The sequence below is a fragment of the Ruegeria sp. A4 genome, from assembly GCF_056543025.1.
In genome coordinates, this window is the sequence record NZ_JBQGAW010000005.1 from 1 (window position 1) to 55,610 (window position 55,610).

Annotated in this window: 55 protein-coding genes and 1 pseudogene (1 of these 56 running past the window's edge); 25 read left to right on the top strand and 31 right to left on the bottom strand. The window is 58.3% G+C overall.

What is annotated here, in order from left to right; all coding sequences use genetic code 11:
* On the top strand, nt 1-199 hold a 199-nt coding region (locus ACR0E2_RS14470), incomplete at its 5' end, for a hypothetical protein (protein ID WP_480446871.1).
* 189 nt (nt 200-388) lie between these two features.
* Here ACR0E2_RS14470 and ACR0E2_RS14475 read toward each other — a convergent pair.
* On the bottom strand, nt 389-892 hold the full coding sequence (locus ACR0E2_RS14475) for a hypothetical protein (RefSeq protein WP_480446872.1): 504 nt from the start codon (nt 890-892) through the stop codon (nt 389-391).
* 421 nt (nt 893-1,313) lie between these two features.
* Here ACR0E2_RS14475 and ACR0E2_RS14480 point away from each other — a divergent pair, with 421 nt between their 5' ends.
* The 3 genes and pseudogenes from ACR0E2_RS14480 (at nt 1,314) to ACR0E2_RS14490 (ending at nt 3,402) form a co-directional block, all read left to right on the top strand.
* Nucleotides 1,314-1,658, top strand: a complete 345-nt coding sequence (locus ACR0E2_RS14480; RefSeq protein WP_480446873.1) for a hypothetical protein — start codon at nt 1,314-1,316, stop codon at nt 1,656-1,658.
* 411 nt (nt 1,659-2,069) lie between these two features.
* Nucleotides 2,070-2,462: pseudogene (locus tag ACR0E2_RS14485) on the top strand (integrase core domain-containing protein); the annotation flags it as partial.
* 265 nt (nt 2,463-2,727) lie between these two features.
* Nucleotides 2,728-3,402 carry a hypothetical protein gene (locus ACR0E2_RS14490; protein WP_480446874.1) on the top strand — a complete coding sequence of 225 codons (675 nt, stop codon included), beginning with the start codon at nt 2,728-2,730 and terminating at the stop codon, nt 3,400-3,402.
* Nucleotides 3,403-4,280: 878 nt separating this feature from the next.
* Here the strand turns inward: ACR0E2_RS14490 and ACR0E2_RS14495 are convergent.
* Together ACR0E2_RS14495 and ACR0E2_RS14500 are read right to left on the bottom strand one after the other, a co-directional pair.
* Complete coding sequence (locus ACR0E2_RS14495; RefSeq protein WP_480446875.1) at nt 4,281-5,390, bottom strand: ParB/RepB/Spo0J family partition protein; 1,110 nt, start codon at nt 5,388-5,390, stop codon at nt 4,281-4,283.
* A complete protein-coding gene (locus ACR0E2_RS14500) occupies nt 5,387-6,694 on the bottom strand; it encodes an AAA family ATPase (protein ID WP_171118234.1) in 1,308 nt (435 codons plus the stop codon). Before ACR0E2_RS14500 ends, ACR0E2_RS14495 begins: the two co-directional genes overlap by 4 nt.
* A 390-nt stretch (nt 6,695-7,084) precedes the next feature.
* Between ACR0E2_RS14500 and ACR0E2_RS14505 the strand changes: the two genes are divergently transcribed.
* The 3 genes from ACR0E2_RS14505 to ACR0E2_RS14515 all read left to right on the top strand — a co-directional run bounded on the left by ACR0E2_RS14505 (nt 7,085) and on the right by ACR0E2_RS14515 (nt 9,728).
* On the top strand, nt 7,085-7,861 hold the full coding sequence (locus ACR0E2_RS14505) for a DnaA N-terminal domain-containing protein (RefSeq protein ID WP_480446876.1): 777 nt from the start codon (nt 7,085-7,087) through the stop codon (nt 7,859-7,861).
* Nucleotides 7,862-7,901: 40 nt separating this feature from the next.
* A complete protein-coding gene (locus ACR0E2_RS14510; RefSeq protein WP_480446877.1) occupies nt 7,902-9,041 on the top strand; it encodes an aminotransferase class I/II-fold pyridoxal phosphate-dependent enzyme in 1,140 nt (379 codons plus the stop codon).
* Between the two features lie 78 nt (nt 9,042-9,119).
* A complete protein-coding gene (locus tag ACR0E2_RS14515; RefSeq protein WP_171229335.1) occupies nt 9,120-9,728 on the top strand; it encodes a helix-turn-helix domain-containing protein in 609 nt (202 codons plus the stop codon).
* Nucleotides 9,729-9,782: 54 nt separating this feature from the next.
* Here ACR0E2_RS14515 and ACR0E2_RS14520 read toward each other — a convergent pair whose 3' ends face one another.
* Nucleotides 9,783-10,553, bottom strand: coding sequence for a transporter substrate-binding domain-containing protein (locus ACR0E2_RS14520; protein WP_171229336.1), 771 nt, complete (start codon nt 10,551-10,553; stop codon nt 9,783-9,785).
* Nucleotides 10,554-10,674: 121 nt separating this feature from the next.
* On the opposite strand from ACR0E2_RS14520, the gene ACR0E2_RS14525 reads away from it, so the two are divergent.
* From ACR0E2_RS14525 to ACR0E2_RS14540, 4 genes are read left to right on the top strand one after another with little or no spacing between them, the layout of a single operon-like run.
* Nucleotides 10,675-11,415 carry an amino acid ABC transporter ATP-binding protein gene (locus tag ACR0E2_RS14525; RefSeq protein ID WP_171331557.1) on the top strand — a complete coding sequence of 247 codons (741 nt, stop codon included), beginning with the start codon at nt 10,675-10,677 and terminating at the stop codon, nt 11,413-11,415.
* 9 nt (nt 11,416-11,424) lie between these two features.
* On the top strand, nt 11,425-12,183 hold the full coding sequence (locus ACR0E2_RS14530; protein ID WP_480446878.1) for an amino acid ABC transporter permease: 759 nt from the start codon (nt 11,425-11,427) through the stop codon (nt 12,181-12,183).
* Nucleotides 12,184-12,194: 11 nt separating this feature from the next.
* Entirely contained in the window at nt 12,195-12,530 is a 336-nt protein-coding gene (locus ACR0E2_RS14535) for a carboxymuconolactone decarboxylase family protein (RefSeq protein ID WP_171640753.1), read from the top strand.
* 5 nt (nt 12,531-12,535) lie between these two features.
* A complete protein-coding gene (locus ACR0E2_RS14540) occupies nt 12,536-13,585 on the top strand; it encodes an aromatic ring-hydroxylating dioxygenase subunit alpha (RefSeq protein WP_480446879.1) in 1,050 nt (349 codons plus the stop codon).
* 3 nt (nt 13,586-13,588) lie between these two features.
* Here ACR0E2_RS14540 and ACR0E2_RS14545 read toward each other — a convergent pair whose 3' ends face one another.
* On the bottom strand, nt 13,589-14,692 hold the full coding sequence (locus ACR0E2_RS14545) for a hypothetical protein (protein WP_480446880.1): 1,104 nt from the start codon (nt 14,690-14,692) through the stop codon (nt 13,589-13,591).
* 153 nt (nt 14,693-14,845) lie between these two features.
* Here ACR0E2_RS14545 and ACR0E2_RS14550 point away from each other — a divergent pair, with 153 nt between their 5' ends.
* Nucleotides 14,846-15,427, top strand: a complete 582-nt coding sequence (locus tag ACR0E2_RS14550; protein WP_171118213.1) for a carboxymuconolactone decarboxylase family protein — start codon at nt 14,846-14,848, stop codon at nt 15,425-15,427.
* A gap of 51 nt (nt 15,428-15,478) precedes the next feature.
* On the opposite strand, the gene ACR0E2_RS14555 is transcribed toward ACR0E2_RS14550, so the two are convergent.
* Complete coding sequence (locus ACR0E2_RS14555; protein ID WP_171363267.1) at nt 15,479-16,411, bottom strand: hydrogen peroxide-inducible genes activator; 933 nt, start codon at nt 16,409-16,411, stop codon at nt 15,479-15,481.
* Nucleotides 16,412-16,518: 107 nt separating this feature from the next.
* Here ACR0E2_RS14555 and katG point away from each other — a divergent pair, with 107 nt between their 5' ends.
* The gene (gene katG / locus ACR0E2_RS14560; protein WP_480446882.1) at nt 16,519-18,699 is read left to right on the top strand and encodes a catalase/peroxidase HPI; all 2,181 of its coding nucleotides are present in this window, start codon (nt 16,519-16,521) and stop codon (nt 18,697-18,699) included.
* 88 nt (nt 18,700-18,787) lie between these two features.
* On the opposite strand, the gene ACR0E2_RS14565 is transcribed toward katG, so the two are convergent.
* The 13 genes from ACR0E2_RS14565 to ACR0E2_RS14625 all read right to left on the bottom strand — a co-directional run bounded on the left by ACR0E2_RS14565 (nt 18,788) and on the right by ACR0E2_RS14625 (nt 31,410).
* Nucleotides 18,788-20,302, bottom strand: a complete 1,515-nt coding sequence (locus tag ACR0E2_RS14565) for a malonate--CoA ligase (RefSeq protein ID WP_480446883.1) — start codon at nt 20,300-20,302, stop codon at nt 18,788-18,790.
* Between the two features lie 5 nt (nt 20,303-20,307).
* Entirely contained in the window at nt 20,308-20,550 is a 243-nt protein-coding gene (locus ACR0E2_RS14570; RefSeq protein WP_480446884.1) for a malonyl-CoA decarboxylase domain-containing protein, read from the bottom strand.
* An 84-nt stretch (nt 20,551-20,634) separates the two neighbouring features.
* A complete protein-coding gene (locus ACR0E2_RS14575; protein WP_480447017.1) occupies nt 20,635-22,149 on the bottom strand; it encodes an aldehyde dehydrogenase (NADP(+)) in 1,515 nt (504 codons plus the stop codon).
* 72 nt (nt 22,150-22,221) lie between these two features.
* Entirely contained in the window at nt 22,222-22,902 is a 681-nt protein-coding gene (locus tag ACR0E2_RS14580; RefSeq protein WP_480446885.1) for a GntR family transcriptional regulator, read from the bottom strand.
* A 190-nt stretch (nt 22,903-23,092) separates the two neighbouring features.
* Nucleotides 23,093-24,118 (bottom strand): trans-3-hydroxy-L-proline dehydratase, encoded by a 1,026-nt coding sequence (locus ACR0E2_RS14585; protein ID WP_480446886.1) that lies wholly within the window; start codon nt 24,116-24,118, stop codon nt 23,093-23,095.
* A gap of 7 nt (nt 24,119-24,125) precedes the next feature.
* Nucleotides 24,126-25,229, bottom strand: coding sequence for a cis-3-hydroxy-L-proline dehydratase (locus ACR0E2_RS14590; RefSeq protein ID WP_480446887.1), 1,104 nt, complete (start codon nt 25,227-25,229; stop codon nt 24,126-24,128).
* 15 nt (nt 25,230-25,244) lie between these two features.
* On the bottom strand, nt 25,245-26,495 hold the full coding sequence (locus tag ACR0E2_RS14595; protein ID WP_480446888.1) for an NAD(P)/FAD-dependent oxidoreductase: 1,251 nt from the start codon (nt 26,493-26,495) through the stop codon (nt 25,245-25,247).
* A 66-nt stretch (nt 26,496-26,561) separates the two neighbouring features.
* Complete coding sequence (locus ACR0E2_RS14600) at nt 26,562-27,494, bottom strand: 4-hydroxyproline epimerase (RefSeq protein ID WP_480446889.1); 933 nt, start codon at nt 27,492-27,494, stop codon at nt 26,562-26,564.
* Entirely contained in the window at nt 27,485-28,444 is a 960-nt protein-coding gene (locus ACR0E2_RS14605) for a dihydrodipicolinate synthase family protein (RefSeq protein WP_480446890.1), read from the bottom strand. The genes ACR0E2_RS14600 and ACR0E2_RS14605 overlap by 10 nt, the downstream gene beginning before the upstream one ends.
* 39 nt (nt 28,445-28,483) lie before the next feature.
* Nucleotides 28,484-29,206 carry an amino acid ABC transporter ATP-binding protein gene (locus tag ACR0E2_RS14610; RefSeq protein ID WP_480446892.1) on the bottom strand — a complete coding sequence of 241 codons (723 nt, stop codon included), beginning with the start codon at nt 29,204-29,206 and terminating at the stop codon, nt 28,484-28,486.
* Entirely contained in the window at nt 29,203-29,865 is a 663-nt protein-coding gene (locus ACR0E2_RS14615; protein WP_480446893.1) for an amino acid ABC transporter permease, read from the bottom strand. The genes ACR0E2_RS14610 and ACR0E2_RS14615 overlap by 4 nt, the downstream gene beginning before the upstream one ends.
* Before the next feature lie 11 nt (nt 29,866-29,876).
* Nucleotides 29,877-30,539 carry an amino acid ABC transporter permease gene (locus ACR0E2_RS14620; protein WP_171229352.1) on the bottom strand — a complete coding sequence of 221 codons (663 nt, stop codon included), beginning with the start codon at nt 30,537-30,539 and terminating at the stop codon, nt 29,877-29,879.
* Nucleotides 30,540-30,609: 70 nt separating this feature from the next.
* On the bottom strand, nt 30,610-31,410 hold the full coding sequence (locus ACR0E2_RS14625) for a transporter substrate-binding domain-containing protein (protein ID WP_480446894.1): 801 nt from the start codon (nt 31,408-31,410) through the stop codon (nt 30,610-30,612).
* A gap of 205 nt (nt 31,411-31,615) precedes the next feature.
* On the opposite strand from ACR0E2_RS14625, the gene ACR0E2_RS14630 reads away from it, so the two are divergent.
* Nucleotides 31,616-31,798: a hypothetical protein gene (locus ACR0E2_RS14630; protein WP_480446895.1), complete on the top strand. Its 183-nt coding sequence runs from the start codon at nt 31,616-31,618 to the stop codon at nt 31,796-31,798.
* Nucleotides 31,799-31,855: 57 nt separating this feature from the next.
* Here ACR0E2_RS14630 and ACR0E2_RS14635 read toward each other — a convergent pair whose 3' ends face one another.
* The 7 genes from ACR0E2_RS14635 to ACR0E2_RS14665 all read right to left on the bottom strand — a co-directional run bounded on the left by ACR0E2_RS14635 (nt 31,856) and on the right by ACR0E2_RS14665 (nt 39,891).
* Nucleotides 31,856-33,082, bottom strand: a complete 1,227-nt coding sequence (locus ACR0E2_RS14635; protein ID WP_480446896.1) for a Tm-1-like ATP-binding domain-containing protein — start codon at nt 33,080-33,082, stop codon at nt 31,856-31,858.
* Between the two features lie 13 nt (nt 33,083-33,095).
* Complete coding sequence (locus tag ACR0E2_RS14640) at nt 33,096-34,037, bottom strand: phosphotransferase enzyme family protein (RefSeq protein ID WP_480446897.1); 942 nt, start codon at nt 34,035-34,037, stop codon at nt 33,096-33,098.
* Entirely contained in the window at nt 34,034-35,329 is a 1,296-nt protein-coding gene (locus ACR0E2_RS14645) for an aspartate aminotransferase family protein (protein WP_480446898.1), read from the bottom strand. Before ACR0E2_RS14645 ends, ACR0E2_RS14640 begins: the two co-directional genes overlap by 4 nt.
* 15 nt (nt 35,330-35,344) lie before the next feature.
* Complete coding sequence (locus tag ACR0E2_RS14650; protein WP_480446899.1) at nt 35,345-36,829, bottom strand: aldehyde dehydrogenase; 1,485 nt, start codon at nt 36,827-36,829, stop codon at nt 35,345-35,347.
* A gap of 4 nt (nt 36,830-36,833) precedes the next feature.
* The gene (locus ACR0E2_RS14655; protein ID WP_480446900.1) at nt 36,834-38,354 is read right to left on the bottom strand and encodes a tripartite tricarboxylate transporter permease; all 1,521 of its coding nucleotides are present in this window, start codon (nt 38,352-38,354) and stop codon (nt 36,834-36,836) included.
* Nucleotides 38,355-38,361: 7 nt separating this feature from the next.
* The gene (locus tag ACR0E2_RS14660; protein ID WP_171229359.1) at nt 38,362-38,898 is read right to left on the bottom strand and encodes a tripartite tricarboxylate transporter TctB family protein; all 537 of its coding nucleotides are present in this window, start codon (nt 38,896-38,898) and stop codon (nt 38,362-38,364) included.
* Between the two features lie 63 nt (nt 38,899-38,961).
* Nucleotides 38,962-39,891: a tripartite tricarboxylate transporter substrate binding protein gene (locus ACR0E2_RS14665; RefSeq protein WP_152460587.1), complete on the bottom strand. Its 930-nt coding sequence runs from the start codon at nt 39,889-39,891 to the stop codon at nt 38,962-38,964.
* A 108-nt stretch (nt 39,892-39,999) separates the two neighbouring features.
* Here ACR0E2_RS14665 and ACR0E2_RS14670 point away from each other — a divergent pair, with 108 nt between their 5' ends.
* Both ACR0E2_RS14670 and ACR0E2_RS14675 read left to right on the top strand, forming a co-directional pair.
* Nucleotides 40,000-40,779, top strand: coding sequence for an IclR family transcriptional regulator (locus ACR0E2_RS14670; RefSeq protein ID WP_480446901.1), 780 nt, complete (start codon nt 40,000-40,002; stop codon nt 40,777-40,779).
* 34 nt (nt 40,780-40,813) lie between these two features.
* Nucleotides 40,814-42,166, top strand: coding sequence for an aminotransferase class III-fold pyridoxal phosphate-dependent enzyme (locus ACR0E2_RS14675; RefSeq protein WP_480446902.1), 1,353 nt, complete (start codon nt 40,814-40,816; stop codon nt 42,164-42,166).
* A 33-nt stretch (nt 42,167-42,199) separates the two neighbouring features.
* On the opposite strand, the gene hpaR is transcribed toward ACR0E2_RS14675, so the two are convergent.
* A complete protein-coding gene (gene hpaR / locus ACR0E2_RS14680) occupies nt 42,200-42,640 on the bottom strand; it encodes a homoprotocatechuate degradation operon regulator HpaR (RefSeq protein WP_171233309.1) in 441 nt (146 codons plus the stop codon).
* 105 nt (nt 42,641-42,745) lie between these two features.
* Between hpaR and ACR0E2_RS14685 the strand changes: the two genes are divergently transcribed.
* Genes ACR0E2_RS14685 through ACR0E2_RS14715 form a run of 7 tightly spaced genes read left to right on the top strand, consistent with a single transcriptional unit; the run spans nt 42,746 to nt 49,724 of the window.
* Nucleotides 42,746-43,135, top strand: coding sequence for a 5-carboxymethyl-2-hydroxymuconate Delta-isomerase (locus ACR0E2_RS14685; RefSeq protein ID WP_480446903.1), 390 nt, complete (start codon nt 42,746-42,748; stop codon nt 43,133-43,135).
* A 12-nt stretch (nt 43,136-43,147) separates the two neighbouring features.
* Complete coding sequence (gene hpaE, locus ACR0E2_RS14690; RefSeq protein ID WP_480446904.1) at nt 43,148-44,656, top strand: 5-carboxymethyl-2-hydroxymuconate semialdehyde dehydrogenase; 1,509 nt, start codon at nt 43,148-43,150, stop codon at nt 44,654-44,656.
* Nucleotides 44,657-44,710: 54 nt separating this feature from the next.
* On the top strand, nt 44,711-45,553 hold the full coding sequence (gene hpaD, locus ACR0E2_RS14695) for a 3,4-dihydroxyphenylacetate 2,3-dioxygenase (protein ID WP_480446905.1): 843 nt from the start codon (nt 44,711-44,713) through the stop codon (nt 45,551-45,553).
* A gap of 58 nt (nt 45,554-45,611) precedes the next feature.
* On the top strand, nt 45,612-47,009 hold the full coding sequence (locus ACR0E2_RS14700; RefSeq protein ID WP_480446906.1) for a pyridoxal phosphate-dependent decarboxylase family protein: 1,398 nt from the start codon (nt 45,612-45,614) through the stop codon (nt 47,007-47,009).
* The gene (locus ACR0E2_RS14705; RefSeq protein ID WP_480446907.1) at nt 47,006-47,860 is read left to right on the top strand and encodes a fumarylacetoacetate hydrolase family protein; all 855 of its coding nucleotides are present in this window, start codon (nt 47,006-47,008) and stop codon (nt 47,858-47,860) included. Before ACR0E2_RS14700 ends, ACR0E2_RS14705 begins: the two co-directional genes overlap by 4 nt.
* Complete coding sequence (hpaH, locus tag ACR0E2_RS14710; protein ID WP_480446908.1) at nt 47,857-48,657, top strand: 2-oxo-hept-4-ene-1,7-dioate hydratase; 801 nt, start codon at nt 47,857-47,859, stop codon at nt 48,655-48,657. Before ACR0E2_RS14705 ends, hpaH begins: the two co-directional genes overlap by 4 nt.
* Nucleotides 48,658-48,668: 11 nt before the next feature.
* The gene (locus ACR0E2_RS14715; protein ID WP_480446909.1) at nt 48,669-49,724 is read left to right on the top strand and encodes an aldolase/citrate lyase family protein; all 1,056 of its coding nucleotides are present in this window, start codon (nt 48,669-48,671) and stop codon (nt 49,722-49,724) included.
* A 99-nt stretch (nt 49,725-49,823) separates the two neighbouring features.
* On the opposite strand, the gene ACR0E2_RS14720 is transcribed toward ACR0E2_RS14715, so the two are convergent.
* From ACR0E2_RS14720 to paaG, 4 genes are read right to left on the bottom strand one after another with little or no spacing between them, the layout of a single operon-like run.
* Entirely contained in the window at nt 49,824-50,420 is a 597-nt protein-coding gene (locus ACR0E2_RS14720) for a TetR/AcrR family transcriptional regulator (protein ID WP_171331530.1), read from the bottom strand.
* Nucleotides 50,421-50,423: 3 nt separating this feature from the next.
* Nucleotides 50,424-51,734: a phenylacetate--CoA ligase PaaK gene (gene paaK / locus ACR0E2_RS14725; RefSeq protein WP_171118144.1), complete on the bottom strand. Its 1,311-nt coding sequence runs from the start codon at nt 51,732-51,734 to the stop codon at nt 50,424-50,426.
* Nucleotides 51,735-51,758: 24 nt separating this feature from the next.
* On the bottom strand, nt 51,759-52,184 hold the full coding sequence (gene paaI / locus ACR0E2_RS14730; RefSeq protein ID WP_171170296.1) for a hydroxyphenylacetyl-CoA thioesterase PaaI: 426 nt from the start codon (nt 52,182-52,184) through the stop codon (nt 51,759-51,761).
* Between the two features lie 2 nt (nt 52,185-52,186).
* Nucleotides 52,187-52,972, bottom strand: coding sequence for a 2-(1,2-epoxy-1,2-dihydrophenyl)acetyl-CoA isomerase PaaG (gene paaG, locus ACR0E2_RS14735; protein WP_480446910.1), 786 nt, complete (start codon nt 52,970-52,972; stop codon nt 52,187-52,189).
* Between the two features lie 121 nt (nt 52,973-53,093).
* Between paaG and ACR0E2_RS14740 the strand changes: the two genes are divergently transcribed.
* Nucleotides 53,094-55,109: an FAD-dependent oxidoreductase gene (locus ACR0E2_RS14740; protein ID WP_480446911.1), complete on the top strand. Its 2,016-nt coding sequence runs from the start codon at nt 53,094-53,096 to the stop codon at nt 55,107-55,109.
* A 70-nt stretch (nt 55,110-55,179) separates the two neighbouring features.
* Nucleotides 55,180-55,610: the start of a TRAP transporter substrate-binding protein gene (locus ACR0E2_RS14745; protein ID WP_171614657.1), read on the top strand. It continues 589 nt past the right edge of the window; 431 of the gene's 1,020 nt are visible here — the first part of the coding sequence; the start codon lies at nt 55,180-55,182; its stop codon lies beyond the right edge, outside the window.

A 55,610-nucleotide genomic window follows, 5' to 3' on the forward strand; every position in this document is an offset into this window, starting at 1 on the left:
ATCCGTCCGTTTCAGCAGTTTATCCAGCTTGCGGGATAAACGGCTCACCAGTTTCGTCTATACAACTCTCAAAGAAATTTGCGACAGAACCACGCCTAGTATTCCGCTTCCCCAGGTTGGCGGCGGTAGTGGCGGCGGTGGCGACAAAGAGAAAAACATCCGCCCTACGCCGGTGGAACGGCTAGGTAAATCTGGTTAAGAGGACCGCCCTTCGGACACCTAAATTGGTCTCGATGAGGCAGTCGTTCCACAACAAGCCCATGGCAATCATTAACTTGGTTGCCATGGGCTCTTCTCCGACCGGCATAAAGACGGAAAAGCAGTTTATTGAATGGGTGGAAGAAGTCAGGTCAGCCGGGCACGAATGTCGGCTGACCCTGGAAGCTATTCAATCAATTTCGGGCAGCCAAAACCCACCCCGCTCCCAACGGTAAACGCGGTCAACCAATTTCGACGGGCAACAGTTTGAATCATCCTCAGCTAAGTCTTTCCCGACGATATGAAGTCGGGTGGGCGAGAGCGCTTCTACTGATGTCAATCCCCGTGACGGCATACCGACGATGTCAATTTCGGTCGTAGCCCACATGTCGACATAGGCTGCAAAAGGCCGATATTCAGGAACACGCACAACGACCGGAGTGAAAGCGGCTGTTCCTGTTCCACCTGCACAGCCTACGTCCGCAACAGGAAATGCGATATATGTGCTAATATCAAAATCGTCTGTGCCAAGATCCGCAATCAACGTTTTTTCGGCTTCTGAACCCACGCAACCGACAGCATTAACAAATCTGTCCACTTGCTCGTTTACAATAGCCTCTCTGTCAGCATCCATTGCTGTTGCACTCGACGCAAGCAATGCCATCACACCAGTGGAAGCGAGAAATTTTTTCATTTTTTGCCTTACTTGAAACCACAAATTGTTCTGCTTTTAATAAAGGCTGGGTTGGGTTCTTCAACTCAAAAGTGAGCTGTCTCCCGGCCATCGAGGTGATCCGAACTCACTCCCACGGCCGGGTCCGGTTCAGCAAGAACACCCCACCTGGTTCACAGCGCTACTTCTGCCGGCGACCTGTGGTCCAGCTCACTGCAAACAGTGAACATCAACAAATCCGCGAAATTTGCCGCGGTACAAGCTCGTGAGACCTCGCTACCACACTCATGCTTCCTGGCACCCGAATAGTCATTGCTGCTCAGGTGTCGGAGGATATTAGTGTGGATGACGCGTTGTTCTGGTGTCATTCTGATTGCCTTGACGACGCAATATTCCTAATGAAATTGGCTCCACCAAGTGTAATACAGGCGACTAGAACACAATGAAAAAAATAGTCCTCTCAGTAACTTTCGGAATGGTCGCATCAGCAAGCGTGGCTGAGACCATCCATTTATACTCTGACACGCATGATCTTCCGCCGCCGTACTCACAAGAGTGGCGAGCGACTCCTGAAGACAAAGCATTCGAAGAGCAACTTGACCGCGAAGTTTACATCCGTGGCGAAGGCAAACTCGGTGAGTTCTTCGGTGTCTTGTATGTCGATTGCGAACAGCCAAAATACTCAAGATGGCTTGTATCCGATGGGTTCCTCGACCCTGAAGACGTTCCGGCTCAGGCCATCAAGAACCTGCGGAAAGTGATCTGCGATACCGGCGAAGAAGCATAATTAAGATCGCGATTGAAATAAAGGGGACCAAAAGGGGGATCAGGTGCCCCCTGCCCCGATCAACAGTAACTGTAACAGAATCCAGGTGGTCAACCCGTACATGTAAGGGTGAGTCAGATTGACCCAGTTTGGTGGCGTTGGGCTGAAACAGAGAGAAACTCACGGTGGCGACGCAATTCTTACTTAAACGCACCGCGCTACCAGGCTTTTGAAGGCTTTCGCCGAAACCTGCGCCAACCCGAAATCATAGCATTTGACGTACTTAACGAACGCGCACGGTTTATTGTCGACCATACTGAAAACTCAGGCGTGTCAGTCGGGGATGAAAATACAGATGAAGCCCCCTTCTAGAGGCGGTATCCTTGATGCCGTCTAGTAAGCAGATTCTCATTTGATTTCAAAAGTATTTGAGAAGCGACCGTGGTGCACAAGCCGAGGCTGCTCAGCGATTACGGCTCTTCCTTTGTCGCCGCCGAGCTGGCTGACTATCTCGAAGGCAAAGGCATGGATCATGTGCGCGGTGCGCCACATCACCCGTAGACCCAGGGCAAGATCGAGCACTGGCACCAAACAGTGAAGAACCGCGTGCTGCTGGAAAACTACTTCCTGCCAAGCGACCTGGAACGTCAGATCGGCGCCTTCGTCGACCCCTATGACAACCATCGCTAACACGAGAGTCTGGAGAACCTGACCCCTGCCGATGTCTACCACGGTCGCGGGGCAAAGATCCTGAAGATGAGAGAGAAGATCAAGAAAAAGACAATCCGAAAACGCCGGTTGCAGCATCAAGCCGCCGCCGCCTAAACTCAGACAGAAATCGAACCAGAGCCTCCGTTACCAAACTGCTTGCGCTGTCCGGAAAACTCTGACGACGGACAGTCCGGTATTCGATAAAAGCACCAAAATGCCCAACCCACTGTGCCCTTAGCCGGACGGAAGTCTATCAAAATGATTTTAGAGAAAGCCACGCAACACTACGATGAGAAACCATTATAAATTAGCACTTTAGGCTTGCAAAGGTGAGTTGTTGTTTGCAGCTTGCCGTCAACAAAAAGGAGAGTTTTGAACTATGAAGACAGTCACCGCGTTTGTGGCATCCCTGTTTATCCTTCCTGTAGCTTTGGCAGCGCAAGTCACCAAAGATTATGCACCGTTCATGGGTGAATGGCGCATGGTTGGGAAGCCGATCCATATGCGCGTCTTTGTTCAGGATGGTGCAGTGGTTGCAGAAGGTTGTATCCTCAAAGAAGGGTATGAGCCGACATCAACTTCGGGAAGGGCCGAGATCTTCCTTGAAAACGGCGTCAAACAACTTCACGCGCCAGGGTTGGGAGCGGCTGCAGTTGAGAATGAGAACTTCCTGAGGGTCGGAAGAAACACTCTTTTGACGCGCACCTCCAGTAAGGAATGGCCCTGCGATAACCCTTATCATGACATTCTGGGATCCTACACGGCGGTCGGAATGTATACTCAAGGCAAGCTCTCACCGTTCACAGCGTACGACGTTCAAATGATTGTTTTCCGCGTGGCTGATACGGTCTTTGCGAAAGAGTGCATGGCGGGCGGCAATCTCAAGGCTCGCGCGCATATCGAGCGATTGACCTATAAAGACAAGACGTACTTTAGCGCTGATCGTGGAACACCTTACGAGGTCACTCCACTCGATGAGGACAAGACGCTTACCAAGGGTGCAGTTGTCTACCGTCCAGACGATGATCTGATCTGGGCCTGCCCGGAAACATAAAATCCAGAAGGCGATACGGTAACCTCGGGTGAGAGTTACCATATCTCCTGCATTAGAGTGGAACCTCGTTCCTGTCGTAGCCCGTTCACAACCTGCAGACAAGTTGGCAATGCCCCCAACTTCATGATGCCCGAACAGGCGCTGTACGCCGCGTTTCCAGAGCGTAGGCATGTACCATCGAAAGTACGGGCCTTTGTCGACTACTTTGCCGACCATTTGGGGAAAGGGCCTCCTTACTGGGATCGTGACGCAGGGCTTACTGCGCTCCTCTAACTAATCCAAACACGAACATATCCACTGTTTCGCCATACATCGCGGCGTGACGCTTCGTCGGGGTTCCGTTGCAAAGTTTTCGCTTGGTCAGAACCCGGCGAAGGGTTCGACCCAGCTTCAAATCTTTCATCTTGCAAACCCCCCACCCGCCTTACGCGCAAAAACTGACCGTTTTGATCGCTACTTTTCGTACAACCCCAAGCTTCTATCATATCCGATAATTTTTCTTATCATTTGGAACTGCTCTAGCCGAGATTGTGTTCAGTGAGTAGCCGTCATATCACCTTATTCCCGTGTCACATGTTGCATGCCGAAATCTCGAGCAGGTATCGGGCGCCCTTCCGTGATCTAAACGTGCGAACCCGAACAAGACCCCGTGGTTTTAGGCCCCGACAACACTCCGTGAAACTGACCGTTCCTGAACCAACGTCAATGATCGAAGCCACAAGCCCCGTCTCAAGCTGCGGCGGCATCGATCAAGGGACACGATTTCAAGGCAAAAAAATTATGGGCAGTATTCCCTTGCTGAGAACGCCCAGGCATTAGCGACAAGACAAAGGCGCCGGATTCAACCGGCGCCTTTTCTCGGGCCTTCAAACCAAACCTTACCCGTGGGTAAGATCGTCTTCTTCGGGAAGAGCATCGATGAAAGCAGCTATTGCCGCCTCAAGTTTGCTGCGATCAACACGCGTAAAGTCCAAATCATATCTCAACTCAATTCGACCACTGGATGCCGAGCACTTGGCGATCCCTGCCCGTCCTGACACCTGAAACGTGGTCTTTGCACGTCGTGGTTTATCGGCGCTTTCAACCGGAGTCTTCTTCGCCACGCTTGTTTCCGGCGCGCCCAGAAATGACCTGAGGATAGCAACCTCACGCGCTCCGTCACGGTCCGGCTCGCTCATGACCGCGGCACTCACCTGGCGCACCAAACCGGGCGTTGCATCCAGCTTGCGCTTCAGCTCTACGCCTACGTTGCGCGGAATGTCGTTCGGATGTTTCAGAACCTTGTCCAACATCATCAGCAAACTGGCAAATGACCTAATGTAACTCCGCTTTGTGTAACTGGCGGATTTGAACAGAGTGGAAACCGCCTTGTCTACATCCGGGCAATCATTTGCCGGGTCTTCGGCATACGCGCGCGCCAGAGCCCCCATTTCCGCAAACGAGATATCCTTGCGGATCAGGTTCTCATCAACCATGCGCCGGTAGCTGCTGTCGAGATCGCCCGCCTCTGAAATACCCGCTGGAATTCTGGCATAAGACTCATCGCCCGTTTCCTCATACAAGGCCCGATAGGCAGACAGGCGCCGCATCCCCTGGATCAGTTCAAATCGTCCGTCTGAGCGACGCTCAAGTCGAATGGGGTTGGACAATCCGATTTCCTGAATTGACGCTTTTAGCTCGTCCAGTTCCGGATCCGGCCCTGGTTTGCGATCCCGCGTCAGCTTTTCAAACAGAATGTCAGCCAATGCTACGCGTTCGGTCACCAGACCTTCGGACCGCAGGCGCACGAGTTCATGCGCAAGACGATCGTTTTCTGCGCGAATGGTTTCTTCCGTCGATTGCTGGTCGCGCAGCGCATCGGCATTTTCCGAAATGGCCGCAGCCATCGGGCCCCGCCGCTTTTCAAGAACCTTGTCCGGAACCTTGCCGACAGGAATGTCATCCATTGCGGGCAGGTCGATATCAAACATTCTGCGCTTGCGGCTCATGCGTCATCCTCCAGCTTGTCCCAGGCAGACAGCATCACACCTCGGAATTCCTCGTAAACATTGTCGAACGTCGAACGGGCCCGACGCCAGGTTTCGCGGGTCATTTCGCGATAATCCATTTCGTACACCGAGCTCAGAAAGCGGCCGGATTGCTCGACCGCGCGGGTCATTTCAACAGGGTGCTGGGCGACGTGGTCTCCGAAGACTTTCTGGAACGCGTCGAACATCGCCAGATGCAACGCGTTTCCGGGCTCGTACCTTGTAAGCAGGAACCGCAGTTCGCAGAAGGTTTTGGGAAGACCGATCTTACCCGTGGGTAAGGTTTTGTCGAACCCGTAGGCCAGGTCCTCCAAAGCTTCTGCCAGCTGACCGATAAAAGACGTGGTCGAGTCATATTCCCAGTACCCGGGGCCAGACGGAATGTACAACATGTCCGCCGCGAACACCGCGTTCATGGACTGATACCCAATGGCCGGCGGGCAATCGAACAGGATCAGGTCATAGGCGTCGTCAGGGATTTGATCCAGATACCGGGACACTGCGGCAAAGAAAGACCATTCAGGGTTCAGGTGGCGATACTGTGCCGAGGCAAATTCGACGAAGGCCGCGTTCGCGCAGGACGGGATCGCATCGATGGTGGACCATGACGTCCGTCTGATGAAATCGCTGATCCGCAGATCTCCAAGCCCCATATCGGTGATCGCCGGGGGCAGTTCCCGGCGGGGCAGGGCGGTGCCGGACTCGGCCGCGGCGGGCCGGTTGTTCATGCGCTCGGTCTCGCGGATCAGGTCACGCGCCATGATCCCCCAAACAGTGTAATCCTCGGCGACATCAGTCAGGCCCATTGAATGGCTCAGCGTGGCCTGCGGGTCGAAGTCAACGACAAGAACACGGTACCCATCAAGCGCGGCAGCATGCGCAAGATGCAACGCCACCGTTGACTTGCCCGCCCCGCCCTTGAAGTTCGCCACAGCCGCGCGAATGGCCCGCTTGCCCTCGGGACGCGGTGGCATGAGGGATTTACGATTCACCTTGAGCCGCCGCCGCAACTCATTCACCTCCTCCAGGCTGAACCAGCGCTGCCGCCCCTCGGGCTCAACCTCGCCTCCGGGCAGAGACGGATCAGCGGCCAGCTTTCCGCGAAAGGTTGACTGGTTGACCCGGAAGATCAGCTCGGACACCTCCCAGCTCGAAAACCGGCGGAGTGTCTTCTCCATCTCGGGGCTAAAGGTCTGCTGACGAATCCACCCCTGAAGTTTGAGAGATTGATTGCGCAATGCATTCAGGTCTTCGTGCGTGTACATGCCTCATGTCTCTTTGTTTGGAACGTAAATTTCTGTTCGTTTCTTATTTACGCCCGATTTGCGCTTTACGCAAAAGAAAATATGATGAAACTCAAATCTTACCCACGGGTAAGAAAACAAGGCCCTGCAAGGCCATCGCCGATTCGGCAGCGCAGAAGATGAAGGGTGACGATTCGCAACGCGCCCTCAACCGTATTTAGGGGGGCATTCTTCCTGGATCTGCGATATATAGGGGGACATAACAAGCCGATAAGGGGTCATCCTGAACGTCCCCCTTCACCAATACTTCACCAGATTTTTTTTATTTTTTGATCTGGATTGGCGCAATTTTCTGACCTGTTTCAGACTCTTCTTGACAGAATCGAAGCTTTGGACGCTAATTAGGCCAAGATGACGAAAAGCGTTGGCAAACAGCGCGAGATCGGCGGGACACACCCGTCTGAGGCAGACAGAGCGGTGAGAACGGGTATGCAGCTGGCTAAACCGGTCGGGCGAAATGCGGCGGCCTTGAAATACGATATACTTTCTGCGCTCACCATATATGCGTTGTCAGGCGACAAGCATCGGCAACGCAGCGTTCTGCGTATCATCGCATTGATTACGACGCGATATAACTGGCGAAACAACGAATTATCGATTGGACGCGAAGAAATTTCGCGCCTTTGGTCAGTGAACGAAAGGACCGTAAAGCGCGAAATGGCCAAATTTCGCGCATTAGGTTGGGTAACGGTCAAACGGCCTGCTGCACGGGGCCGGGTCGCGGTCTATGAAATCGACCTCAAACAGATCATGATCGATACGCAGGAGGTCTGGCCGATCATAGGTTCCGATTTCCAGGCCCGGATGAGCGAGGATTCCGAACCCGTTACAAATGTCGTGCCTTTCGCGGCAAAACCCCCGGGGCCTGAAATCAACACCCCCGAAGCCAAGCCCGAGGATGTCTGGTCGCAGGTGCAATCAATCCTTCACGGCCGCGATCCCGAGCTGTGGGCGAGTTGGTTCCAGCATCTGTCCGAGTCGGAAAGGGCAGGGGGGCGCGTCATTCTGGTTGCACCCTCGCGGTTCATGGCGGATTACATTGCACAGAAATGGACGGCACGATTGCTGGCCGCCTACAGCCGCGTCGATCCCAGTATCAGAACGGTTCATGTAAACGCAGCCGATTGAGGCTGTCAGGTGCGCAGAACGGCCGAGCAAAGGATGCATCATGATCAACCGAAATTTTCAACCATTTCGGGTCGAACAGTTTCTGTCCGAAACGGAACACGGGGTGGTCTTCAATTTCTCGGAAAGCGGCGTTCATCCAATGTCGTTGCAGGGATTGGTAGAGCTGGCCGGGATTGATCTCGACTCTCTGCTGACAACGATGATCGACTATCCGCAAGTCAATGGAAAGCAAACCCTGCGCGACACCATCGCAGGCTTGTATCCGGGGGCCTCGGCAGATGGGGTAATGGTCACGGTCGGAGCAACCGAAGCGAACACGCTTGTGGCCAACACCTTGTTGGAGCCCGGCGACAATGTTGTGTGTTTCCGACCGACCTATGAACAGATTTCAGGAAATGCCGCCAATCTGGGCAACGAAGTGCGTTGGGTCGATCTGATCGAATCCGCAGGGTGGGGCATAGACGCGGAAGCGCTGGAGCGGGCGGTCGATGACAGAACCCGCATCATCCATGTGGTGAACCCGAACAATCCAACGGGCCGTATTCTGACCGAAGCGGATCGCGCCCGTATCGTAACGGCCGCCGAGCGCGTTGGCGCCTGGATCGTTTCAGACGAGGTTTATGCCGGAACCGAGCGGGAAGGTGACACCGAAACGCCTTCGTTCTGGGGAAGTGCGGACAGGGTTCTTGTGGTGAACTCCATGTCCAAGGCCTATGGGCTTCCGGGGCTGAGGCTGGGATGGCTGGTTGGGCCCGAAGACATCATTCAGCACTGCTGGCGGCGGCACGAATATGCCTCGATCGCGGCATCCATGTTGTCGATGGAACTGGCGGACAAGGCGCTTGCCGAACCTGCACGGTCCAAGTTGAAGGCCCGCGCGCGCCGTCTGATCCGCACGGGGTTTGACGTTCTCACGGAAGAACTGGCGCGGCATCAGGGGGTGTTTTCAGTTGTACCACCTCAGGCGTCGGCCATGTCGTTCGTGCGGTTCAATCTACCGATCGCATCCGAGGCGTTCAGCATGCGCCTGTTGCGCGAAAAAGACGTGCTGGTCATTCCAGGGTCGCGGTTCGGGGTCGAGAACCATTTTCGGTTCAGCTCAGCCCTGCCAGAAGATCATCTGCGGGACGGGTTGGCCAAGTTGAATGATCTTACAGGAGACATCCTGAACGGAAGCTGAGAGTTTGCCGCCGAATTTGTGCGAAAGGTTCGGTGACATTTCTTTTGCCTTTTTCATACGTGTCGATAGGCTTCGCAAATGGAAGATTCACCTGTGCTTTCCGTCGAAAAACCGCCGCTGGATCACCTAGTCGGGTCCGCGGTGAAAACGCATCGCGCGCTGGCCGGGTTGACTCTGGCCGAATTGTCTCAGCGGTCCGGCGTGTCCACGGCGATGATTTCCAAGATCGAGCGCGGTCAGGTGTCAGCCTCACTGGCGACGCTTGAGGCCCTGGCCGGTGGAATCGGCGTTCCGTTGATCAACTTCTTCGCCGGCACGGTCGAACGCACGGATGTGTCATTTGTGGCTGCGGGCGAAGGCGTGACCGTACAACGGTTGGGCACCGGTTTCGGGCACAGTTACAAGCTGATCGGTCGGGCGGAAGCGAAACATGTCAGTTTCGAGAGTTTCAGCGTTACATTGGAAGGCCCGTTGGACGAACGCCCTCTTTACCAACATCAGGGTGTCGAATTCATCCACGTCACCGCCGGCGAGATGGTCTATGGCTGCGGTGAAGCCGCCTATCACATGCGGCCGGGCGACAGTTTAAGTTTTGATTCAAACGCCACTCATGGGCCGTTGGAGTTGAAAACTGACACGGTCAGCTTTGTCACCGTGGTTGCCAAGGCCGTGTCGGGCGACAATTGAAAAACGCCCGGCGACCAAGCCGGGCGTTAGGGAATCAAGGTGATCCGAGAAGAGTCAGAGACCCCATTTCTTGCGATTTTCCTCGAAGAACCCTTGCGCCTTTTTGACTTCGATCCAGTTGTTTACATAGTTGATCCACACCTGATCGGCCTGTGGCAGGATCATCGCGATGGGTGACGGCGAACGCGGGCCTGCATTCTTCACGCGTACCACCGGAAATTTCGCCTCGAGGGTCGAACCTTCGATGTTCGAAGTAATGAAGACATCCGCGCGTCCTGCGATTACTTCCTGAAAACCGCGGGCCGGAGCCTCGACCACCTTGATATCTGCGTTCGGGAACCATTCGCGGACGCGCTTTTCGAATGTTGTGCCCAGGGTAGTCGCGACTTTTACTCCGGGCTGGTTGATCGATTCATAACCGTCAAACTTGTCGGCCTTGTCCTTGGTCGTATAGGGGAAGAGTTCCACCGAAATATAGCTGTCGGAAAAACCTGCGACCTTCATGCGTGGCGGCGAAATCGATGCGGATCCGGTCAGGTGATACTTGCCTGCCACCACACCGTTGACCAGTGTTTTCCAGTCGGTGGGGACATATTCGACCTCGACCCCCAGATCGGCGGCCAGCTCGTTCATGATGTCGATGTCGTACCCTTTGTAGCTGTTGGTTGCAGGGTCGCGGAGCGACATGGGATTCCAATCGCCCGTGGTGCCCACCTTGAGCACGCCGGAATCCAGCACCTCGTTCAGTGCAGATTGCGCCTGCGCAGCGCCTGACAAGACAAGTCCAAGCGCAGCGGCGGCCGCAGCTTTCCAAAAAGTGTTCATCGGTTTCTCCCGTTGGTGGCGTTTCGACCTTGTGGCCGTATTCTTCATTGATTTAAGCCCAAAGGGAAAGATAACCTCAAGAAAATATTATACTGGGACTAAAACAGGGGCAGTTCATCTTATGCCAGACGCCGCAATCGAACTTGTGGGCGTGAACAAGTGGTTCGACACGTTTCACGTTCTCAAGGACATCAATCTGACGGTCAACAGCGGCGAAAAGGTGGTGATTTGCGGGCCTTCCGGGTCAGGAAAATCCACCGTTGTGCGATGTATCAACCAGTTGGAAAAACATCAGAAAGGCACCATCCGCGTAGATGGGATCGAGTTGACGGATGACGAGAAATCCGTGGCCAGGATCCGGTCCGAGGTTGGAATGGTGTTCCAGCAGTTCAACCTGTTCCCGCATCTGACCGTATTGGAAAACCTGACTTTGGGCCCGATCAAAGCGCGCGGTCTCGGCCGCAAAGAGGCAGAGGAAAAAGCGCGCCACTATCTGGACCGGGTGCATATTCCAGATCAGGCCGACAAAAAGCCCATTCAGTTGTCGGGTGGTCAGCAGCAACGCGTCGCCATCGCCCGGTCGCTGTGCATGGAGCCGCGTGTGCTGCTGTTTGACGAGCCGACCTCGGCACTGGACCCCGAGATGATCTCGGAAGTGTTGGACGTGATGGTCGAGTTGGCCAATGAGGGGATGACCATGGTGGTTGTCACGCATGAGATGGGGTTTGCCCGAAAGGTTGCCGACAAGATGATCTTCATGGATGCCGGTGAAATCGTCGAAGAAGGCAAGCCCGAACATTTCTTCACCAATCCTCAGTCCGATCGGTGTCGCAAATTCCTGTCCCAGATCCTGCAACACTGAGAGGGGCCGATGAAAAAACTTCTTCTCATTTTGCCTCTGCTTCTTCTGGCAGGCTGTTCGTCGTCGCAGACCTGGGGCTGGTACGTTATCGATCCGACGACGGCCTCGGGTTGGACCAATGTGAAATTCCTGATCTCGGGGATGGGCGCGACGATCCAGATTTCCCTGATCGCCGCCGTTCTGTCGATCGTCATCGGATTGCTGGTCGCCCTGCCGGGATTGTCCGAAAAACGTGGTTGGCGGGTTGTGAACCGGGTTTACGTGGAGTTCATCCGCGCCATTCCCCTGTTGCCGATGCTGTTCTGGGTGTTTTACGGCTTGCCCATCATGTTTCAGTCGATGGGTCTGAACATCCCCATCGATCCCTTCTGGGGGGCGATCATAACGTTGGCGATTTCAGACAGCGCCTTTACGGCCGAGATCTATCGCGCAGGCATTCAATCCATTGCGCGTGGACAGCGCGAGGCAGCGCAGACCATCGGGCTGAACTATGTGCAGACCATGCGCTATGTGATCCTGCCGCAGGCGATCCGGCGCATTCTGCCGCCTTTGGCAAACCAGTTCATCTACATCGTCAAGATGAGCGCCTTTGCCAGCGTCATCGGGATGCAGGAACTGACCCGCCGGGCGAATGAACTGGTGGTGACGGAATACCGCCCGCTGGAAATCTACACCCTGCTGATTTTCGAATACCTGATCCTGGTTTTGATCATCTCAGCCGGGGTGCGCTGGCTGGAGCGTCGCATGGGCGCGGACGAGCGCGGATAAGGAGTGAAGAAATGAACTGGAAAGATTTCATGGCCGAGACCGAGGCCAATATCGGAACCCTCTCGAAAGAAGTGCCTGAAACCGTGCGCGGCTTTGGCATCATGGGCAAGGCGGCCAAGACTGACGGGGCGCTGAGCGAGAAAACCAAAGAGTTCATGGCGCTCGGCATTGCGATCGCGACCCGCTGCGACAGTTGCATCGGATTCCACGTGCGTGCGCTGGTTCGGCTGGGCGCCACCCGCGCTCAGATGTGCGAGGCGTTGGCCATGGCCACCTATATGGGCGGCGGGCCGTCCTATGCCTACAGCGCCAAGGCGCTCAGGGCTTTTGACGAGTTTTCGGAGTAAGAAACATGCGTCCTGATCTGGCCGGAGCAGAGGGGTTTATTCGCAACAGCTGGTACGTCGCCGGACGGTCCGAGGATTTTGGCCGCAGCCTGAGTGCCGTGCGAATGCTGGGCGATGAGATCGTGATCTATCGTGACACAGCGGGCAAAGCGATCGCGTTGGAAGATGCTTGCCCGCATAGAAAGCTGCCGCTGTCTCGGGGCACCATCGAAGGGGATCATGTGGTTTGCGGCTATCACGGTCTGACATTCGGCTGCGGCGGTGAATGTGTCAGCGCCCCGACACAGTTGGACAATCCTCCGCGCCGCGCCGCCGTGCATGCGTACCCGGCCGAAGACCGCTGGGGGTTTCTTTGGCTGTGGATGGGGGACCCGGACAAAGCCAGCACAGACGATATCATCGACATCCCCAATTTCGACAACCCGTCCTGGGGCAAGACCCGGACCGGTGCGATGGAGATGGCGTGCCATTACCTTTACATTATCGACAACCTGCTGGATCCAAGCCATGTGGCCTGGGTGCATCTGACCTCGTTTGCCGGGGCAGGAACCGACAACCGCCCGCTGGATCTTGAAGAAACCGAAACCGGCGTCATTGTTTCGCGCTGGATCGCGGATGAACCCGCGCCGCCCTACTATGCGCCGATACTGCCGTTCGGGCCAAGCTGCGACCGCAAGCAGCATTACGAATGCCGTCTGCCGTCCACTGCGATCAACATGTCCGTTTACACTCCGGCCGGAGAAGGCGGGGCGGATCGGCCGATGTCGCCCAATGCCTTTGTCAATATTTCGTACAACTTCATCACACCGGTCGATGCGGAAACATCGCGGTATTTCTGGTTCCAGCACCGCAACATGCACGCGGATGACACAGCCATGTCGCAGCGCATGTTCGAAGGCGCGGTCATGGCTTTCAACGAGGACAAAGAGGTTCTGGAACACGTTCAAACCGGCATGGCGCGGCGCAAGACCGGCTATATCAACCTCGGGCTGGACGCGGGCGCGATGCGGTTCCGCGCACGGGTTGCAAAGCTGATCGCGCAGCAGGCCGGCTGATCATCAGGCCGACAAGCGCCCGTTCGCGCCCTGGCCCACGTGTCGGGCCGGGGCGTCGAAAACCGCTTTGATGCAGGGATACCGGTCGAGAATTTCAGCCCCACCGGGCAACAGATCGGCCCGGAGAACACCGGCATCCCAGATCGAAACACCATCCACGCGGATCGTCGGGTCCAGCACGTTCAGCGAAATCTCACCCGGCGCATAATGCCCACATGTGTGAAAGTGCAGCAGGCGTGGATTGCCAAAGGCCGACCCGCTCCAACGTTCAAAATTGCTTCGCGCCGGGGTCGTGTAGGCGCAGCCCGGGTGGATGCCTGCGTGCCAGGAATGCATGGTCAGGGGATCAAGGTCGAACATCTTTCCGACTTTTTCGTAATGCATCTGCGCGCAATGCACATCCATGGGATGGCCGTCAAAGCCGGTCAGGCGGTTGTTTTCGAACCGTATGGTCAGCGGTTCGCGCAGGTCACAGCCGTATGGTTCGTAGAATTTCGAACCGGTGCCGACCAGAAACCCGTCCTGAACCAGCACGCCGGAAAACCCCTGCGCGGGAACCGGGGCAAAGACCGACATCGGAAAACGCGCCACGCTGACATCCGCGGCACCTGCTGGGGGGAAGGCGGCGCCGGGGCCGGCGAAGTCGGTGCCCAATGGGCAGGTTACGTGGATATGCCCGGCATTGGCCAGCAGCCGGTTAACCGCGTTTTTCAATTCAACGAACCCGGTGTAGTTGGCGCGCCCGAAACCCGAGGCCAGCATTCCGGCGTCCAGCGCATATGACATGATGGGCCGAACGTCCCTCATTCCTGCGTCGAAACGAATCTGATCGCCGGAGCGGGACAGAAACAAGGTGCGATCCGCCGCTTCCATCACCGTTTTCAGATCCGCTGGCAGCGATGAACCCATGGGATCGAATGCGAGGGTTCGAACTGCGGTCTTGATCCGGTTCTGTCGCGCGCAGTCCAAGATAGCCTCGGTGATCTCGGCATCGTAATACCCGTTGGCCGCATCTTCGCAGACCACAAGCAACTGGTCGCCCGCCGTCAGGCCGCCGCATCTGAACAACAGGTTTTCGGCACCTGCCATAAGATCTGGACTGTGCATTCGCGTTGATCCTCAACAAATTCCCCGCGCTGGTATTTTACATCTTTCACGTTTCCGTGATCCAGAAAAAATTTCACCTTAAGAAAAAAATTAACTGACATGCCTGTGGGCTTTGTACATAAGCTGAGCCCGAACAAGACAGGAGACACAGCAATGAGCGCTTGGATCGAGATGATCTCGGACGACAAGGCCGAGGGCCGCCTGAAAGAGCTGCTGGACAAGGCCCGCACCCCTCATGGCACCGTGGATACGGTCATGCGTGTGCATTCATTGCGGCCCGAAACGATGAACGGGCATGTGACGCTGTACCGTTCGGTCCTGCATTCCGATGACAACCAGTTGCCATTCTGGTTCCTCGAAGTTGTCGCCAGCTATACTTCGATCCTGAACGATTGCACCTATTCACTGACCCATCACTTCATGAACGTGCGCAACCTGCTTAAGGATCAGCCGCGCAGTGACCGGATTTTCGTCGCGCTCAAGGCGCATCGGCCCGAGGATGAATTCGAGGGCAAGGAACTGGCGCTGCTGCGCTATGCCGCCAAGCTGACGACGGATGTTGGCAAAATGGTCAAGTCCGACTTCGAAGCGCTCAAGATTGCTGGCTGTGAGGATGGCGAGATCCTGGAGGTCAATCAGGTCTGCGCCTATTTCAATTATTCAAATCGGTTGCTGAACGGGTTGGGTGCAACGACCGAGAATGATGTGATCGGCTATTACAAGGGTGACGACTGACGGGTTGCGCCGGGTCTGGACCCCGTGCCGAGGAACATCGTTTCGGGCGGGTCAGCCTGTTGTTGCGGGCTGTGACGGTTTCACGCCCCACGTGTTTTCCTCGGCTGTTTTGCGGATGATCGCGCCGATCTTCAACAGGTTTTCGCTGAGCGGGTTGGTCTTTCGCCAGATCAGACCAATCGTCCGTGTCGGCGGCGTGTCCTGAAACCGGGCAATGGACACATCCGCGGATCGGGTTTCCAGCCCGACCGCCATTTCCGGTATCAGGGTCACACCGATGCCGGCGCCGACCATCTGAACCAGTGTGGAAAGCGAACTGCCCTCCATGATGTGCTGCGGTTCGATGTTGCGGATCGAACAGAAGGACAGGGCCTGATCCCTGAAGCAATGCCCCTCTTCCAGCAACAGCAGGCGCATGGTTCTCAGCTGCGAGGAACTTGGCATCGGCAGGTTGGCATCCTGCGCCGGGCGAACCAGCAGAAAATCTTCGTTGAACAGCGAGAACTCTCGGAGGTTGGGTTCCGAGACGGGCAGGGCAACGACACCGAAATCCAGTTTCGAATCCAGTATTTCACCGATCAACGTCTTGGTTATCGTTTCCTTGGGTTCGATGGTCAGTTGTGGGAAACGCTGCGACAGAGCTTTGATGATCGAGGGCAGCAGATAGGGTGCGACCGTGGGAATGACCCCGATTCTGATGCGGCCGGACAAGGGGCCCGAGGGAGATTGCACCAATTTCCCCAAATCCTCGACCCGGGTCAGGATTTCGCGGCCATGTTTCAGCACGTCTTCGCCAAGTGCAGTCAGGCGGGTTTGCCGGGCCGCGCGTTCGACCAGCGGCCCACCCATAATTGCCTCCAGCTCTTTGATTTGTATGGAAAGCGCAGGCTGCGATATCGCACTGGCCGCGGCGGCCTTGCCAAAGTGGCCGTGCGTGGCGAGCGCCTCGAAATAGCGCAGGTGTTTGAGGGTGAGTGCTTTCATATGAAAAATTAATCACAACGATAGTAATTACAAATTTCCAATTATCGAAGCCGTGGGGTACGAGTCAAGATATCTGAACCCCTAGGTAAATACTCAGGAGATTTACAATGGACGGTACCCCCCACAATCACCAATCCGGCGGCTGCCCTGTCATGCATGGCGGCAATACTGGAACGGGTAATTCCGTCACCAAGTGGTGGCCGGATGCGCTGAACCTGGACATTCTGAGCCAGCACGACACGCGCACCAACCCGATGGATGCGGATTACAATCACCGAGAAGCGGTCAAGGGCCTGGACTTCAAGGCGGTTCGTGCCGATGTCGAGGCGCTGCTGACCGACAGTCAGGACTGGTGGCCGGCAGACTGGGGTCACTATGGTGGGCTGATGATCCGTCTGGCGTGGCACTCGGCCGGATCTTACCGTCTGGGGGATGGTCGAGGTGGCGCCGGTTCGGGCAACATCCGGTTCGCGCCGCTGAATTCATGGCCGGACAATGCAAGCCTGGACAAAGCCCGCCGTCTGCTGTGGCCGGTGAAAAAGAAATACGGCAACGCGCTGTCCTGGGCCGATCTGATCGTTCTGTCGGGCACGGTGGCGTATGAATCCATGGGATTGAAGACCTTTGGTTTCGGCTTTGGTCGCGAAGACATCTGGGGCCCCGAGAAAGATGTTTACTGGGGTTCTGAAAACCAGTGGCTGGCCCCGTCCGAGAACCGCTATGGCGATCTGGAAACCCCCGGCACGCTGGAAAACCCTCTGGGTGCGGTGCATATGGGACTGATCTATGTGAACCCCGAAGGCGTGAACGGCAATCCGGATCCGGCCAAAACCGCGATGCATATCCGTGAAACCTTTGCGCGTATGGCGATGAATGACGAAGAGACCGCGGCATTGACCTGCGGGGGCCATACCGTCGGCAAAGCCCATGGTGCGATGCCCGGCGACAATATCGGCGCCGAACCCGAAGCCTGCCCGGTGTCCAGCCAGGGTCTGGGATGGGAAAACCCTGATCAGAACGGTAAAGCGGCCAACGCCTTTACCTCGGGGATCGAAGGGGCGTGGACGAAAGAGCCGTTGAAATTTGACATGGGCTATTTCGACTATCTGTTCGGCTACGAGTGGGAACTGGGCAAATCACCCGCAGGTGCCCATCAGTGGCAGCCCGTCGATATGCCCGAAGACGAAAAGCCGGTCGACCCGACCGACCCCTCTGTTCGTCGCATGCCGATGATGACTGATGCGGATATGGCGATGAAGGTCGACCCGACCTATAACGCGATCTGTCAGAAATTCATGGCGGATCCGGACTATTTTGCCGATACATTTGCACGTGCCTGGTTCAAGTTGACTCACCGCGACATGGGTCCGCGCGTCAACTATTATGGCCCGGACGTGCCGTCGGAAGACCTGATCTGGCAGGATCCGATCCCGGCCGGTTCGACAGATTACGACACAAATGCCGTAAAGGCCAAGATCGCAGACAGCGGCCTGACCATCGCCGAGATGATCACCACTGCCTGGGACAGTGCCCGAACCTTCCGCGGTTCGGACAAGCGTGGCGGCGCAAATGGGGCGCGCATCCGACTGGCGCCGCAAAAGGACTGGGCAGGCAACGAACCCGAACGTCTGGCGAAAGTGCTGGGTGTGCTGGAGCCGATCGCGGCGGAAACCGGTGCCTCGATTGCCGACGTGATCGTTCTGGCGGGCAATGTCGGGCTGGAGCAGGCGATCAAGGCCGCAGGCTTTGACGTGGCGGTTCCGTTCTCGGCCGGTCGCGGCGACGCGTCGATCGAGCAGACCGACGTGGACAGCTTCTCGGTACTTGAGCCGCTGGCGGACGGGTTCCGCAACTGGCAGCTGAAGGAATACGCGGTCTCGCCAGAGGCGATGATGCTGGATCGCGCGCAACTGCTGGGTCTGACCGCGGCCGAGATGACCGTTCTGGTCGGTGGTCTGCGTGTGTTGGGTGCCAACCATGGCGGATCGCCACATGGCGTCTTCACCGACCGGGTGGGCCAGCTGACAACCGACTTTTTCGTCAACCTGACGGATATGTCGCTGAGCTGGCATCCGGTTGACGGAGGCACCTATGAACTGCGCGACCGCGCCTCGGGTGAGGTCAAGTTCACCGCAACCAGCGCTGATCTGGTCTTCGGATCGAACTCGATCCTGCGCAGCTATGCTGAGGTCTACGCTCAGGACGACAATGCCGAGAAGTTCGTGCGCGACTTTGTGGCGGCATGGACCAAGATCATGAACAACGACCGGTTCGATCTGGTTGCCTGAAACATATAGTAAATCAGGCGGGGACATCCTCGCCTGATATTCTTTTCAGGGGGCTGCATGCGCTGATCCGCGCTGTGCCGAGACTCGCTCACACAGTCATGAAGAGATCTTTGTATCGGTCACGCAGAATGTTCTTTTGAACCTTGCCCATCGTGTTGCGGGGCAGTTCATCCAGAACGATCAGCTTGCGCGGATGCTTGAACCGGGCCAGACCTTCGCGGACTGCGCCCGTAATCGCCTCCGGATCAGGGGTCTGGCCGGGCTCTGCCACGATGACGCCAACTACCGTTTCTCCGAAATCGGGATGTGGCACGCCGATCACGGCGCTTTCCAGAACACCGGGTTGATCATCGAGAACAATCTCGATCTCTTTTGGGTAGATGTTGTAGCCGCCCGAAATGATCAGATCCTTGTTGCGGCCAACGATATGGACGTACCCAACCTCGTCGATGCGGCCCAGATCACCGGTGATGAAAAAGCCGTTGTCACGCAGTTCGGCAGCGGTTTTTTCAGGCATCTGCCAATACCCTTTGAAGACGTTGGGCCCGCGCACTTCAATTATGCCGATCTCGCCCGCAGGCAGGGTATTGCCGTCTGAATCACAGATCTTCAGTTCGACCCCGGGCAGCGGGTGCCCGACCGTTCCGGCGCGCCGCTCGCCGTCATATGGGTTTGACGTGTTCATGTTGGTTTCAGTCATGCCATAACGTTCAAGGATGCGATGACCCGTTCGTTCTTCGAACTGCACATGGGTTTCCGCCCGCAGCGGTGCCGATCCGGAAACGAACAGGCGCATATGGGCGGCCAGTTCCCTGGTAAAACGCGGGTCGTCCAACAGGCGCGTATAGAAGGTTGGGACGCCCATCATCGACGTGGCACAGGGCAATTTGTCGATGATCTGGTCCAGATCGAATTTGGGCAGCCAGATCATGCATCCACCTGCGGCCAGCATGATATTGGTCGCGACGAACAGCCCGTGCGTGTGAAAGATCGGCAGGGCATGCAGCAGCACATCCTGCGAGGTGAAGCGCCATTCCTTGACCAGTGTCCGTGCGTTCGACAGCAGATTGTTCTGGGTCAGCATGGCGCCCTTGGACCGGCCTGTGGTTCCCGACGTGTAAAGGAACGCTGCCAGATCCTCGCCATCGCGGGCGACAGTTTCGAAACGTGTCGGCATGGTCGCGGCCAAATCTGTCAGAGACCCGGTGCCATCCGCGTTCAGCGTCTCTACCCGGGCGCCCAGCTGCGCGCCGACAGGGGTGAGTTTTCCTTCTCTTTCGGTGTCGCAGATAATCAGCGAGGCCCCGCTGTTTTCGATGAAATAGGTCAATTCATCGACCGTGTAGGCGGTGTTCAGCGGCAGGAACACCAGACCGGCCTGGGCGCAGGCAGCATAAAGCGCCAGCGCCTCGGGGGTTTTTTCAACCTGCGCCGCAACGCGGTCACCGGGGTTCAGGCCCAGATGCGTGGCCACATGCGCAATCTGCGCCGCTTTGCCCAGGAAATCCTGGTGAGAGATCGTTGTCCCGTCCAGTAGCTGCAAAAAAGGTGTGCCTTTGCCGGCGTGGATGCCGAACAGGCCGTCATACAGAGGGTTAGCCATCAGGTTTACCTTTCTTGAGATATGAAAAGAGAGGTGGATGCAGCGAGGAAATTGATCTCGAATGGGGCGATCATCTCATGGGTCGTGGCGAATTGGTTGTGGTACTGGGCAACACGGGTCATTTCATACAGGTAGTTCACCAAAGTGCCAACGGATCGGGCCGGGATTGCGTTGGCCTGAACCGAATGAACAAAAGCACTGTTACCCAAATGAAACTGTGCAATTGAATCCAGGGGCGTGTGCCTCATTCCCCTGATACTGCGCAGTTGCAACCGCCAACACCCCGCTGCGCGTCGTGCTTTCAGAGTATCGGCGGGTGTCGACTGATTTCCCTATGAGAAGTGTTCCGGCAGCAATGCATCCGGCAGATTCTGATAGCAGACAGGACGCAAGAAACGTCGGATCGCCAATGTGCCCACGGATGTGGCACCGAAATTGGTCGAAGCCGGGTAGGGGCCGCCATGGACCATGCTGTCACAGACCTCGACCCCCGTGGGGAAGCCATTGGCCAACACGCGCCCGGCTTTGCGTTCAAGGATCGGCAGCAGGGACCGCGCCATGCCCATGTCGGCCTCGTCCATATGCAGGGTGCAAGTCAGCTGCCCGTGCAATCCGCGCGCGACGTCGTGCATTTCGTCGGGTGTCTCGGCAGTCACGATGATACCCAGCGGGCCGAATACCTCTTCCGCGAGGGATGTGTTGGCCAGCCAGGTTGCGGCGCTTGTTCGGTAAAGGAAAGGGGGCGCATTGCGCTGATCGCATGTCGAAGCCAGAACCTCGTGAACACCAGCGGTTTCAGCAACACGGGCCTGACCGTTGCGATAGGCTTTGGCGATGCCGTCGGTCAGCATGGTCTGCGCCGGAACTTCGGTCAATGCGGCCTGTGTGATCTCGGCGAAACGGTCCGTTGCTTCGCCTGCCGGCATCACGACGACGCCCGGGTTGGTGCAGAACTGACCAGCGCCCATCGTCAGCGAGCCGGCCCAGCCTTTGGCGATGTCTTCACCCCGGTTTGCCAGTGCCGCATCCAGAATGAACATGGGGTTTACCGATCCAAGCTCGCCAAAAAACGGAATCGGTTCGGGGCGCGCGGCGCACAGGTCGAACAGGGCGCGACCGCCCGCAAGCGATCCGGTGAAGCCGACCGCCTTGATCAGAGGGTGCTGCACCAAGGCAGAACCCACAGCCGGTCCGCCGTCCTGGATCAGGCTGAAAACGCCGGGATGAATGTTGCAACGGCGGATGGCTGCAAGGATGGCTTCGGCGATGATCTCGCCGGTGCCCGGATGGGCGCCGTGGCCTTTGACGACAACCGGGCAGCCGGCAGCCAATGCGGCGGCGGTGTCCCCCCCGGCGGTGGAAAATGCCAGCGGGAAATTTGATGCGCCGAACACCGCGACCGGGCCGATCGGGCGCTGGATCATTTTCAGATCGGGCCGGGGCAGGGGGGAACGGTCCGGCAGCGCGCTGTCGTGGCGCCGGTCCAGATAATCGCCGCCGAGGATATGCGTTGAAAACAGCCTCAGCTGCCCCGACGTGCGGCCCCGCTCACCTTGCAGCCGAGCCTCGGGCAGGCCGGTTTCCTGAGTGCCAATCTCGGTGATTGCATCGGCGCGCGCTTCGATCTCGTCGGCAATGGCGTTCAGAAAGGCGGCGCGTTCTTCCCGAGTGGAATAGCCATAACTCCAAAACGCCTCTTCCGCGGCCTGCGCCGCGGCGTCGACGTCTGAAATGCGACCTTTCGAAAAGTCATGCGATGGCCCATGTGCGGGTTGTGATGCAAAGAAATCGTCACCGGCAAGCCAGTTGCCGGCGATCAGATGCTTGCCATGCGGGGTAAAGGTCATTTGGGCCTCGTGTTTCGGGATGTCCAGATTAATGGATAATGTATCCAAAATGACAGGACATGCAAGACCGCCCTAGGGTTCGTCTGTCCCGCGCTTCGAGGCGATCATTTCCAGAAGCTGTTCCTTGGTCCGGCGAATATGCTGGGCCAAGACCTCGCAGGCTTGGTCCACATTGCCTTCCCGGGCCAGCCGCAACAGATCACGATGTTCCTTTTTTGCGGGTTCGCGCTGTTTCATCACGCTCAGGTGCATCCTGACATAGCGATCCGATTGCAGGTTGACGCGGTCCAGCAATTCGTTGGTCAGCTTCCGTCGTGACGCCGCATAAAGCGCCGAGTGATACTGATAGTTCAATATCCCCCACTTGCCGACGTCATTTTCATCATACGACGCTTCCATCTGATTGAGGATTTCGTCGCAACGCGCAAATTCCCCTGGGCCCATATTCGGGATGGCCCGGCGGAACAGATCGACTTCGATCAGGATGCGAAGATCGAAAATTTCACCGATTTCGTCGAGGGAATGCTTGGTCACCGAGCCGCCGCGATTGTTGGCCCATTGCACCAGACCTTCGGCATTCAGGCGTTTCAAAGCCTCGCGGATCGGCATGCGAGAGACATCATATTCCTCGGCCAGGGCTTCCTGCCGGATCGTCTCACCTTCGGCGAGTTCGCCGCTGAGGATACGTTCACGCAGATCATTTGCGATGACGTCCGGTAGGCTTTGTTTCGTGATCGCGCGTTTTCCTGCCATTTCCAATATCCCGCCACGGTTTTTTGGATACAATTACCCGCAATCACCGACTTTTCCAAGTCGAACTTGGATTTCGACCCATGTTCGACCCCTGCCCGAGATCAAAAAAAAGGCCTGAATCTGATGATGAAACCGTAAAGAGGCCGCGTATCTTCAGACTTTTCCGTTTTGAAAAACGTGCCTGCTGACATCAAACACCCCAGGTGTCAGACAGACGATAGCCACCGGGCCATGGATCGTCAGGATCCAACATGTGCTGATGAATTCCGGTGATCCAACCGCGACCGCTGATTTCAGGAACGATCGCCGCGCGGCTACCGACCTGCGCTGTGTCAATGATCCGCCCGGTAAAGCGCGATCCGATGATCGAGACAGCCTCGAAGGTCTGGCCGGGTTTCATCACCCCCTTGGCCGCCATCAGCGCCATGCGCGCGGATACAGCGGTGCCCGTCGGCGAACGGTCGACCTTGCCCGGCTGGATCGCCACGGCGGACTTGCCGCTCAGACCGGTTTCCGTTTCATACAACGGGCCGCAAAAGGCGCAGAACGATATATGATCCCAGTCCGGGTTCTCGGGATGCGAAAATCCAAGCTGCTCATTGGCGGCGTTTGTGATCTTTACCCCCAGCCGGGCTATGTCGCGGGCCTCGTGGTCGACGATCGCGAACCCAAGCGCCTGCGCATCGACGACCACGAAACTGTCGCCGCCATAAGCGGTGTCTACCGTGATCGTGCCCAGTCCGGATACCTCGAGCGGGACGGACAGCTTGTCGGCGAAGCTGGGCAGGTTCTGGACAAAGATGCGTTGTGCCTTGCCATCGCGGCATTCCGCACGCACCCGGACCAGCCCGCCCGGTGCCTCGAGCACCATATGGGTTTCCGGCTCGTGCATTGGAATGATCCCGCCATCCAGCAACACGGTTGAGACACAGATCGAGTTGGACCCCGACATGGGCGGCGTGTCTTCGGGTTCCATGATGATCCAGGCGGCGTCCGCCTCGGGGTGTTTTGGCGGAACCAGAAGGTTGACATGGCGGAACACACCGCCGCGTGGTTCGTTCAGAACAAAGTTGCGCAGAGTCTGGTCCCGCGCAATGAAGCTTCGCTGATCCCAGAGAGTGTCGCCCGGCGGTGGGGCGACACCCCCCACGATGACATCCCCAACTTCACCTTCGGCATGGGCCGAGATCACATGTACGGTTTTGCTGCTGCGCATGTTTACCTCAGCTATATTGCGCGACGGGGGCACCCAGCGCGTCGAAGATCGGTGTCACGCCCAGACCGGGACGATCTGCTGCGGTCATCCGGCCATTGACACGCTTTGGCGCACCTTCGGCGATGTCCACGGTACCATAGGAATTGAAGTCGGTGGCCGAGAACGTGAACTCGGACGGTGTCGACCGCGCCAGATGGGCGATGGTGGCTGTGGTGATGTCGCCGCCCCATGTGTCCTCGATGGTCATGGGAATACCGTGCGCCACGCACAGATCCCGCATCAGTTTTGCCTTGGTCAGACCTCCTACCTTGGAGATTTTCAGATTGATCACGTCCATGGCGTCATCGGCGATGCCGCGGACCAAAGTGTTGGGCGTGTCGATGACCTCATCCATCACGAAGGGCAGCGCGGTGCGCCGGCGGATCGACACGCATTCCTCATAGGTCAAACAGGGTTGTTCCACATAGACATCCATGCCCGCGATGGCGCCTACGACACGCGCGGCCTCGTGCCGGGTCCAGCCCGTGTTGGCATCCGCCACCAGCAGGTCGGTCTTTTTCAGAACCGCGCGGGTGGCGTGAATGCGGTCGATGTCATCATTGGCGTCGCCGCCCACTTTCAGTTGAAACTTCGTATAGCCTTCGGCCGCATAACCTTCGATCTTTTGCGCCATGATGTCCGGTGCTTCCTGGCTGATCGCGCGATACAGCACCACGTCCTGTTGCGCGTCGCCGCCCAACAGGGTGTAGAGGGGTTGCCCGGTCGCCTTGCCCAGCAGATCCCAGCAGGCGATATCAACGGGCGCCTTGGCATAGGGGTGGCCACGCAGGGCTGCATCCATGGTGCGATTGATCTGGCCGATATTCAGCGGATCCTGCCCGATCAGATGTAGCGACAATTCCGCCAGCCCGGCCCTGACGCCCAGGGCAAAGGACGGAAGATAAGCCGATCCCAGCGGGCAGCATTCGGCATACCCCTTGAGACCTTCATCCGTGATGATCTCGAGAACGGTGCTGTCGAAGACCTCGACATAGTTGCCATTGGACCAGCTGTAGCGGCCTTCCTTCAGCGGCAGATCAACCTGATATACGTTCAGTGCAGTGATTTTCATGAGGTGTTCTCCTGATCAGAAGCGTGTGGATGCGTAAGGCTTCATGTCGAGCGCGGGCTTGGTGTCCGTGACCAGATCCGCGACCAGTTCCGCCGTGCCTGCGGATTGCGTCAAACCCAGATGGCCATGTCCGAAGGCGTAAAACACCTGTGGTGCACGCGCCGAGCGGTCGATCAGCGGCAAACTGTCGGGCAGCGACGGCCGAAAGCCCATCCATTGCGTGCCGCCTTCCAAATTCAGGCCAGGCATGAAGCGCCCGGCCTTTGCCAGAAGCGCGTCGGCGCGTTTGTAATTGGGCGGCAGCTCCAGCCCGCCCAACTCGACCGCGCCACCGATGCGCACACCGCCGTTGATCCGCGTCACCACAAATCCGTGGCCACCGAATGTCAGATGGGTGCGCAGATCAAAGGCCCCTTGGGGCAGGGTCGTGTTGTACCCGCGCTCGGTTTCCAGAGGGATGCGATCGCCCAGGGTTTTCGCCAAGTGATGAGACCACGCCCCGGCAGCCACGATCACCTGTCTTGCATCAATTTCACCGATCGAAGTCGTCAGGCGAACGCCCGCATCCATGGGTGTGAGCGCGCTGATTGTCGCGATTTCAACCTGACCGCCACGGGCGGTGAACCGGGTGGCCAAATGTCTTGTCCAGCTGGCCGGATCGACCGTGTTCATCCAGGTGGGCGTAAAACCCGCATGGGTAAATCGTCGGTCAAGCCCGGGCTGGATTTCCGCAATCGCGTCGGGGCTGTCCAGCAGATCAAAGGGGATGCCGTGATCCTTGCGCCTGTCCCATGTGGGCAGACTGGCGCGGAATTCGCCTTCACCCTCGAACACCTGCAACTGGCCGTCGCGTTGCATCAGCGCTTCGCCATCGACATCCGCGATCTGGCGTTCCAGCGCCGCGCGGCTGTGATCCATCAAAGCAGCCTGCGCAGACAAGGCCGCAGCATAGCGATCCTGCCAACTGGCCCGCCAGAACCGCAGCATCCACGGCGCGATGTTCAAAGCGTAAGAAGGAGGAATTGAAAGTGGACCCAGCGGGTCAAACAGCCATTTCGGAGCCTTGCGCATGATCCCGGGGGTGGCCAATGGCACGATGTCGGTAAAGGCAAAGGCTCCGGCGTTGCCCTTCGAGGCACCGGCTCCTACGCCTTCGCGATCCAGCACCAGCACGCGCCTGCCGCGTTTTTGCAATTCAAGTGCGGTGCTGATGCCGATGATACCGGCACCGATCACAACGATATCCGTCGGGTTGTCTTGCAGCATGGCCAGATCTTCTCAAACTGTGGCTCGGTTCCGGGGGCTGGATTGCGCCAGTCCCCGATAGTTTTGTCAAAGAAGGATCCCACCGCGGAACGGATCGTTTTGCGCGAAAATCAATCTGCCTTCGGCCATGATATGCGCCTGCCCGGTCAGGGTCGGAATGATGCCGCCATTGGGACCGGGCTGAAAGCTCAGCCGGTAAGAGCTGCCGATCACGCTTTCCTGCACGATCTCTTGCCCCGGAACCAGAACCCCATCCGCGGCCAGACAGGCCAGACGCGCAGAACTGCCGGTCCCGCACGGGGATCGGTCATATTGATCGTCCGGGCACAGGACGAAATTCCTGCTGTGAACGTCGTTGTCCGGGGGTTTGTCCTGCAAGATCACGTGGTCCACCGGTTCCCCGTTTTCGCCACGCACGTTCTGGTCGATGCAGGCTTTGCGAATTGCAATGGTCAGATCGGTGAGGGCACGGATGTTGCCGGGCGTCACGTCCATCGGGCTGGGATCGACAATGAAGAACCAGTTGCCACCATAGGCCAGATCGCCTGTCACTTTTCCATGGCCTTCGACGTCTACCGACACCGAAGCCCTGACCCGGCGGCTTTCGATATTGGTGACGCGCACCGTATTGGCGTCCAACAGGTCAACCGAGATGACGCCGGCCGGCGTTTCGACCCTGTGCGTCCCCGGACCGATCCGGCCCAGATGGGCCAGAGTGACCCCAAGGCCGATGGTGCCATGACCGCACATGCCCAGAACGGCATCGGCATCGAAATAGATCACGCCGGTTTCGCAGCCAGACGTTTCCGGCGCCACCAGAAGCGCCCCGACCATGCCGGGTTGACCGCGTGGTTCCAGAAGGACCGATTTGTAGAAATCCTTGTGCTCGGTGGCCAGGCGTTGCGCGCGCTCGGCCAGCGGGCCCGACCCCAGATCGGGGCCGCCGTTCAGGATGACCCGCGTGGGCATGCCTCCGGTATGGCTGTCGATCACATGCATTCAGCGATGACCCCGCCCTGGCCGGACCAGTCGGCAAACCAGGTGCGGAACAATCTGTATTGCTGTTCGCAATAGTTGCGCTGGGCATCCGTCAGCTCGTCGGTTTCGTTGAAGTGCAAGCGGTATTCCTCTTCACCGTTCAGGACCAGCAGGTGCTTGTAGTACAGCACCAGATCGGTGCCTTCGTCAAAGCTGGCCAGCACGCCAAAGGCTTCTTCAAGCTCGCGCGCGCGCAGGCGCGCTTCGGCATGGCCCGCCGCCGCTTTCTGGCACAGGGCGGCCAGCAGCAGTGCCTCTTTGGGCAGGGCGGTGCCGATACCGGTAATCGAACCCGTGGCGCCGCAGTTGACGAAGCCATGATAAACCTCGGTGTCCACGCCCACCATCAGCGTGACCTGATCATCCTTCGAGGTGATGTGTTCCGCGGCGTAGCGCAGGTCGCCTTTGCCTCCGAATTCCTTGAACCCGACAAGGTTCGGATGATCTGCACGCAATTCCAGGAACAAATCAGCACGGGTGGCGAAGCCGTAGACGGGGCTGTTGTATATGATGGCGGGGATATCCGGCGCGGCTGACAGGATTGCCTTGAAATGGTTGCGCTGTGCCGGGATGGACGATCCACGCGACAGCACACGTGGGATGACCATAAGCCCTGCCGCGCCGACCTTTTGCGCATGTGCGGCCAGCGCCACCGCAGATTTCGAGTTTATCGCACCGGTGCCGACGACGACAGGAAGGCCAGCGTCGATCAGGCGCTCGACACCTTCCATGCGTTCGGCATCCGACAGCAACGGCCAGTCGCCCATCGAGCCGCAATACACCACGGCGGACATACCTGCCTCGATCATTTCCTTGCCCTTTTTCACCAGGGCATCGAAATCCGGGGTCCGGTCGGCTTTGCACGGGGTCATCAGGGCTGGCATGGTGCCGGTGAAGATATTCTTGGACATGAAGGTGATCTTCCTCGTTGTTTCAGGGGGCCAGTGCACTCAGCGCACGTTGGCAAGGAATTTACGGGTATGTTCGGATTGCGCATCACCGAATATCTGCTCGGGCGGACCGATCTCTTCCATCACGCCCTGATGGAAGAAAGCAACCCGGTCCGACACATCGCGTGCGAAACCCATCTCGTGCGTGACACAGATCATGGTCATCCCTTCTTCGGCCAAAAGGCGCATCGTGTCGAGAACCTCGCCCACCAGTTCGGGATCCAACGCTGACGTCGCCTCATCAAACAGCATGTATTCCGGCTCCATCGCAAGCGCGCGGGCGATGGCCAGACGCTGTTGCTGGCCACCCGAAAGGGCAGATGGGTAGACGCCCAGCTTTTCGCCCAGGCCAACATGGGTCAGTTGGCGGGCGGCGATGTCGCGGGCTTCTGATTTTGACAGTCCCTTGACGATCTTGGGGGCCAGCGCGACGTTTTCCAATGCGGTCAGGTGGGGAAAGCTGTTCCATTGCTGAAACACCATTCCCAGCTTTGTGCGCAGCTTGTTGATGTCGGTGCCCTTGGCATGAACATCAGTGCCATCCACCCTGACCGAGCCTTGCTGGATCGGTTCCAGCCCGTTGATGCAATACAGCAGGGTCGATTTGCCGGAGCCCGATGCGCCGATCACCGACAGGACCTCTCCTTTCTGCACATCCAGATCGATGCCCTTCAGCACATGCAGCGCGCCGAAATACTTGTGCAGGTCGCGAATTTCGATCATTGGGCCCACCTTTTTTCAAGAGACGCGGAATAGCGCGAAATCGGATAGCTGAGCGCGAAATAGAACGCGCCCGCGATTGTCAGGATCAGGAAAGGTTCCTGCGTCCGGGTGATCAGGATCTGACTGGCCTTGAGCAGTTCGACATAGCCCAGCACCGAAACCAACGCGCTGTCCTTCATCACTCCCAGTGCGACACCGACCCAGGCCGGGAAGATCGCGCGCCCGCCAATCGGGAAGACGACATAGCGCAGATCCTGCCAATAGGTCATGCCCAGACTGCGCGCGGCACGGCGCATCGGCGCACCGACGGCCACGATCCCGCCGCGTGCGACATTCGCAACCAAGGCGGCCGTGTAGATCGACAGGATCACCACGCCCGAGGCGAACGGGTCCAGATTGAGCCCGACAATGGGCGCAAAGTTGTAGAACAGCACCAGTTGGATGATCAGCGGAACGGAACGGAAAACATCCAGAAACGGGGCCACTGTCAGGGCTGCGGCCAGCTTGCCCTCGTACAGGATCCACCCGCATACCACGCCAAGAAGCGTTCCGATGGATATCGACAGAACCGAAATCCAGAGTGTCCGCAGGGCCGCTTCGCCCAGAAACCACAGATCATTGATGGTGAAGCCGCTGAAAAAGCTGACAGTGGGTTCCATCCGAGCGTCCTTCAGTAGCGAAAGAGCCGGGTCGCCAGCAGGCGTGAGGCTCCGAGAATGATTTTGACGATCACGTAGTAGATGACCGCGGTGACGGCGAAATATTCAAAGATGCGGAAGGTGCGCGAGGCAAAGAACTGCGTCTCGCCTGACAGCTCGCGGAAACCGACCAGCATGCCCAGCGAGGACATGAGCACGGCCCAGACCATCTGATTGGTGATCGGGTGATAGACGATGCGAAACACCTGCGGGATCACCACGCGTGTGTAAGCCTGCCACGCGGTCATGCCCAGGGATCGAGAGGCCCGCAACTGCGTCTCGGGGACGGCCTGGAAACCTCCGCGAAAGTTTTCGGCCAGATAGCCGGCGCAATTGAAGGTCAAACCCGCCAGCACGATGAAGTATGGCGACAGGTGCAGGCCGAATGCGCCAAGCCCGAAGCCGAAAAAGAACAGCTGAAACAGGGCGGGTGTGTTTCGGGCCAGTTCAACCCAGGCCGAGGCGAACCAGTACAGCGGCCCCTTCAGGTGCAGCCGCGTCAGCGCAAGACACAGGCCGATGAGGATGCCCAGGATCATCGCCAGAACCGCGACTTGCAAGGTCAGCAGCGATGCCTCAAGCAAGTCCGGCAGGTTTTTCATGACCGGCCGCCAGTGGAAGTTGTAATCGAACACAGGTTTTTTCCGAATTGACCGGCTCTTTCGCCGGGCCGAAACCCGACGAAAGAGCATTTGGGGGGTGAAATCAGTACATCACGTCGGGGACGCGCAGCTCGGGTGCTTCGCCTCCGACATATTTGCCCCACAGGTCCTGGTACCGGCCCGAGCGCACCTGATGCGTGACAAACAGGTTCAGGAAATTCAGCCAGGTGACGTCCTGTCGTTTGCCCACCACCGAAGTGTAGTCGGTTGTCCAGGGCATACGGGGGCCGGCCAGCACCGTTTCATACTGCTGGGTGATCGGCAGAACGGCGGTGTTGGTGGTGATGCCGATATCGGCCTTGCCCTGCGCGACCGCCAGAAACACCTCGTTTTCCGACTGATAGCCCTGATAATTGCCTTCCTCACCCCATTCGGCGGCAATCTTCAGCCATTCCTGTTCTGGCACGGTGCCAATCGCGGCGGCGACGCGTTTGCCACGGATGTCTTCGAAGGTTTCGATCCCGCTGTCCGCGTTCACGACGCCCTGCGCATAGTAGATTGCATAGGGAATGCTGAAGCCCACGGTCCGCGCCCGTTCAAGGCTGTCCGAGGTTGCGCCGAACACGACGTCGGCGCGCCCGGTCACGATGACCGGCAGGCGTTCGGCCCAGGTCAAAGGCAGGATTTCCGCCTCGACTTCAAGCGCTGCGGCCAGATCATTGCAGTAATCCACGTCAAAACCCGCCGGTTCGTTGTTGGCGTCGCGATACCCGATCGGCGGAAAGTCCAGAACAACGCCGCAGCGAAGAGTCCCGCGATCCACGACATCGTCGAGCGTGTCCGCCATCGCAGGACCTGTTGTGAAAGTGGTGAAGGCCGCCAAAGCGACGAGTTTCTTGAGCATGTGATCCTCCCTGAATCAAAGATGCGATCACGAATAAAGGATATTGGATCCAACATCCATAAAAAATTTACCACCGGCAGCGACACGGGCCCGTACCCGGCTACAGGAAGGATCAATTGTTCAAGAAACGCCCTTGGCTGATTGATCGTCTTGGGGGTGGGGGCAAGCCGATCATCCAATCGTTCAAAACGTTGTGGAGACGCTTTTGGCGCAACATCCCAATGAAGGGCCGGTCATTCTGATCTGGTCCGCTCGGCGCAGCCCGCACCGGGCCGGGATGGACGAAGACAACCCCAACACGTTCTGGAACCCTCCGCCTGAGGACTGGGTGCTCAAAGGTCACGGAACCGACCTGCACAACCCGGACAGGTGCCCCCATTCGCTGTAAGACAACGCGCAGGGTTGTTTTTCCCTTTCCCGATGCTGCCAATGGCGTTCAGTCTGTTCAGATGACGCCGGTTTCCACCCACGTGTCAAATCGCGACAGAACAGCTTGACAGAAAGCCGCGTCGTTGATGTGAACATCCAGCTCGGTCATCGGCACCCGGCCGGGCATGACCTTGCGCGCCTCGTCCACCATTTCTGCCAGAGCATCTGGATCATGCGCCTCTTCGCCTTCCCTGTCCCAGGCCTCGACACCCTGAACGGGCAAAAAGAAATGCACCGGCCCGGTTGCGGCTTCCAGCCGGTTGGCGAGTTCCCGAATCCAGGCGCGCCGTTCGGCGCCGTTGAAGACCGAGCTTTTGATCAGGCGGTTGTGTTCGTGGAACGGGCGATCGGCATATTGTTCGGGGATGTCCTGCCAGCCCGCAAAATCCAATAGATCCAGCGCACCGGGTGCCACCATCTGGGGCGTTCCAACGCGCCCGGCATTGGTGACCCGGTCATCGCCGCTGGACACGACAGAGCCCGCCATCAGGTTGCCGAATTCCTGCATGCAGAAGTCCATCACGCAGGCAAACGCGCCTTCGCCCGCCAGTTTTTCATAGGCCATGCCGCCCATGCCGGTAGAGTGGAAAACGGCCACTTCAAAGCCGCGGTCTTCCAGTGCCGGTTTCAGAATTTTCATGTAGCGCAGGCAGGACGAACCAAGGCTGGTCATCCCGATCAGAGGTTTGCTGCGATCAGGGGCGGTCGCCGCCCTGGCTGCGCCCACGACGGCCCCGGCAGCTTGGCTGAGCGACGATTTGCAGATCGAATTCATGCCATACAGGCCGCCGGCCCACAAGATCATCTGAACATCCGGCGCCAACCGGTGCGGAGGGATCAGAGGCGAGAAGCTGACCGTTGACACGATATATTTGGGAACGCCCATCGGCAAAGCCTGTGCACAATCCAGCGCAAGGTCTGTGCCCATGGTCCCGCCCGTGGCCAGCATCCCGTCAAATCGACCTTCTGAACAGGCTTGTGCAACAACTTTTGCGGCCCCTGTGGACATCACGCGAAAGGCTTTGTTCTCGTCTCCTTGCGCGATGACCTGTTCTATTGTCATGCCACCGGCAGCGGCAACGTCGTGTTTCGAGATATCCGTCGGTTCGGACGGATCACCCAGAACCGATACATCCATGGTCAGCACGTCAGCGCCCTGTGCTCTGACCGCCTTTTCGATAAACCGCATTTCGGGCTCTTTGGTATCGTACGTACCAATCAGCAGGATTGTCTTTTCGGCCATTGGTGCCTCCTGTCTAAGTGTGCTGTTGAAGGTATTGGGACATCAACGCCCGCGCGGTTTCAATGAACCGCTCATTGCGTATGCCCGATCCATCTTCGTTCAGGCGGGATGCAACCCATCCCACATAGGTTACCGCGCGCAGTGCCATGAACAGGTCGAGTTGGCGGGTACAGATCGGTCGTTCAGATCGATACCCCGCCAGCAAAGCACCGCGCAGCCGGTTGAAATCAGGTTCGTGCAGGTTCTTGAGAAGCGTCGTTGCGATATCAAACAGGCGAAAACCGAACCCGGCATCGTCGAAATCAATCAGCCACAGTACGTCACCGTCAACCATGACGTTTTCGCGGACAAGATCGGCGTGGATCAGCCCGTAATCCAACTGATTTTCCACGCGCCGAAGGTCACGATCTGCGATATCCCGGAACACCAGGAACAGGGCCCGGTCCGTTTTTCCAAGCGTTGGGTTTTCCCAGAAACGACCCCAGACAGGGGCGTCTCCAAGCAGCCCGCTGCGATCCCATGACCAACGCACGAAGTCCTGAGGAGGTGTCCATTGGTCGCTGATGTGGTGCAGCCGTGCCATTTCCCGGCCGATTGAGCAAAAGACGCCTGTCCGGTCCTGATGCGTCAAAGCCTTTCCTGTCGCACCCAGAGGGCGGCCCGGCAGCCAGTCGAGCATGTCGACCTGAATGCCGTCCACCAGATGCAGATAGCGCCCATCTGCGGCCGGAACGGGCGTTGGAACCCGGACCCCGTTTTTGCCCAGAACGGCCATCCACTGTAGCTCTGACCGGAGTTCGGTATCCGTTCGCAAGCCCTTGCGATGCAGTCTCAGGGCATAGGCGGTCTGGCCTGCCTGAACGCGATAGACGCGGTTTTCCCGAGCCGCCACAAGAGACGCCCGGCCATCAGCCAGACCCCAAAGGGTCAGCGCCTGTTCCACGATCTGCTTCATGCGACCAGTGGCGTTTCCGCCAACACGTCGTCCAGCGTGTCGAAAAGAAGATCCGCGTTTTCGACAGAGAATGGCATGGGCGGGCGAATTTTCAGAGTATTCTTGTGACGCCCAAGCTTGGAGTGAATGATCCCGCGCTGGCGCATGGCGTTGATGATACGGTCAGTGAATTCTCCGGCGGGTTCCTTGCTGTCGCGATCAAGGACCATTTCAGCCCCGAATATCAGCCCCGAGCCGCGTATGTCTCCGATGACGTCATACTTTTCTTTCAAAAGGTTCAGCCGTTTTCGCGCATGGTGGCCAACGGATCTGGCGTGTGCGACCAGGCTCTGGTCTTCGATCTCTTCCAAAACCGCCATCGCGGCAGCACAGGAAACAGGGTTTCCGCCAAACGTGTTGAAGTACCGATATCCCTTGCGGAATGCCGAAATGATCTCGGAACCTGTGACCACGCCGCCCACCGGATGGCCGTTGGCCATGGGTTTGCCCAAGGTCATGACATCCGGCACAACGCCCAACTTCTGATGCGCCCACATGTGGGTGCCGGTTCGGCCAAAGCCTGATTGCACCTCGTCGCAGATCAACAGGCCCCCGGCCTGGCGGACGACCTTGGCCGTGGGAGCCAGCCAACTGTCCGGGTTCTCGGGAAACCCCTCGTTCAGAAAGTAAGGGCAGAGGATCAATGCGGCAAAACCGGTGCCGGCCTTTTCGTGTTCCGCAATCTGTTCCGCCACGGCATCGGCGAATTTTGACCCATCCGGGTCGGGATTGCGATAGCTGTCGGGCGCGCTGACAAAGCGGAAATACCGGCTCAGACCGAAGCCGACCGTCGGGATGTTCGATTTGCTCAACTGGCTGACCAGCGCGGTATTGCCGTGATAGGTGGCGTCGGTGGCAATGATCCCTCGTTTTCCGGTCATCGCCTCGGCCATTCGCAGAGCAATGTCATTTGCCTCGGAACCGGTACAGGTGAGGATGGCCGTATCCAGGGAGTCGTCCATCGTTCCGGTCAGTTTTTCCACATAGTCCAGAATCCCGTCATGCAGATACCGGGTGTGCGTGTTGAGCGTGCGCGCCTGACGACAGATCGCCTCGACCACGCGCGGGTTGCAATGCCCCACATGAGGCACGTTGTTGTAGCAATCCAGATACTTGCGCCCGTCCGCATCCCACAGCCAGACGCCTTCACCTTTCACGAAATGAACGGGTTCGTCATAGAAGGTCGATACATTGGGCCCCAGCAACCGGGCCCTGCGTTCAATGAGTTCCGCGGATTTTGCTGGAAGGGTCATGCGGGCGGCCTTTTTTCAGAGTTTTATCCAGGCGGTTTTCAGATCGAAGTATTTCTCGATCGCGTGCAGCGATTTGTCGTGCCCGTTGCCGGATTGGCGAACGCCGCCCAGCGGAACGGTCAGGTCGGCACCGCCATACGTATTGACATGAACAACGCCGGCGCAAATGCCGGCCACCATGCGATGCGCGCGGCTGAGGTTCGAGGTCCAGACACCACCGGCCAGCCCAAATACGGTGGCATTGGCAAGGCGCAGCGCTTCGTCTTCGTCGGCAAAGGGCGTGACGGCCAGAACAGGGCCAAAGACCTCATTCTGGAACAGGGTGTCGGTCTCTTTCACGTTGGCCATCACGGTCGGCGCCATGTAATAGCCTCCGGTCTCGGTCAGGATGCGGTTTCCGCCGGTCCGGCGCTCGGCGCCTTCGGCCTCGGCCTTGGTGACGAAATCCAGATTGGCCTGAAGCTCTGGCAGGCTGTGGACCGCACCGATCTGGTTGTTGAGATCCAGCGGGTCGCCGACGCGAAAGCCTTCGGCGTGGCGGCTGATCTCGGCGACGAAGTCCTCGTAGATCTCTTGCTGGACCAACAGGCGCGATCCGGCGACGCAGACCTGACCAGAGTTGCGGAAGATGCCCGCCGCGGAAACCTTGGCCGCTTCGGCCAGATCAGGGGCGTCGGCAAAAACGATGTTCGGGGATTTGCCGCCCAGTTCAAGATAGCAGCGTTTCAGGTTCGACCGCGCCGAATACTCCAGCAGCCGCCGCCCGGTCGTGCCCGACCCGGTAAACACCATGATGTCGACATCCATCGACAGGGCCAGCGCCTCACCCACGACCGAGCCACGCCCGGTCACGACGTTGAACACCCCATCGGGCACTCCGGCTTCTGCGGCAAGTTCGGCAATCTTGAGCAGGCTGAGTGAGGCGCTTTCGGCAGGTTTCAGCACGACGGAATTGCCTGCGGCCAGTGCCGGTGCAATTTTCCAGCTGCCGATCATCAGTGGAAAGTTCCAGGGCACGATGGCCCCGACAACCCCGACCGGAGCGTGATGCACAAGACCCAGAACGTCACCGCTTGTCGGGGCGATCTGCCCGTAGATCTTGTCGATCGCCTCGGCATAATACCGGAAAGTGGCCGCCGCCGAGAGCGCCTCGGCCTTGTAGGCCATGGTGATCTCGGTTCCGTTGTCGCGTACGCCCAGCACGGCCAGTTCAAGCGCGCGGGCTTCGATCAGGTCGGCCAGCTTCAGCAGCACTTTCTTGCGGCCGGCAGGGGCCATGCGCGACCATCGCCCGTCCTCGAAAGCATCGCGCGCCGCGCGCACGGCCATGTCGACATCGGCCGGTGTGCCTTCGGCGATCAGCGCCAGAGGTTGGCCGTTGATCGGAGACAGAACCTGATGCCGGGCCCCGGTTTCACCATCCTGACTGCGGCCGTTTATGAAATGCCCGCGCGGAGCAATGTCCTGCGCACGCAGCGCATCAATCGAGGATTGGTCCATGGGGTTATCCTTGCTGAGTTGAGTCTTCGTCGAGAACCGGCTGCGGTCTGATACGTTCCTTGTGTTCCTTGATCAGCGAGCGAACGTGCAGCAGAAGGATCCCGAGGATCATGATGAAAAGAATTGCGGCAATCGGTCGGTCGATGAAATCAAGTGGTGACTTCACCCGCGCCATGGCGCTGCGCAGTTTGACTTCCATGATCCCGCCCAGAACCATGCCCAGAATGATCGGAACAATGGGCAGGTTCAGGCGCTTCAGGATCAGCCCGAACACGCCGAACCCGGCGGCAATGGCGCAGTCCGTGACTGAGTTGCGCAGGCTGAATACCCCGACAAAGGACAGCGTCAGGATCATGATCCCCAGAAAGCGCGTCGGGATCTGAATGATCTTCAGCAGCAGGTTGGTCGAGAACAAAAGAAAGACCAGAACGATCACGTTGAGCAGGATCAGCGACATGTACAGCGCCATGACAAAATCCATCTGGTCGGCGAATAGCTGCGGTCCGGGGATCACGTTGTGAACGTAGAAGACGGACAGCATCATCGCGGTCAGCGCCTCGCCCGGAATACCCAGCGCCAGCAGTGGAATCATCGCAGCCCCGGGGACGGCATTGTTGGCCGCCTCGGACGCCACCAGACCTTCGGGTGATCCATCGCCGAATTTGTCCGGGTCCTCAGAGGTTTTCTGTGCGTATGTGTATGACAGGAACTGTGATGTGAATTCGCCTGTGCCCGGTATCATGCCCATGAGCACACCCAGCGATGACGAAACCGTCGCGATGCGTTTCAGGCCCAGCAGCTCTTTGAGGCCCGCGAAGATGCTGCCGCGCACATGGGCTTCGCCCGGCGCGTGTTCTTTGTCGACCAGCAACAGCAGCGCCTGACTGATGGCGAACAGCCCAAGAACCACCACGATCAGATCGATACCTGACGAAAGCCAGGTTTGGTCAAAGGTGAAACGTTTGGTGTATTTGACGGGTTCCAGACCGACGGTGCTGAGGAAGATGCCGAAGAACGCCAGCATCGCGGCCGAGAAGGTTTGCCCGCGATGAGCCAGGATCACCAGAAGGATGCCCATGAGTGCGGCCAGAAAAATCTCGCGGCTGCCGAAATGCGGGGCAACCCAGGCCAATACGGGTGACAGGATGATCAGACAGAGGATCGAGAAGATGCCGCCGAAAAACGACGCCGAATAGGCCAGCGACAGGGCCCGGTGGCCCTCGCCGCGCTTGGTCATGGGATAGCCGTCATAGGTGGTCAGTGCATTGACGGCGGTACCGGGCGTGTTGATCAGGATGGCGGGGATTGCGCCGCCATACATGGACGACCCGTAGATGCCCAACAGAAGGGTCAGGCCGACGATGGGCTCGAACGCGAAGGTGGCGGGCAGCAGGATGGCAATTGCGACAGCAGCGCCGACGCCGGGCAACGCGCCGATGATGACCCCGCCCACCGATCCGATGATCAGCGCCACGACGACCTGCCACTGCGCCAGAATTGCAAAGCCGGAAATCAGATTGTCCATCTTGGCCTCACAGGTAGGTCAGCGCAAAGGCGCGCAGCCCGTCGGGCAGGTATTCGTATATCCGACCGGCAGGAATGTTCACCTGAAGCAACGCGCGGAAAACGACTGCCACGACCGCGCCGAAGGCAAGTGCAACGCAAAAAGCGCCGGGCAATCGAAACCCCAATCGTATCGTCAGCAGGGCTGCAAAAAGCATGGTCGATGGCAGGTATCCAAGCCACGGAACCGCCACGACATAGATCAGGAAGTAGGCAACGTATTCGAGGGACATCAACCAGAACGTCACCTCTCGCAACCGTCCGGGAATGCGTGGGGACAGGAAGGAGCCCAGCAAGTGGAGGCCGCTGAACAAAACCATGCCCCAGATCGCGATCTTGGGCCACAGGGCGGGTTGCGCAAACCACTTGGTTCGTTTGACGGCCTGAGTCTCAGCGCCGATCTGGCTGAGAAGGAACAGGGAGAAGCCGAAGAAAAGCAAGGCAAAGACAATATCGCCAGGACGTCGATACCGTCGGAACATGTCTTGCAGCGTCTTTGCTATCATCTTGGCCTCCTGTTTGAATCAAACAGACCCGGCGATGTTCGATCTGGCCGGGCCTGTTTCGGATTATTCGCCCAGAATCTCTTCGATCTTGGCGAAAGAGGCTTTGTCCTGCTCGATCTGAGCATTCGAAGCGTCCGGGTCCTGCCAGTAGATCAGGGCGCCCGTTTCCTCAGCCAGCTTCTTGGCCTTGTCCGAGGACAACGCTTTCTGCGCGGCAGCCGAGATCTTTTCACGCGCGTCGGCAGGCGTGTCCTTGTGTACGAACAGCCCGTTCCAAAGGGCCAATGGCAGATCCGGATTGAGTTCCACGATCGTCGGCGTATCCGGAACCAGTGAAATCCGCTCGCCGCCGATGCTGGCAAGGACGTTCACCTGATCAAGGCAGGGAAGGATCAGCTGTAGCGTCGTATTGATGACATCCACGTCGCCCGAGGCCAGCGTGTTGCAATCCAGGGCGTCGAAAGCCGCTTCGCTGGCAAAGTCGAACCCGCTGCTGACCGCAGCTGCAAATGTGACCTGCGTGGGGGGCAGAACCGATCCGAAATGGCCAAGCGCCACGTCATTTTCCTTGCCGTAGTCGGCCAGCTCTTCCCAATTTGAAAACGGCGCGTCTTTGCTGGCCGCGATGACGAAGGGATAGGTCAGGAAGATGCCGATTGGATCAAAAGGATTCGGGTTGAGTTCGGGAATTCCGATTTCGGGACCGATGACAGGTACGCCGATGACGAATGAGCCGATGGTGTACCCATCCGCCGGAGCGGTTGCCACCTCGACCGCGCCGGGGAATGGGCCGCCTCCGCCGCCGGGTTTGTTCACGACAGCGGCAGGCACACCGTACATGGCCTGGAATTCGTCGGCGATCATCCGGGTAAGGACATCTTCCAGATCACCCGGAGGCCAGGGGACGACAAAACTTACCGGCTTTTCAGGGTATTCAGCCAGTGCGGCAGTGGCCGAAGCCGCAAAAGCGGCGGCTGTGAGAAATTTCTTCATTGACACCTCCCGTTAGTGGTTCATTATTTGAACCGCGTTAACAATAATAATGTTGCTTTGTTAAGTTAGTTCTGTCAAGTATTACCTGAGCAAGAGGACCACACGCACATGGGTACAGCCCTTAACGCCCTAAAAATGCTGGACTACTTTTCCAATGCCCGCCCGGAGATCGGGCTGAGTCACCTTGCGCGGTTGTCCGGGCTGAACAAAGCAACGGCATTGCGGCACCTGCGCGCGCTCGAGGAGTTCGGGTTGATCGAGCAGAATCCGATGACGAAATCCTATGCGATCGGGCCGGCGGCTTTGCGTTTGGCCGCGCTGCGAGAGATCGCCAGGCCCGGCATCGAGGGCGCGCGCCAAAAGATGCAGGCCGCCATGCAGGTGGTCGGTGAATCCCTGCATCTGTCTTTGCTTGAGAAAACGGGGTTGCAGACGGCGCTTGTGGTGGAAGCAACGCAGCACAGTGTCCGTGTCAGCCTGGATCCCAGCGAGATGCTTCCTCTCAATGCGACGGCATCAGGTCTTTGCATGCTCAGTTTCGGGCCGGCTCACCTTTTGGAGCAGTTGGATCAGCATGTGCAGGCACGGTTTACGCAAGCGACGCTTACTGATCCGAAGCTTATCAAGGAACGGGTCGCAAAGATCAGAGTTTCAGGCTGGGCCGACAGCCGTGGCAGTTACGAAGAAGGTGTTTTTGGATATGCCGCGCCGATCTTCGGTATCGATCAGGTCGCATTGGGAACCATCGCGATAGCGGTCCCGGAAACCCGGGCAACCAGCGACCGCCTTCCGGCAATACTGTCGACGCTGCATTCACTTTCGGTTGATCTGACTGCTGGTTTTGGCGGCCAGTTGCCCGACTCCTTTCCAACCGGATTCCACCCGTGACCCGGGGCGGATTCAACACTCGGAGACCCGCGACATGAAAGACTCCAACTTTCTGAAGGAAAACAACGCCCGGTATTTCTGGCACCCGATGGCGCACCCCGCCGACAGCCGGAAGAACCCGCCGACAATTCTCAGCGGTGGTGAAGGGGTCAACATCACTGATGTCGATGGTCACACGGCGCTGGACGCCGTAGGGGGGCTGTGGAACGTCAATCTGGGCTATTCCTGTGAGCCGGTGAAACAGGCCATAGCGGATCAGCTGAACGCGCTGCCCTATTACTCGACCTTTCGCGGCACCAGCAACGACAAGGCGATCGAGCTGTCCTATGAGCTGGCCCAGTTCTTCGAGGCCGACGGGCTGACCCGTTCATTCTTTACGTCGGGCGGGTCGGATTCGGTCGAAATTGCGCTGAAGCTTGCGCGTCAATATCACAAGGTCCGGGGTGAAGCAGGGCGCATCAAGTTCATCAGCCTGAAGCAGGGTTATCACGGCACCCATTTTGCCGCCGCTTCCGTCAACGGCAACCAGAAATTCCGCGCGGTGTATGAGCCGATGATGCCCGGCTGTTTCCACGTGCCCGCACCGTGGACCTATCGCAACCCGTTTGACGAAACCGACCCCGAGCGTCTGGCGCAGCTTTGCGTCAAGGCGCTTGAGGCCGAGATCGGTTTTCAGGGTGCAAACACTGTTGCCGCCTTCATCATGGAACCGGTGCTGGGCGCGGGCGGTGTGATCCCGCCACACAAGAGCTTCATGCCCATGGTGCGCGAGGTCTGTTCGAAACACGGCATCCTGCTGATCTCGGACGAGATCATCACCGCTTTTGGTCGTACCGGCAGCGAGAGCGGTGCGCGGCACTGGGGTGTTCAGCCCGACATCATGACGACGGCCAAGGCGATCACCAACGGGTATTTCCCTTTTGGCGCGGCCATGATTTCCGGTGCGGTCGCAGAGGTGTTTGAAAGTGACACCACGGGCCTGGCGTCCGTGGATCAGGGGTACACCTATTCTGGCCATCCGGTCGGGGCGGCCGCGGCCTTGGCCGCCCTGTCCGAGATCAACCGGCTGAGGATCTGGGAAAACGCTGCTGCGCGCGGGGATGAGTTGTTTGCCGGGTTGCAAAAGCTGGCCGACAAGCATGACGCGATCGGGGACGTGCGGGGCGGCGAGGGACTGATGTGTGCATTGGAACTGGTTTCGGACCGGGCGACCAAGGCGCCTGTCGCAAAACACCTGCCGCTTCAGGTTCAGAAAGCCGCATATGAAGATGGCGTGATGGTGCGTGTGTCTGGCAACAACATCATTCTGTCGCCGCCGCTGATCGTCACTTCGGAAGATGTGGCCAAAATTCTGTCGGCGCTGGATACCGGTCTTGCCACTTTGTAGGCGGTCAACCGACCCCGTCGGAACCTGGCGGGGTCAGACTTTGATGGCTTGCAGCTCCTCGAGCAGATCCAGCAGCTGATCCAGCTTCTCCTTGCCCATCTGCGCTTCGATATTGCTGGAGATCGCAAGTGAAGTGGCCAGGTTTTCCCTGAGGATGGCGCTTCCTGCTTCGGTGATCTTGACCATGGTGCGGCGTTTGTCGTTGCTGTCCTGACGGCGGGTGATCTGGCCGTCGGCCTCCATCGTGCGCAAAATGCGGGTCACGCTGGGCAGCAGCAGGCACGCCTCGTGCGCGATGGTGCTTTGCTCCACTTCGCCCAACTCGTCCAGAACGCGCAGGATGCGCCATTTCTGCTCGGTCAGTTGGATGCCTTGCAGCATATCCCGGATCGGAGCCATGACGGTTTCACGGGCACGCAACAACGCGATCGGAAGGGACCGGGCAGTGCTTTTGGAATGGCTTTGAGTGTTCATGCGGCCTTCTAGAACGCCGTTCCGTGAATTGCAAAGATTAACAAAGCAATCTCTTGACAGGGGGTGCATTAAAAACTAAACATGTTAACTAATAAAGGAGAGACCATGCCTCACTTCCACGTCGAATATTCCGGCAATCTTGAAGACAGGATCGACATGGATGGCCTGTGCGAGTGCATTCGGTCAACGGCGGCCGGAATCGAGACCTTTCCCATGCCCGGCATTCGTGTGCGCGCGACGCGTGTCGATCATTACGCCATAGCGGACGGCAACCCGGCGCATGGATTCATTGATATCTCGATCCGCCTGCGGGCGGGCCGATCCGCGGATGTCAAAGAGGATGCGACACAGCGCATATTCGAGGCGGTCAAAAAATATCTGGCGCCGGTTTTTTCACAGCATTCCATCGCGCTCTCGCTTGAGATGCGTGACATCGACCCCAAGCTGTCGCCCAAGGCCGGTACGATCCGCGACCACCTGTCGGCGACCACGTAGGAGACCTGACGCATGAGCGCACTGGACACAAACATCGAAAAGCTGAACGGCTTTCTGGACCGGTTCCGGGAAACGGGCATCCGCAACCGTATCGCGGGTGAAGACCGGGACGGATCTGCCGGAGTGTTTCAGTCGGTCTCGCCCGTCGATAAATCCGTGATCTGTGGTGTTGCCCATGGCACGGCAGATGACATCGACGCGGCAGCCAAGGCAGCCCACGCAGCCTTTGCAGAGTGGCGAGACATGCCCGCCACCCAACGCCGTCGCATCTTGTTGAATGTGGCTGATGCCATTGAAGCGCGCGCCGAGGAAATAGCACTGTGCGAGTGCTGGGACACGGGGCAGACCCTGCGCTTCATGTCAAAGGCAGCTTTGCGCGGGGCTGAGAACTTCCGGTATTTCGCGGATCAGGTGATTCAGGCGCGGGATGGGCAGCACCTGAAGTCTCCGACGCTGATGAATGTGACGACCCGTGTGCCGATTGGCCCGGTTGGCGTGATCACCCCGTGGAACACACCGTTCATGCTGTCGACCTGGAAGATCGCACCGGCCCTGGCTGCGGGTTGCACGTTGGTTCACAAACCCGCCGAGGATTCCCCTCTGACGGCCCGTCTTCTGGTGGAAATCGCCGAACAGGCAGGGCTGCCCAAAGGTGTGCTGAATACGGTCAACGGGTTTGGACCCGACGCTGGCAAGGCTTTGTGCGAGCATGCGCTGATCAAGGCCATTGCCTTTGTGGGCGAAAGCCGTACCGGCAGTCTGATCGTCAAGCAAGGCGCAGATACCCATAAGCGCAACCATCTGGAACTGGGTGGAAAAAACCCGGTTGTCGTGTTTGATGATGCGGATCTGGAGCGTGCTTTGGATGCCGTGATCTTCATGATCTATTCGATCAATGGCGAGCGCTGCACCTCGTCTTCGCGGCTTTTGGTGCAGGACACGATCAAGGAAGACTTCGAAGCCAGACTGGTTGAACGCGTCAACAACATCAAGGTGGGCCACCCCTTGGACCCCGAGACCGAGATCGGGCCGTTGGTGACCGAAGAACACTACAACAAGGTCACGAGCTATTTCGACATCGCCAAGGAAGATGGCGCAACTGTCGCCGCTGGCGGCGTCACGGTGGGGGATGCGGGCTATTTCGTCCGGCCGACCCTGTTCACCAATGCCACCAACCGGATGCGCATCGCGCGTGAGGAGATATTTGGCCCTGTCCTGACCTCGATCCCGTTCTCGACCGAGGATGAGGCGCTGGAGATTGCCAACGACACGCCGTATGGCCTGACCGGCTATGTCTGGACCAATGATCTGACCCGCGCGCTTCGGTTTACAGACAGGCTGGAGGCTGGAATGATCTGGGTGAATTCCGAGAACGTGCGTCACCTGCCCACGCCGTTCGGTGGGGTCAAGGCGTCCGGCATCGGCCGGGATGGCGGCGACTGGAGCTTTGAATTCTATATGGAACAGAAACATATCGGCTTTGCCACCGGTCAGCACAAGATCATGCAGTTGGGTAAATAGATCACGTAGGCCGACCCCGGCTGGGGCAAGCCCATTACACGAGGAGGAATTGCCATGGGAAAGATAGTACAGGCCGCAAAGATCACGCATGTACCCAGCATCTGGATGTCCCACACGATGCCAAAGTACAAGGGCATCCGGCAATCCGCCATTGATGGATATGCACGCCTGCGTCAGGACGCGATCGACCGCGGGGTCGAGACGTTCATCGTTTTCGACACCCATTGGATCACCAATCAAGGGTTTCACCTGAACACGAAGGAACATCACAAGGGCCGGTTCATAAGTCACGAATTGCCGCATATGTTGGCGGATATGGAGTTCGACTATCGCGGCGATCATGAACTTGGGGCAACCATCCTTGACGTTCTGCGCGAACGGGGAGAGCGGGCGCTGGGCCATTCGCACCCCGACATGGGCATGGAATACGGCACCCTCCTGCCGATGCATTTCATCAATGATGGCGTGAATGCCCGGGTTTTGCCGGTGGCGGTCAATCAATTCTCGTCGATTGCGGAAAACCGTGCCTGGGGCGAGGCCATTGCCGAGGGTATCCGACGTTCGGACCGCAATGTATCCATTCTGGCGTCCGGCTCGCTCAGCCACGACTTTACGCCGAATGAACGCTCGGTCGACGGGCTGAATGCCGTGAATGGCGAGTTCAACCGCCAGATGGACATGCGCGTTCTGGAGCTGTGGCGGCAGGGCCGATTTGAAGAGTTTCTGGAAATGCTGCCGGACTATGCAAAAAAATGCACCGGTGAATGCGCCATGAATGACACCGCTTTGCTGTTTGGTGCGTTGGGGTGGGGAAGCTACAAGGGTGAGATCGACATTTACACCCCGTATTTCGGCAGCTCTGGCACCGGTCAGGCCAATGTCAGCTTTTCGGTGTGACGCACGCAACGAAACAAAAGGGTTTGGCGGTGATCCCGTCACAAAGGAAAGTCAGTAGATGAACTGGGACACGTTTTCGTATTGGGGTCAGCACATCTCGAAATGGGCGGCGGATTATCACAGGACACTTGCTGAACGTCCCGTGCGGGCGCAGACCGCGCCGGGGGAAATCGCGGCACAGCTTGTTGCAACGCCACCCGAGACAGGCGAGCCGATGGACGCCATCATGGCCGATTTCGAACGGATCGTGATGCCGGGCATTACCCATTGGCAGCATCCGCGCTTTTTTGCGTATTTCCCGGCCAACGCTGCACCCCCGTCCATGTTGGCCGAGATGCTGGTGACGACCATCGCGGCCCAATGCATGTTGTGGCAGACCTCGCCTGCCGCGACCGAGGTCGAGGGCGTCATGGTCGACTGGCTGCGGCAGGCCCTTGGATTGCCCGAGGGTATGACCGGCGTCATACAGGACAGCGCCTCTTCGGCCACCTTGTCGGCGGTACTGACCATGCGGGAACGGGCCACCGGCTTTACCGGCAACCGGGAAGGCCTGAACGCCAAGGGGGCGTTGCGGATCTATTGTTCCGATCAGGTGCATTCGTCGATTGACCGGGCATGCTGGGTTGCCGGGATCGGTCAGGACAATCTGGTCAAGTTGCCCACGCAGGGGTCGAATTTCGGGATTGTTCCCTCGGCGCTTGAGGCCGCCATTCAGAATGACGTCGCCGCCGGACATATTCCGGCCGGGATCGTTGCAATTACCGGTGGCACAGGTGTGGGGGCCTGCGATGATCTGATGGCCGTGGCTGATATTGCCCAAAAATACGACCTCTACACCCATCTTGACGCCGCCTGGGCGGGTTCGGCCATGATCTGCCCCGAATTCCGCAGGGCTTTGTGGCAGGGCGCCGACCGCTATGACAGCATCGTCTTCAACCCGCATAAGTGGATGGGTGCGCAATTCGATTGTGCCATCCAGTTCCTGAGGGACGCCACGCCGCAGCTCGATACGCTGAAAATCGAACCGGAATACCTCAAGACGACCGGAGCCGAGGTGACGAATTACTCGGAGTGGACCATCCCGCTGGGCCGCAGGTTCCGGGCGTTGAAAATCTGGTTCCTGTTGCGGTCATACGGGTTGGAGGGATTGCGCGAACGCATCCGCAACCATGTTTCATGGGCCGGAGAACTGGCGGAAAAGATTGATGCGATCGAGGGGTTCGAGATCACAACCGGCCCGATCCTCAGCCTGTTTTCCTTCCGCTGCCCGGGGGACGATGCTCAGCAGCAGCGTCTGGTGGACGCGCTGAATGACGATGGCCGGATTTACCTGACCCAGGGCATGTTCGACGGCCGCAAGATCATCCGCTTTCAGGTCGGGCAGTTCGATACCACCCGCGACGACGTGTTGATGGCGGCGGACGTGATCCGGGACGTGTGGGAGGCCATGAAATGAGGTTTGCCACTTTCGTATCGGGCGAAGAACGTTTCTTCGGGGCAATCACCGACGGTGGTGCCATTGCCTTGAACCAGGAATTCCCGGAACACGACAGCCTTTATGAGGTGATCGCGGCCGGGGCGTTCGATCAGCTGGCAGAGGCGGCCGGGGGCAAACCTGTCACCCATCCCGATTTCACCTATGACATGGTGATGCCGGATGTGCGACGTATCCTTTGCGTCGGGGTGAACTTTCCCGACCGGAACGCAGAATACAAAGATGGCAGCGCGCAGCCCAAATACATGTCCCTGTTTCCGCGTTTCGCCAGTGGCTTTACCGGCCATGACCGGCCTCTGATCCGCCCGCCGGAAAACCACACATTGGATTACGAAGGCGAAGTGGCCATCGTGATTGGCAAGGCGGGCCGCCGCATTCCGCAGGAAGACGCGTATGATCACATCGCCGCGCTGACATTGTGCAATGAGGGAACCATTCGCGACTGGGTTCGGCACGCCAAGTTCAACGTCACACAAGGCAAGAACTGGGACAGGTCCGGGGCCATCGGCCCGTGGCTGGTTCCCTTCACGGATGCGGCTCAGCTGGATGAGGCGCGTCTTCAAACCCGCGTGAATGGCGAGCTGCGACAGGATGATACGCTGAACCGCATGATGTTCCCGATCCGGCGCGAGATCGAATATATCTCGACTTTCATGGCGCTTCAGCCCGGCGATATCATTGTGACCGGTACACCAACCGGGGCGGGCGCGCGGTTCGATCCGCCGAAATTCCTGGTACCCGGTGACGTGGTCGAGGTCTCGGTCGACGGTATCGGTACTCTGCGAAACACGGTCGAGGACGAAAAAGTATGACGCCGGAAGACCATGCGCGCGCGGCCGCTGACCTGTTGCAGGCGGAACGAACGCATCAGCAGATTGGCCTGCTCAGCCTGCGCCACCCCGAGATGGGCATGGATGACGCTTACGAGGTGCAGAACGCCATCTGTCGCCAGAAACTGTCCGAAGGGCGCAAGGTGATCGGGTGGAAGATCGGCCTGACTTCGAAAGCCATGCAATACGCGTTGAACATCGACATTCCTGACAGTGGAATTTTGTTTGACGACATGGTGTTTGCACAGGGTGCCACCGTTCCGGCAGGGCGTTTCATTCAGCCCCGGATCGAGGCCGAAATTGCCTTTGTCATGAAATCGGCCATAGGCGGGGAAAACGTGTCCCGCGCAGATATCATCGCGGCGACGGATTACGTCGCGCCGTCCATCGAAATTCTGGATACGCGGATTCAACGGGTGGATCCCGAAACCGGCAAGGCCCGCACTGTTTTTGACACGATCAGTGACAATGCCGCCAATGCCGGTATCGTTTTGGGCAACGATCGCCACAGGGTGGATGCCTTTGATCTGCGATGGGTTGGCGCGCTGACCTTCCGCAATGGCGAGATCGAAGAAACCGGTCTGGGCGCGGGGGTGCTGAACGATCCGGTCGAAAGCGTCGTGTGGCTGGCGCGTCGCATGGCGCAATACGGTCAGAGCATCGCGCCGGGCCAGGTCGTTCTGTCCGGCAGCTTTATCCGCCCGGTCGAATGCCCCCCGGGAACAGAAATCCACGCGGATTTCGGACCGTTCGGCTCAGTCGATATCAATTTCGCCTGAAAGGAGCGCCAATGCCTGCGCCAATCAATTCGTTCAAGGCCGCGCTGACGTCTGGAACCCCTTTGATCGGGTGTTGGATCGGCTTGGCCAATGCCTACACCGCCGAGATCGCCGCAACCGCGCGGTTTGACTGGCTGCTGGTCGACGGTGAGCATGCGCCAAACGATCTGCGCTCGATCCTCGAGCAGGTGAGGGTGATTGAAGGATCTGGCAGTACCCCCGTCGCACGCCTGCCGATTGGCGAGACCTGGATGATCAAGCAATATCTTGATGCCGGTGTGCAGAACATTCTGGTGCCGATGGTGGAACGCGGCGATCAGGCGCGCGAACTGGTGCGGGCCGTGCAGTATCCACCTCGTGGCGTTCGGGGCGTGGGTTCCGCTTTGGCGCGGGCTTCGCATTTTGCGGCTATCCCGGATTATCTGAAAACGGCGGACGAGCAGATCTGTCTTTTGGTGCAGGTCGAAAACAGGCTTGGGCTGGAGGCGCTGGACGACATACTGGCGACTGACGTCGATGGGGTGTTCGTCGGCCCGTCGGATCTGGCCGCAGATATGGGCCATATCGGCGATGCCGGGCACCCGGACGTGATCGAGGCCGTTCTTGACGCGATCCGGCGCATCGTTGCGGCAGGCAAGCCGGCAGGGATATTGTCGCTGGACCCGGTCATGCAGCGAAAATGCCTGGATCTGGGGGCAACATTCGTGGCCACGGACATCGATGTGACTTTGTTCGCCAAGGCTATCCGGGCCGCTGCCGCTGATGGGCTCAACCTGCTGCCCGATCAGGTGGCTTCGGGAATCGCGCAGACAGGCGCGGCGTCGAAATACCTGCAACAGCTTTGCAAACACTGGTCGCACAAGGCTCAGGTAACATTCGATGAAACGCAAGGCAGCGTGAGCTTTCCGGACGGGAACCGCGTCACCCTTTCGGCGGGCGACACCAGCCTGACCGTAATCGCCGCCACCCGGGCGCGCGGTGGTCTGGCCCGATGGCAACAGGTCATCGAGGCTCATCTGGCGCGTTTTGCGTTTCGGGAAGAGTTCCGCATTGATTGGTCAGGATGAGGAAAACACGTTGCGGCCCTGAACCTGCCACTGTGGCAACGGGTCAAGGGCAGGCACCCCTGTGTTGGGCTTGGAACGGTTTTGCTCGAAAGGTCTCAGCTAGAGCTTTTGGATACCATGGACGGTCAGAGTGCTGACCAGATCGGCATAGTCTTCGCGGGCCTTGGGCCCTGCTCCGCTGTTCCACATGTAATACCAGTTCAGCATCCCAAAAACTGACATCGTGGTGCCGCGCAGCTTGTCCTTGTCATCGTTGAAGGCCGACGGTGCCAGTTCTTTCAGGATTTCGCGCACAAAATTCACCAATTCCAGCTGATACCCGCGCAAAAGTTTCTGCTGTTCCTCGGTCAAGGCGCTCATGCCGCTGATCTGCACTCGGTGTTCGTCATCTGCGCCTTGGTAGGCAAACAGGATTTCGCGCACCGCTTTCCGCAGCTTCTGTTCAGACGTAAGACCGTTCAGATCCACATTGCAGATACGGTCGCGAAGCTCGCGCAGGTAGGTTTCAAGGATGTCATACAAGATGGCATCCTTGCTGTCGTAATAGTGGTAGATGTTTGCCTTGGAAATCCCGCACTCTTTTGCCAACAGGGTCATCGAGGCGCGATCAAACCCTTGGTCGGCGAACACTTTGGCGGCCGTTTTCAGGATTTGCTTCCGCTTCTGGTCGTGATCTTTGGCGATTGTACGGGCCACGGCTTATTCCTTATCGCGATTGTCGACGACGCGCTTCGCCTTGCCCTGAGAGCGTTCGACGTCGCCGGGGTCACCTACAACAATTTCCGTTGAGACGCCAACGACGTCCTTGATCCGCTTGGTCAGCATCCGTGCCGCGGCCGTCTTGGACAGTTCGTCGGTGGAATCCGGGGACGATTCAACATAAACCCGCATGGCGTCCATGCGGCCGGATTTGTACAGCTCGATCTGATAATAAGGGGCCAAGCCCCCCGTCGCCATGACCTGTTCTTCAATCTGGCTGGGAAAGACGTTGACGCCGCGCAGGATCATCATGTCGTCGCTGCGACCGGTGATCTTGGCCATCCGGCGCATGGATCGTGCTGTCCCCGGCAGCAGGCAGGTCAGATCGCGCGTGCGATAGCGGATCATCGGCAAACCTTCCTTGGTCAGGGTCGTGAACACCAACTCGCCAGTTTCGCCATCGGGCAGGACCTCTCCGGTCGCGGGATCAATGATTTCAGGCAGGAAGTGATCTTCCCAGATCACCGGGCCATCCTTGGTTTCCACGCATTCATTGGCCACCCCGGGCCCCATGATTTCGGACAGGCCGTAGATGTCGACCGCATGCATATCAAACGCATCCTCGACTTCGGCGCGCATGGCGTCTGTCCAGGGCTCGGCACCGAACACGCCAACCTTCAGCGAGCTTTCACGCGGGTCGAGCCCCGCCTTGTGGAACTGTTCAAGGATATTGAGCATATAGGAAGGCGTAACCATGATCCCGTCGGGCCGGAAATCGTTGATCAGGTTGACTTGCTTTTCGGTCTGCCCGCCGGACATGGGGACGACGGTCGCACCAAGCCGCTCGATCCCGTAATGTGCACCAAGACCGCCGGTGAACAACCCGTAACCATAGGCATTGTGCACCATGTCACCTTTGCGCAACCCCGATGCGCGCAGGGACCTTGCGCCCAGATCCGCCCAATTGTCGATGTCGTTTTTCGTGTAGCCCACCACCGTCGGCTTGCCCGTCGTACCGGACGAGGCGTGCAGGCGAATGATCTGGCTGCGTGGAACGGCGAACAGGCCGAACGGATAGTTGTCACGCAGATCATTCTTGTACGTGAACGGAAACTTCGCCAGATCCGAAAGCTGCTGAAGATCGTCAGGATGCACACCGGTTTCGTCAAACCGTTGCTTATACATCGGAACGTTCTCATAGGCGTGGCGAACGGACCATTTGAGGCGTTCAAGCTGCGTCGCGCGGATTTCGTCGATCGAGGCGATCTCGATCGGGTCCAGATCCGCTTTGTTTGGGGAAAGGTCTTCCATCGCGTCACTCCTCCAGTCGCGAAGCTATTCCTGAAAATTCTGCCCGCCGACCGCGCGGGACATTCCGCGAAACTCGGCGATCAGGGTGTTGTCTTGGTTGGTGACGCGGACGTCATAGATGCCACTGCGGCCGGTGACGGCAACCTCTGACGCGATTGCGGTCAGATGGTCCCCTTTTTTTCCGGGCGCGAGGTAGCTCATCATCGTATGCTGGCCGACGGTTGCCACGTTGCGGCTGTTACAGGCGAAGGCAAAGGCGCTGTCGGCCAGGGCATGAGTGACGCCCCCGTGGCAAATGCCGTGCCCGTTGCAGTGATGGTCCCCGACTGTCAGGGTCAGAACTGCACGGCCTTCGTCGACTTCGACCAGATCCATCCCGAACCATTTGCTGGCTTGGTCATTCGCCCACATCGCTTCAGCGGATTTCGTGGCACGTTCTTTGGGTGTCATCATCAGCGTCCCTGGAAATTCGGCGCCCGCTTTTCAAGAAAACTGGATACGCCTTCGGCGTAATCCGCGCTTTCCCCGCAGGTCTTCATTGCGTCTGCTTCGATCTCAAGCTGATCCGAGAGCGACGTGGTGGCAGCAGTTTGAATGCACTGTTTTGTCAGCCCGAGCCCGAGGGTGGGGCCGTTTGCCAATTGCGCGGCAAGAGCGCGCGCTTCGGCCATCAATTGATCGTCGGCCACTGCCTTCCAGATCAGCCCCCAATCTTCGGCTTGTTTGGCCGGAAGGGGTTGGGCTGTCAGGGCCAGCCCCTTGGCGCGCGCCTCGCCCAACAGGCGCGGCAAGTGCCAGCTGCCGCCCGTGTCGGGAATCAGGCCCACCTTGGAAAAGCTCTGAATGAATTTCGCACTTTCCGCGGCCAGAACCATATCACAGGCCAGCGCCAGATTGGCACCCGCCCCGGCGGCTACTCCGTTCACGGCGCAGATCACCGGGATATTCATGGACCGGATCAAACGGACAAGAGGGGCATAGAACGTGCGTACCGTCTTGCTTAAATCCGGTGGGCCATCCATCTTTGACGGGTCGCGATCACCGAGGTCCTGACCGGCACAAAAGCCACGCCCGGCACCGGTCAGCAATATCGCGCGGGCCCCGTCGTCGCGCGCGGCTTTCAGCGCATTCTGTAGCGCCAGGTGCATTTCTTCATTGAACGAGTTCAGCTTGTCCGGGCGGTTCAGGGTGATTTCGGCCCAGTTTCCGTTGTCTTGTACAAGAATCGTATCGCTCATGACTGTCTCATCTGGTCTCGTTTCAACTTAATCATTGCATTAACCGAACGGTTGGTCAATATATAAACCCGAACCGAATCTGAACCGATCAAAAGGATTGCAAATGTCGCAGTCGTCGCTGGTGAGCGTTGAATTTAAGGGCGACGTGGCGTGGGTCACCATTGACAACCCGCCGGTAAACGCGACGTCGACAGGTGTTCGGCAAGGGCTGTCTGACGCGGTTGATGCGGTCAAGGGCGCGCGTGTGGCGGTGCTGTGTTGCGCTGGAAAAACTTTTGTCGCAGGCGGCGACATGTCCGAATTCGATGCGCCGCCGGTCGAGCCGCACTTGCCCGACGTGGTTCAGAAAATCGAAGACAGCGAGGTTCCGTTCATCGCTTGTGTGCATGGCAACGTGCTGGGCGGCGGGTTCGAAATCGCCATGGCCTGTGCGTGGCGGATCGCAGCGCCGGGAACGGGTTTTGGTTTGCCGGAAGTCAATGTGGGCTTGATCCCCGGGGCAGGGGGCACACAACGATTGCCGCGTCTAGTCGGGATGCAGGCTGCAATTGACATGGCTTGTTCGGGCAAAATTCTCAAGGCAGAGACACTGGCCGAGCTTGGCGGCGTCGACCGCGTCGCCGAAGACCCCAGGGCTGCTGTCCTGGAATTGGTTGCCGACCTGCCGGAACGCCCAATAGCTGTCAGCCAGCGTGCTGTGGCGGAGTTTGCGCCGGATCTGTTGGAGGCCAGCCGCGAGGCTTTGAAAAAACGCGCCAAGGGTCAGAAATCTCCATTGGAAAACCTGACGGCGCTTGGTTGGTCGGTTGAGCCATTTGCCACCGCACAACCGAAAGAGCGCGCGCGCCATCTGGAGTTGCGCCAAAGCCCGGAAAGCCGCGCTTTGCGCTATGCTTTTTTTGCTGAACGTGCCGTGTCCAAACCTTCGTTGATCAAAGACGTGGCCGCCCGTGACATATCACGGATCGCCGTTGTCGGAGGTGGGTTGATGGGGGCAGGGATCGCAACTGCGGCCCTGAACGGCGGGCTGTCCGTGACGTTGATCGAGCGAGACGCTAACGCTGCGGCCGCAGCGCACAATCGGGTCGAGGGTCTGCTGCAAGGCGCGGTCAAGAGAGGCAAGATGTCCGAGGCGCAGCTTCGGGATCGCCTTGCTGCGTTTCGTGCGGTGAACAGCTATGCAGACGCTGCGGATGCCGAACTGGCGATCGAGGCCGTCTTTGAAGACCTGTCCGTCAAGCAGCAGGTATTTGACGAGTTGGCAAGGCATATGAGCAGCGATGCGATTTTGGCCACCAATACGTCCTATCTGGACCCGCGCGAAATTTTCGCGGACGTCGGCAATCAGGCCCGATGCATCGGCCTGCATTTCTTTAGCCCGGCCCATGTCATGAAACTGCTCGAGGTCGTGGTAGCTCCGCAAACCTCTGCTGAAGTGGTCGCAACCGCGGTCGCGCTTGGCAAAAAGCTTCGTAAGGTTTCGGTGCTGTCGGGTATCTGCGATGGGTTCATTGGCAACCGCATGTTGGCCGCTTATCGGCGCGCGGCCGATTATCTGCTGGCAGATGGGGCGCTTCCCTATCAGGTGGACCGTGCAATGCGGGCGTTCGGGATGCCCATGGGGCCTTACGAGCTTCAGGATCTGACCGGTCTTCAAATTGCCTGGGCAAACCGCAAACGCAATGCCGCCAACCGTGCCCCGAACGAACGTTATGTCGCCATCGCGGACCAGCTTTGTCAGCGCGAGCGTTTCGGCCAGCGTGTCGGCAAAGGCTGGTACCGCTACGAAGAGGGCAGTCGCGATCCGGTTCGGGATCCCGAAGTTGAGGCATTGATCGAAGCATATTCCGACCAGCAGGGCATCACCCGCAAGGATTTTTCGGACGAGGAAATCTGTTCGCGGTTGCTGGCGGTCTTGGCCAACGAGGGCGCTTTGATCATTGAAGAGGGGATCGCGGAAAACGCCGAAGCTGTCGATATGGTTCAAATCCATGGATACGGCTTTCCCCGCTGGAGAGGAGGACCGATGAACTATTGCAACGAAATCGGCATCAGCCGGTGCGCCGCAAATATGCTAACCGTAGCGAAAGAATGTCCAGGTTCATGGCGCCTCGCGGGCCAATTGGAAAACAATTAACATGTTGATGGTTACAAAAGTGACCATTAACGCATTCTCGAGTCATGTTTCACAGGGAGGAGACAAAACCATGAAGTTCACCAAGTTGAGCACCCTTTTGGCCTCGGCCGCACTGGCCGTTTCGGGCACAGTGGCGCTGGCGGCGGATTATACGCTGACGATTTCCAGCTGGGCACCGCCGACCCACGGCATCAACGCGAAGATGTGGCCGAAATTCGTGGAAATGGTCGAAGAAGCCACCGATGGCAAAGTCACAGCTGAACTGAAGCTGGGAATTGCCCCGCCGCCGGCGCAGATGGACCTTATCATGGATGGCGCGGCGGATGCGTCGATCATCTTCCACGGATACCAGCCCGGTCGTTTCGTCACCACCAAGATGATTGAGCTGCCCGGATATGAGGGCTCGGCCGAAGCGGCCTCGGTCGCGTATTGGCGTACATACGACAAGTATCTCAAGGCGGCGGACGAACATCGCGGTGTGAAAGTGATCGCCCTGCACAC

Coding starts and splice junctions, on each gene's coding strand:
- hpaD (WP_480446905.1), top strand. CDS start 44,711: ATGGGAAAGATAGTACAGGCCGCAAAGATCACGCATGTACCCAGCATC.
- ACR0E2_RS14650 (WP_480446899.1), bottom strand. CDS start 36,829: ATGGACCAATCCTCGATTGATGCGCTGCGTGCGCAGGACATTGCTCCG.
- ACR0E2_RS14590 (WP_480446887.1), bottom strand. CDS start 25,229: ATGAAAATCACTGCACTGAACGTATATCAGGTTGATCTGCCGCTGAAG.
- ACR0E2_RS14500 (WP_171118234.1), bottom strand. CDS start 6,694: ATGTACACGCACGAAGACCTGAATGCATTGCGCAATCAATCTCTCAAA.
- ACR0E2_RS14490 (WP_480446874.1), top strand. CDS start 2,728: ATGAAGACAGTCACCGCGTTTGTGGCATCCCTGTTTATCCTTCCTGTA.
- ACR0E2_RS14595 (WP_480446888.1), bottom strand. CDS start 26,495: ATGCTGCAAGACAACCCGACGGATATCGTTGTGATCGGTGCCGGTATC.
- katG (WP_480446882.1), top strand. CDS start 16,519: ATGGACGGTACCCCCCACAATCACCAATCCGGCGGCTGCCCTGTCATG.
- ACR0E2_RS14530 (WP_480446878.1), top strand. CDS start 11,425: ATGAAAAAACTTCTTCTCATTTTGCCTCTGCTTCTTCTGGCAGGCTGT.
- ACR0E2_RS14600 (WP_480446889.1), bottom strand. CDS start 27,494: ATGCATGTGATCGACAGCCATACCGGAGGCATGCCCACGCGGGTCATC.
- ACR0E2_RS14480 (WP_480446873.1), top strand. CDS start 1,314: ATGAAAAAAATAGTCCTCTCAGTAACTTTCGGAATGGTCGCATCAGCA.
- ACR0E2_RS14555 (WP_171363267.1), bottom strand. CDS start 16,411: ATGAAAGCACTCACCCTCAAACACCTGCGCTATTTCGAGGCGCTCGCC.
- ACR0E2_RS14670 (WP_480446901.1), top strand. CDS start 40,000: ATGGGTACAGCCCTTAACGCCCTAAAAATGCTGGACTACTTTTCCAAT.
- ACR0E2_RS14475 (WP_480446872.1), bottom strand. CDS start 892: ATGAAAAAATTTCTCGCTTCCACTGGTGTGATGGCATTGCTTGCGTCG.
- ACR0E2_RS14585 (WP_480446886.1), bottom strand. CDS start 24,118: ATGCGCAGCAGCAAAACCGTACATGTGATCTCGGCCCATGCCGAAGGT.
- ACR0E2_RS14520 (WP_171229336.1), bottom strand. CDS start 10,553: ATGAACACTTTTTGGAAAGCTGCGGCCGCCGCTGCGCTTGGACTTGTC.
- paaK (WP_171118144.1), bottom strand. CDS start 51,734: ATGGAAGACCTTTCCCCAAACAAAGCGGATCTGGACCCGATCGAGATC.
- ACR0E2_RS14645 (WP_480446898.1), bottom strand. CDS start 35,329: ATGACCCTTCCAGCAAAATCCGCGGAACTCATTGAACGCAGGGCCCGG.
- ACR0E2_RS14655 (WP_480446900.1), bottom strand. CDS start 38,354: ATGGACAATCTGATTTCCGGCTTTGCAATTCTGGCGCAGTGGCAGGTC.
- ACR0E2_RS14665 (WP_152460587.1), bottom strand. CDS start 39,891: ATGAAGAAATTTCTCACAGCCGCCGCTTTTGCGGCTTCGGCCACTGCC.
- ACR0E2_RS14705 (WP_480446907.1), top strand. CDS start 47,006: ATGAGGTTTGCCACTTTCGTATCGGGCGAAGAACGTTTCTTCGGGGCA.
- ACR0E2_RS14605 (WP_480446890.1), bottom strand. CDS start 28,444: ATGTCCAAGAATATCTTCACCGGCACCATGCCAGCCCTGATGACCCCG.
- ACR0E2_RS14610 (WP_480446892.1), bottom strand. CDS start 29,206: ATGATCGAAATTCGCGACCTGCACAAGTATTTCGGCGCGCTGCATGTG.
- ACR0E2_RS14685 (WP_480446903.1), top strand. CDS start 42,746: ATGCCTCACTTCCACGTCGAATATTCCGGCAATCTTGAAGACAGGATC.
- ACR0E2_RS14580 (WP_480446885.1), bottom strand. CDS start 22,902: ATGGCAGGAAAACGCGCGATCACGAAACAAAGCCTACCGGACGTCATC.
- paaG (WP_480446910.1), bottom strand. CDS start 52,972: ATGAGCGATACGATTCTTGTACAAGACAACGGAAACTGGGCCGAAATC.
- ACR0E2_RS14700 (WP_480446906.1), top strand. CDS start 45,612: ATGAACTGGGACACGTTTTCGTATTGGGGTCAGCACATCTCGAAATGG.
- ACR0E2_RS14570 (WP_480446884.1), bottom strand. CDS start 20,550: ATGAGGCACACGCCCCTGGATTCAATTGCACAGTTTCATTTGGGTAAC.
- paaI (WP_171170296.1), bottom strand. CDS start 52,184: ATGACACCCAAAGAACGTGCCACGAAATCCGCTGAAGCGATGTGGGCG.
- ACR0E2_RS14640 (WP_480446897.1), bottom strand. CDS start 34,037: ATGAAGCAGATCGTGGAACAGGCGCTGACCCTTTGGGGTCTGGCTGAT.
- hpaE (WP_480446904.1), top strand. CDS start 43,148: ATGAGCGCACTGGACACAAACATCGAAAAGCTGAACGGCTTTCTGGAC.
- ACR0E2_RS14660 (WP_171229359.1), bottom strand. CDS start 38,898: ATGATAGCAAAGACGCTGCAAGACATGTTCCGACGGTATCGACGTCCT.
- ACR0E2_RS14510 (WP_480446877.1), top strand. CDS start 7,902: ATGATCAACCGAAATTTTCAACCATTTCGGGTCGAACAGTTTCTGTCC.
- ACR0E2_RS14550 (WP_171118213.1), top strand. CDS start 14,846: ATGAGCGCTTGGATCGAGATGATCTCGGACGACAAGGCCGAGGGCCGC.
- ACR0E2_RS14535 (WP_171640753.1), top strand. CDS start 12,195: ATGAACTGGAAAGATTTCATGGCCGAGACCGAGGCCAATATCGGAACC.
- ACR0E2_RS14495 (WP_480446875.1), bottom strand. CDS start 5,390: ATGAGCCGCAAGCGCAGAATGTTTGATATCGACCTGCCCGCAATGGAT.
- ACR0E2_RS14635 (WP_480446896.1), bottom strand. CDS start 33,082: ATGGCCGAAAAGACAATCCTGCTGATTGGTACGTACGATACCAAAGAG.
- hpaH (WP_480446908.1), top strand. CDS start 47,857: ATGACGCCGGAAGACCATGCGCGCGCGGCCGCTGACCTGTTGCAGGCG.
- ACR0E2_RS14565 (WP_480446883.1), bottom strand. CDS start 20,302: ATGGCTAACCCTCTGTATGACGGCCTGTTCGGCATCCACGCCGGCAAA.
- ACR0E2_RS14675 (WP_480446902.1), top strand. CDS start 40,814: ATGAAAGACTCCAACTTTCTGAAGGAAAACAACGCCCGGTATTTCTGG.
- ACR0E2_RS14545 (WP_480446880.1), bottom strand. CDS start 14,692: ATGCACAGTCCAGATCTTATGGCAGGTGCCGAAAACCTGTTGTTCAGA.
- ACR0E2_RS14575 (WP_480447017.1), bottom strand. CDS start 22,149: ATGACCTTTACCCCGCATGGCAAGCATCTGATCGCCGGCAACTGGCTT.
- ACR0E2_RS14625 (WP_480446894.1), bottom strand. CDS start 31,410: ATGCTCAAGAAACTCGTCGCTTTGGCGGCCTTCACCACTTTCACAACA.
- ACR0E2_RS14615 (WP_480446893.1), bottom strand. CDS start 29,865: ATGGAACCCACTGTCAGCTTTTTCAGCGGCTTCACCATCAATGATCTG.
- hpaR (WP_171233309.1), bottom strand. CDS start 42,640: ATGAACACTCAAAGCCATTCCAAAAGCACTGCCCGGTCCCTTCCGATC.
- ACR0E2_RS14715 (WP_480446909.1), top strand. CDS start 48,669: ATGCCTGCGCCAATCAATTCGTTCAAGGCCGCGCTGACGTCTGGAACC.
- ACR0E2_RS14515 (WP_171229335.1), top strand. CDS start 9,120: ATGGAAGATTCACCTGTGCTTTCCGTCGAAAAACCGCCGCTGGATCAC.
- ACR0E2_RS14525 (WP_171331557.1), top strand. CDS start 10,675: ATGCCAGACGCCGCAATCGAACTTGTGGGCGTGAACAAGTGGTTCGAC.
- ACR0E2_RS14540 (WP_480446879.1), top strand. CDS start 12,536: ATGCGTCCTGATCTGGCCGGAGCAGAGGGGTTTATTCGCAACAGCTGG.
- ACR0E2_RS14505 (WP_480446876.1), top strand. CDS start 7,085: ATGACGAAAAGCGTTGGCAAACAGCGCGAGATCGGCGGGACACACCCG.